At 66.2% G+C, this 55,433-nt stretch carries 61 protein-coding genes and 1 riboswitch (1 of these 62 running past the window's edge); of the genes, 30 read left to right on the forward strand and 31 right to left on the reverse strand.

Annotated features, from left to right (window positions below; genetic code table 11):
- Positions 1–382 precede the first annotated feature (382 nt).
- Both A5699_RS29890 and A5699_RS29895 read right to left on the reverse strand, forming a co-directional pair.
- On the reverse strand, positions 383–838 hold the full coding sequence (locus tag A5699_RS29890) for an SRPBCC family protein (RefSeq protein WP_067769410.1): 456 nt from the start codon (positions 836–838) through the stop codon (positions 383–385).
- 36 nt (positions 839–874) lie between these two features.
- On the reverse strand, positions 875–1,456 hold the full coding sequence (locus tag A5699_RS29895) for a TetR/AcrR family transcriptional regulator (RefSeq protein ID WP_067769412.1): 582 nt from the start codon (positions 1,454–1,456) through the stop codon (positions 875–877).
- 21 nt (positions 1,457–1,477) lie between these two features.
- Between A5699_RS29895 and A5699_RS11825 the strand changes: the two genes are divergently transcribed.
- From A5699_RS11825 to A5699_RS11865, 9 genes are all read left to right on the forward strand, one after another.
- Positions 1,478–1,867 carry a hypothetical protein gene (locus A5699_RS11825; protein WP_067769414.1) on the forward strand — a complete coding sequence of 130 codons (390 nt, stop codon included), beginning with the start codon at positions 1,478–1,480 and terminating at the stop codon, positions 1,865–1,867.
- A 105-nt stretch (positions 1,868–1,972) separates the two neighbouring features.
- Positions 1,973–2,422 (forward strand): DUF1707 domain-containing protein, encoded by a 450-nt coding sequence (locus tag A5699_RS11830; protein ID WP_067769416.1) that lies wholly within the window; start codon positions 1,973–1,975, stop codon positions 2,420–2,422.
- A 157-nt stretch (positions 2,423–2,579) separates the two neighbouring features.
- Positions 2,580–5,462 carry a Na+/H+ antiporter subunit A gene (locus tag A5699_RS11835; protein ID WP_067769418.1) on the forward strand — a complete coding sequence of 961 codons (2,883 nt, stop codon included), beginning with the start codon at positions 2,580–2,582 and terminating at the stop codon, positions 5,460–5,462.
- Positions 5,459–5,926: a Na(+)/H(+) antiporter subunit C gene (locus tag A5699_RS11840; RefSeq protein WP_067769420.1), complete on the forward strand. Its 468-nt coding sequence runs from the start codon at positions 5,459–5,461 to the stop codon at positions 5,924–5,926. The genes A5699_RS11835 and A5699_RS11840 overlap by 4 nt, the downstream gene beginning before the upstream one ends.
- Entirely contained in the window at positions 5,923–7,521 is a 1,599-nt protein-coding gene (locus tag A5699_RS11845) for a Na+/H+ antiporter subunit D (protein ID WP_067769422.1), read from the forward strand. Before A5699_RS11840 ends, A5699_RS11845 begins: the two co-directional genes overlap by 4 nt.
- Positions 7,518–8,060, forward strand: a complete 543-nt coding sequence (locus A5699_RS11850; RefSeq protein ID WP_067769424.1) for a Na+/H+ antiporter subunit E — start codon at positions 7,518–7,520, stop codon at positions 8,058–8,060. Before A5699_RS11845 ends, A5699_RS11850 begins: the two co-directional genes overlap by 4 nt.
- Positions 8,057–8,368: a monovalent cation/H+ antiporter complex subunit F gene (locus A5699_RS11855; RefSeq protein WP_067769426.1), complete on the forward strand. Its 312-nt coding sequence runs from the start codon at positions 8,057–8,059 to the stop codon at positions 8,366–8,368. Before A5699_RS11850 ends, A5699_RS11855 begins: the two co-directional genes overlap by 4 nt.
- Complete coding sequence (gene mnhG / locus A5699_RS11860) at positions 8,365–8,718, forward strand: monovalent cation/H(+) antiporter subunit G (protein WP_067769428.1); 354 nt, start codon at positions 8,365–8,367, stop codon at positions 8,716–8,718. Before A5699_RS11855 ends, mnhG begins: the two co-directional genes overlap by 4 nt.
- Positions 8,719–9,194: 476 nt before the next feature.
- A complete protein-coding gene (locus A5699_RS11865; protein ID WP_067769430.1) occupies positions 9,195–10,100 on the forward strand; it encodes an SAM-dependent methyltransferase in 906 nt (301 codons plus the stop codon).
- Between the two features lie 7 nt (positions 10,101–10,107).
- On the opposite strand, the gene A5699_RS11870 is transcribed toward A5699_RS11865, so the two are convergent.
- The 5 genes from A5699_RS11870 to A5699_RS11890 form a co-directional block, all read right to left on the reverse strand.
- Positions 10,108–10,734, reverse strand: coding sequence for an LON peptidase substrate-binding domain-containing protein (locus A5699_RS11870; protein WP_067769432.1), 627 nt, complete (start codon positions 10,732–10,734; stop codon positions 10,108–10,110).
- Positions 10,735–10,797: 63 nt separating this feature from the next.
- A complete protein-coding gene (locus A5699_RS11875) occupies positions 10,798–11,928 on the reverse strand; it encodes a glutamate--cysteine ligase (RefSeq protein ID WP_067769434.1) in 1,131 nt (376 codons plus the stop codon).
- A complete protein-coding gene (locus A5699_RS11880; RefSeq protein ID WP_067769436.1) occupies positions 11,909–12,619 on the reverse strand; it encodes a superoxide dismutase family protein in 711 nt (236 codons plus the stop codon). Before A5699_RS11880 ends, A5699_RS11875 begins: the two co-directional genes overlap by 20 nt.
- Positions 12,620–12,629: 10 nt before the next feature.
- Positions 12,630–13,100: a LytR C-terminal domain-containing protein gene (locus tag A5699_RS11885; RefSeq protein ID WP_197508265.1), complete on the reverse strand. Its 471-nt coding sequence runs from the start codon at positions 13,098–13,100 to the stop codon at positions 12,630–12,632.
- 74 nt (positions 13,101–13,174) lie between these two features.
- Positions 13,175–13,486: a DUF3263 domain-containing protein gene (locus tag A5699_RS11890; protein WP_067769440.1), complete on the reverse strand. Its 312-nt coding sequence runs from the start codon at positions 13,484–13,486 to the stop codon at positions 13,175–13,177.
- A gap of 138 nt (positions 13,487–13,624) precedes the next feature.
- Between A5699_RS11890 and A5699_RS11895 the strand changes: the two genes are divergently transcribed.
- Genes A5699_RS11895 through A5699_RS11905 form a run of 3 tightly spaced genes read left to right on the forward strand, consistent with a single transcriptional unit; the run spans position 13,625 to position 15,975 of the window.
- Complete coding sequence (locus A5699_RS11895) at positions 13,625–14,218, forward strand: peptide deformylase (RefSeq protein WP_067769442.1); 594 nt, start codon at positions 13,625–13,627, stop codon at positions 14,216–14,218.
- Positions 14,218–15,138, forward strand: a complete 921-nt coding sequence (locus tag A5699_RS11900) for a GNAT family N-acetyltransferase (protein ID WP_067769444.1) — start codon at positions 14,218–14,220, stop codon at positions 15,136–15,138. Before A5699_RS11895 ends, A5699_RS11900 begins: the two co-directional genes overlap by 1 nt.
- Positions 15,139–15,162: 24 nt before the next feature.
- Positions 15,163–15,975, forward strand: a complete 813-nt coding sequence (locus tag A5699_RS11905) for an exodeoxyribonuclease III (RefSeq protein ID WP_067769446.1) — start codon at positions 15,163–15,165, stop codon at positions 15,973–15,975.
- Positions 15,976–15,991: 16 nt separating this feature from the next.
- Here A5699_RS11905 and A5699_RS11910 read toward each other — a convergent pair whose 3' ends face one another.
- Genes A5699_RS11910 through A5699_RS11920 form a run of 3 tightly spaced genes read right to left on the reverse strand, consistent with a single transcriptional unit; the run spans position 15,992 to position 19,178 of the window.
- Complete coding sequence (locus A5699_RS11910) at positions 15,992–16,732, reverse strand: TIGR00730 family Rossman fold protein (protein ID WP_067769448.1); 741 nt, start codon at positions 16,730–16,732, stop codon at positions 15,992–15,994.
- On the reverse strand, positions 16,729–17,370 hold the full coding sequence (locus tag A5699_RS11915; protein WP_067769450.1) for a class I SAM-dependent methyltransferase: 642 nt from the start codon (positions 17,368–17,370) through the stop codon (positions 16,729–16,731). The genes A5699_RS11910 and A5699_RS11915 overlap by 4 nt, the downstream gene beginning before the upstream one ends.
- A 50-nt stretch (positions 17,371–17,420) precedes the next feature.
- Entirely contained in the window at positions 17,421–19,178 is a 1,758-nt protein-coding gene (locus A5699_RS11920) for an MFS transporter (RefSeq protein ID WP_197508266.1), read from the reverse strand.
- A 219-nt stretch (positions 19,179–19,397) separates the two neighbouring features.
- A riboswitch (TPP riboswitch) is annotated at positions 19,398–19,507 on the forward strand.
- On the opposite strand from A5699_RS11920, the gene thiC reads away from it, so the two are divergent.
- The 6 genes from thiC (at position 19,496) to A5699_RS11950 (ending at position 24,814) form a co-directional block, all read left to right on the forward strand.
- Positions 19,496–21,115 carry a phosphomethylpyrimidine synthase ThiC gene (thiC, locus tag A5699_RS11925; protein WP_067769452.1) on the forward strand — a complete coding sequence of 540 codons (1,620 nt, stop codon included), beginning with the start codon at positions 19,496–19,498 and terminating at the stop codon, positions 21,113–21,115. (Overlaps the previous riboswitch by 12 nt.)
- Positions 21,112–21,948 carry a bifunctional hydroxymethylpyrimidine kinase/phosphomethylpyrimidine kinase gene (gene thiD / locus A5699_RS11930; RefSeq protein WP_369806691.1) on the forward strand — a complete coding sequence of 279 codons (837 nt, stop codon included), beginning with the start codon at positions 21,112–21,114 and terminating at the stop codon, positions 21,946–21,948. Before thiC ends, thiD begins: the two co-directional genes overlap by 4 nt.
- Positions 21,945–22,583 (forward strand): alpha/beta family hydrolase, encoded by a 639-nt coding sequence (locus tag A5699_RS11935; protein ID WP_067769456.1) that lies wholly within the window; start codon positions 21,945–21,947, stop codon positions 22,581–22,583. Before thiD ends, A5699_RS11935 begins: the two co-directional genes overlap by 4 nt.
- Positions 22,580–23,116, forward strand: a complete 537-nt coding sequence (locus A5699_RS11940; RefSeq protein WP_067769457.1) for a septum formation family protein — start codon at positions 22,580–22,582, stop codon at positions 23,114–23,116. The genes A5699_RS11935 and A5699_RS11940 overlap by 4 nt, the downstream gene beginning before the upstream one ends.
- Positions 23,117–23,162: 46 nt before the next feature.
- On the forward strand, positions 23,163–24,548 hold the full coding sequence (locus A5699_RS11945; protein ID WP_067769459.1) for a cytochrome P450: 1,386 nt from the start codon (positions 23,163–23,165) through the stop codon (positions 24,546–24,548).
- Positions 24,545–24,814 (forward strand): DUF3303 domain-containing protein, encoded by a 270-nt coding sequence (locus tag A5699_RS11950; protein ID WP_067769461.1) that lies wholly within the window; start codon positions 24,545–24,547, stop codon positions 24,812–24,814. The genes A5699_RS11945 and A5699_RS11950 overlap by 4 nt, the downstream gene beginning before the upstream one ends.
- 51 nt (positions 24,815–24,865) lie before the next feature.
- Here A5699_RS11950 and A5699_RS11955 read toward each other — a convergent pair whose 3' ends face one another.
- A complete protein-coding gene (locus A5699_RS11955) occupies positions 24,866–25,357 on the reverse strand; it encodes an amidase family protein (protein WP_231965690.1) in 492 nt (163 codons plus the stop codon).
- On the opposite strand from A5699_RS11955, the gene A5699_RS11960 reads away from it, so the two are divergent.
- Positions 25,356–26,840, forward strand: coding sequence for an NAD(P)/FAD-dependent oxidoreductase (locus tag A5699_RS11960; RefSeq protein ID WP_067769465.1), 1,485 nt, complete (start codon positions 25,356–25,358; stop codon positions 26,838–26,840). The genes A5699_RS11955 and A5699_RS11960 overlap by 2 nt on opposite strands.
- Positions 26,841–26,856: 16 nt before the next feature.
- A complete protein-coding gene (locus tag A5699_RS11965; RefSeq protein ID WP_067769467.1) occupies positions 26,857–27,126 on the forward strand; it encodes a hypothetical protein in 270 nt (89 codons plus the stop codon).
- Here A5699_RS11965 and A5699_RS11970 read toward each other — a convergent pair.
- Positions 27,093–28,340 (reverse strand): TetR/AcrR family transcriptional regulator, encoded by a 1,248-nt coding sequence (locus A5699_RS11970; protein WP_067769469.1) that lies wholly within the window; start codon positions 28,338–28,340, stop codon positions 27,093–27,095. The two genes, A5699_RS11965 and A5699_RS11970, sit on opposite strands and share 34 nt — an antisense overlap.
- A gap of 96 nt (positions 28,341–28,436) precedes the next feature.
- Here A5699_RS11970 and A5699_RS11975 point away from each other — a divergent pair, with 96 nt between their 5' ends.
- From A5699_RS11975 to A5699_RS11985, 3 genes are read left to right on the forward strand one after another with little or no spacing between them, the layout of a single operon-like run.
- Positions 28,437–28,661 (forward strand): hypothetical protein, encoded by a 225-nt coding sequence (locus A5699_RS11975; RefSeq protein ID WP_142253852.1) that lies wholly within the window; start codon positions 28,437–28,439, stop codon positions 28,659–28,661.
- A gap of 10 nt (positions 28,662–28,671) precedes the next feature.
- Entirely contained in the window at positions 28,672–28,998 is a 327-nt protein-coding gene (locus A5699_RS11980; protein WP_067769471.1) for a hypothetical protein, read from the forward strand.
- A gap of 29 nt (positions 28,999–29,027) precedes the next feature.
- Positions 29,028–30,806, forward strand: a complete 1,779-nt coding sequence (locus tag A5699_RS11985) for an HNH endonuclease signature motif containing protein (protein ID WP_082957671.1) — start codon at positions 29,028–29,030, stop codon at positions 30,804–30,806.
- Between the two features lie 146 nt (positions 30,807–30,952).
- Here A5699_RS11985 and A5699_RS11990 read toward each other — a convergent pair whose 3' ends face one another.
- From A5699_RS11990 to A5699_RS29900, 4 genes are all read right to left on the reverse strand, one after another.
- Positions 30,953–31,576, reverse strand: coding sequence for a twin-arginine translocation pathway signal (locus A5699_RS11990; protein WP_082957672.1), 624 nt, complete (start codon positions 31,574–31,576; stop codon positions 30,953–30,955).
- Positions 31,573–32,154: a hypothetical protein gene (locus A5699_RS11995; protein ID WP_197508267.1), complete on the reverse strand. Its 582-nt coding sequence runs from the start codon at positions 32,152–32,154 to the stop codon at positions 31,573–31,575. The genes A5699_RS11990 and A5699_RS11995 overlap by 4 nt, the downstream gene beginning before the upstream one ends.
- A gap of 89 nt (positions 32,155–32,243) precedes the next feature.
- Positions 32,244–32,666 carry a hypothetical protein gene (locus A5699_RS12000; RefSeq protein ID WP_067769476.1) on the reverse strand — a complete coding sequence of 141 codons (423 nt, stop codon included), beginning with the start codon at positions 32,664–32,666 and terminating at the stop codon, positions 32,244–32,246.
- Positions 32,659–33,072, reverse strand: a complete 414-nt coding sequence (locus A5699_RS29900) for a hypothetical protein (RefSeq protein WP_231965692.1) — start codon at positions 33,070–33,072, stop codon at positions 32,659–32,661. Before A5699_RS29900 ends, A5699_RS12000 begins: the two co-directional genes overlap by 8 nt.
- A 104-nt stretch (positions 33,073–33,176) precedes the next feature.
- Between A5699_RS29900 and A5699_RS12005 the strand changes: the two genes are divergently transcribed.
- On the forward strand, positions 33,177–33,689 hold the full coding sequence (locus A5699_RS12005) for a hypothetical protein (protein ID WP_067769478.1): 513 nt from the start codon (positions 33,177–33,179) through the stop codon (positions 33,687–33,689).
- A 15-nt stretch (positions 33,690–33,704) separates the two neighbouring features.
- Here A5699_RS12005 and A5699_RS12010 read toward each other — a convergent pair whose 3' ends face one another.
- From A5699_RS12010 to A5699_RS12045, 8 genes are read right to left on the reverse strand one after another with little or no spacing between them, the layout of a single operon-like run.
- The gene (locus A5699_RS12010) at positions 33,705–35,231 is read right to left on the reverse strand and encodes an MCE family protein (protein WP_067769480.1); all 1,527 of its coding nucleotides are present in this window, start codon (positions 35,229–35,231) and stop codon (positions 33,705–33,707) included.
- On the reverse strand, positions 35,231–36,424 hold the full coding sequence (locus A5699_RS12015; RefSeq protein WP_067769482.1) for an MCE family protein: 1,194 nt from the start codon (positions 36,422–36,424) through the stop codon (positions 35,231–35,233). The genes A5699_RS12010 and A5699_RS12015 overlap by 1 nt, the downstream gene beginning before the upstream one ends.
- Positions 36,421–37,887: an MCE family protein gene (locus A5699_RS12020; RefSeq protein WP_067769484.1), complete on the reverse strand. Its 1,467-nt coding sequence runs from the start codon at positions 37,885–37,887 to the stop codon at positions 36,421–36,423. The genes A5699_RS12015 and A5699_RS12020 overlap by 4 nt, the downstream gene beginning before the upstream one ends.
- Positions 37,884–38,966 carry an MCE family protein gene (locus A5699_RS12025; RefSeq protein WP_067769486.1) on the reverse strand — a complete coding sequence of 361 codons (1,083 nt, stop codon included), beginning with the start codon at positions 38,964–38,966 and terminating at the stop codon, positions 37,884–37,886. The genes A5699_RS12020 and A5699_RS12025 overlap by 4 nt, the downstream gene beginning before the upstream one ends.
- Positions 38,966–39,997, reverse strand: coding sequence for an MCE family protein (locus A5699_RS12030; RefSeq protein ID WP_067769488.1), 1,032 nt, complete (start codon positions 39,995–39,997; stop codon positions 38,966–38,968). Before A5699_RS12030 ends, A5699_RS12025 begins: the two co-directional genes overlap by 1 nt.
- Positions 39,994–41,181, reverse strand: a complete 1,188-nt coding sequence (locus tag A5699_RS12035; protein ID WP_067769490.1) for an MCE family protein — start codon at positions 41,179–41,181, stop codon at positions 39,994–39,996. The genes A5699_RS12030 and A5699_RS12035 overlap by 4 nt, the downstream gene beginning before the upstream one ends.
- 12 nt (positions 41,182–41,193) lie before the next feature.
- Positions 41,194–42,054 carry an ABC transporter permease gene (locus A5699_RS12040; RefSeq protein WP_067769492.1) on the reverse strand — a complete coding sequence of 287 codons (861 nt, stop codon included), beginning with the start codon at positions 42,052–42,054 and terminating at the stop codon, positions 41,194–41,196.
- Complete coding sequence (locus tag A5699_RS12045; RefSeq protein WP_067769494.1) at positions 42,051–42,821, reverse strand: ABC transporter permease; 771 nt, start codon at positions 42,819–42,821, stop codon at positions 42,051–42,053. The genes A5699_RS12040 and A5699_RS12045 overlap by 4 nt, the downstream gene beginning before the upstream one ends.
- 258 nt (positions 42,822–43,079) lie before the next feature.
- On the opposite strand from A5699_RS12045, the gene A5699_RS12050 reads away from it, so the two are divergent.
- Positions 43,080–43,928, forward strand: a complete 849-nt coding sequence (locus A5699_RS12050; RefSeq protein WP_369806692.1) for an alpha/beta fold hydrolase — start codon at positions 43,080–43,082, stop codon at positions 43,926–43,928.
- A 10-nt stretch (positions 43,929–43,938) separates the two neighbouring features.
- Here A5699_RS12050 and A5699_RS12055 read toward each other — a convergent pair whose 3' ends face one another.
- The 7 genes from A5699_RS12055 to A5699_RS12085 are packed head-to-tail and all read right to left on the reverse strand — an operon-like array spanning position 43,939 to position 50,151.
- Positions 43,939–44,784, reverse strand: coding sequence for an SDR family oxidoreductase (locus A5699_RS12055; RefSeq protein ID WP_067769507.1), 846 nt, complete (start codon positions 44,782–44,784; stop codon positions 43,939–43,941).
- 2 nt (positions 44,785–44,786) lie between these two features.
- The gene (locus A5699_RS12060; RefSeq protein WP_067769509.1) at positions 44,787–45,560 is read right to left on the reverse strand and encodes a hypothetical protein; all 774 of its coding nucleotides are present in this window, start codon (positions 45,558–45,560) and stop codon (positions 44,787–44,789) included.
- A gap of 9 nt (positions 45,561–45,569) precedes the next feature.
- A complete protein-coding gene (locus tag A5699_RS12065; RefSeq protein ID WP_067769510.1) occupies positions 45,570–46,061 on the reverse strand; it encodes a nuclear transport factor 2 family protein in 492 nt (163 codons plus the stop codon).
- Positions 46,058–46,909 (reverse strand): TIGR03619 family F420-dependent LLM class oxidoreductase, encoded by an 852-nt coding sequence (locus A5699_RS12070; protein WP_067769512.1) that lies wholly within the window; start codon positions 46,907–46,909, stop codon positions 46,058–46,060. Before A5699_RS12070 ends, A5699_RS12065 begins: the two co-directional genes overlap by 4 nt.
- Positions 46,910–46,911: 2 nt before the next feature.
- The gene (locus A5699_RS12075; protein WP_067769514.1) at positions 46,912–47,706 is read right to left on the reverse strand and encodes an SDR family oxidoreductase; all 795 of its coding nucleotides are present in this window, start codon (positions 47,704–47,706) and stop codon (positions 46,912–46,914) included.
- 28 nt (positions 47,707–47,734) lie between these two features.
- Positions 47,735–48,553 carry a mycofactocin-coupled SDR family oxidoreductase gene (locus A5699_RS12080; RefSeq protein WP_067769516.1) on the reverse strand — a complete coding sequence of 273 codons (819 nt, stop codon included), beginning with the start codon at positions 48,551–48,553 and terminating at the stop codon, positions 47,735–47,737.
- Complete coding sequence (locus A5699_RS12085; RefSeq protein WP_067769517.1) at positions 48,538–50,151, reverse strand: NAD(P)/FAD-dependent oxidoreductase; 1,614 nt, start codon at positions 50,149–50,151, stop codon at positions 48,538–48,540. Before A5699_RS12085 ends, A5699_RS12080 begins: the two co-directional genes overlap by 16 nt.
- 131 nt (positions 50,152–50,282) lie before the next feature.
- Between A5699_RS12085 and A5699_RS12090 the strand changes: the two genes are divergently transcribed.
- From A5699_RS12090 to A5699_RS12110, 5 genes are all read left to right on the forward strand, one after another.
- Positions 50,283–51,341 carry a ferredoxin--NADP reductase gene (locus A5699_RS12090; protein WP_067769518.1) on the forward strand — a complete coding sequence of 353 codons (1,059 nt, stop codon included), beginning with the start codon at positions 50,283–50,285 and terminating at the stop codon, positions 51,339–51,341.
- 87 nt (positions 51,342–51,428) lie between these two features.
- Positions 51,429–52,610: an acyl-CoA dehydrogenase family protein gene (locus A5699_RS12095; protein ID WP_067769547.1), complete on the forward strand. Its 1,182-nt coding sequence runs from the start codon at positions 51,429–51,431 to the stop codon at positions 52,608–52,610.
- Positions 52,611–52,621: 11 nt separating this feature from the next.
- Positions 52,622–53,530: a biphenyl-2,3-diol 1,2-dioxygenase gene (gene bphC / locus A5699_RS12100; protein WP_067769519.1), complete on the forward strand. Its 909-nt coding sequence runs from the start codon at positions 52,622–52,624 to the stop codon at positions 53,528–53,530.
- The gene (locus A5699_RS12105; protein WP_067769520.1) at positions 53,527–54,990 is read left to right on the forward strand and encodes an FAD-dependent oxidoreductase; all 1,464 of its coding nucleotides are present in this window, start codon (positions 53,527–53,529) and stop codon (positions 54,988–54,990) included. The genes bphC and A5699_RS12105 overlap by 4 nt, the downstream gene beginning before the upstream one ends.
- Before the next feature lie 222 nt (positions 54,991–55,212).
- A protein-coding gene (locus tag A5699_RS12110; RefSeq protein WP_067769521.1) for an alpha/beta fold hydrolase crosses the window boundary here: on the forward strand, positions 55,213–55,433 show its start. It continues 571 nt past the right edge of the window; 221 of the gene's 792 nt are visible here — the first part of the coding sequence; its start codon is at positions 55,213–55,215; its stop codon lies beyond the right edge, outside the window.

The raw sequence follows: 55,433 nt of genomic DNA on the forward strand, positions 1-55,433 counted from the left end.
TCATTTGTCCTTCGGCCGCCGCGCCCGGCGCAGGGGCGTTGTGCCCGCCTACAAGCGACAATCGAGCGACAATCGCCACATGGGTAGCCATTGACAACTATTGTCACAAGGACGCTCTTTACTCCTGTCACTTGTGTGTGTTTTAGCCTCAGCGGCAACGGTTTTCGGGTTGTCCAGCTATCAGCGACGGTGTCGCTGACAGTCGGGCAATGGACTGGTGAGGCTGACGAGACACCAGAACAATATGGGTCGGATGTGACTACCCGCTGTGGGGCTGGCGTTCCCCATGTGGCGCAGGAGGCGATTGTCGCTCGATTGTCGCTCATAAGCGGGCACAACGCCCCTGCGCCGGGCGCGGCGGCCGAAGGACAAATGAGGCCCGTTACGACTCCGCCAGTGCGGCCAACCGGTCGATCGATGCCTGCAATTTGTCTGCAGTGGTCGCCCGTGCACGCACCAACCGCTTCTCATCCGTGAGCTGCGACCAGTCGTAAGTGTGGGTGACCAGGGTTCGGTTGTCGCCCAGCGGCTCCAACTGCCAACGCCAGAGATGGCCGGGCGGCTCTTTGCCGACTTCCGACGGCCGCCACGCGATAAGTCGACTTTCCTCGAACTCGACGATGTGGTTCTGCCGGTCACTCCCCTGAGTGATCGTCATCGTGAACACGTCTCCGACCTCACGCACTCGCTGCCCCGCCGGCGCCTCGGCCAGGTTGTCGTTGCCGTCCCAGCGCGGCTGTTGAGCCGGATCAGCAATGAGCTCGAAAATCACCTCCGCCGGCGCGGCGATCTCTCGACTGGCTGCGACAACCCTTGCGCCTTCGGCCTTCTCATCCATAGGCAAAACCTTACCCAGCACCGCCGCGGGAATTCGCTACCGAACCAACAACCTCCGTACCGCGTCGGCCAGGTCGTCTTCCAACCACGTGGGCAGTTCGGCGTCGTTGGCGTGGCGGCGCACCACTGCGTAGGGCAGGTCGACGACGGCTCGTGAAATCGCGTCCATCGACCGCGCGTCATCGCCGCCGAAGATTTCACGGGACAGCCCTCCCAGACGGTCCAGCAGTGGCGCGTTCATCGCCGCCAGCGTCGCGGTGAACTCCGCGTCAGGCTCCCCGTCGAGCAGGTCGCTGGGCCGGATGGTCAGCAGCAACCGGGCATCGTCTGGTACGGAACGGGCGAAACCGACGGCTGCGACGGCCATCGCCACTGCCACCTCCACCGGGTCCGTCCCGGCGGCCGCCAGAGCGCGGGACTGAAAGCGCTCCAGCGCCCGCAGCCAGGCGGCGGTCAGCACGCCGTTGCGATTGCCGAAGCGGTGGTACAGCGTGCCCGCCGGCGCCCCGCTGACCTTGGCGATTGCCGCGACGCTGGCGGCGCGGGGCCCGTCGGCGAGGACCAGCGCCCGGGTCGCATCCAAGATTGCGTCGGTTTCATGCTTCCGCGGCGGGGCCATGATCTAGTACGGTCCTTCTATATGGAACGTTTACCCTATATCGATGAGCATGCCATAACCGTCGAGGCCGATGCGGCCACGACATGGGCCGCCGTCCTGCGCACCCTGTGCGGCGATCCCGCCAATCCGCGCGCCCCGTTCGGGTTCGCGATCGGCGAGCGCATCCCCCGCGAACGCCTGGTTCTCAAAGGCCGTCATCCCTTTTCGATCTACGAATGGGTTTTCGAGTTGGACACCCTCGGCCCGCATGACACCCGGGTGCGCTCACAGACGTGGGCGGCTTTCCCTGGCCTGCACGGCAAGATCTACCGCACCGTGGTGATCAGCTCGGGCCTCCACGTGGTGGCGGTGCGTCAGACCCTGAAAAGGATTGCCGGACAGCTTCGTCCGCGGCCGGACGTGCTGGCGTGACCCTGCGTCGCCTCACACATAAAGAAACCGCGGCCAACATCTTGACGGTGACAAGTTCACGTGGAACACTTCAACTAGTCATTGACTAGATCCACGGGAGCTGACATGGCCGACACCGCCCTACCCACCGTCGAACCCGCCCGCGCCGGTGACCGGGAGCGGGAACGGACCGCCAACGATCTCGGCCAGGCCCTCACCCAGGGCTACCTGACCATGCCCGAATACGAGGACCGGCTGCAGGCGACGTTCCGGGCCCAGACCACCGACGCGTTGGGTCAGCTCGTCGCCGATCTACCCGTCACCCGGCTCCGCCGTCACGACCCCCGCCGCCGCGCCGCCCAACAGCGGGCCGCCCAAATAAGCGTCGGAATCCATCTGGCCGGTTACCTGGCCGGTTCGCTGCTCATGCTCGGCATCTGGCTGGCCGTCGGACTCGGCGGTGGCGGCTGGTACTTCTGGCCGGTCTGGCCGATCATGGGCTGGGGCATCGGCGTGGTCTCCCACGCGATTCCGGTGTGGGCCCACCGTTCGATGAGCCCGGCGCCAAGCGCCTAGCGCGACGGCACGTCACGCCGATTGTCCGGCGAGGGCTCCTGCCGCCCCCACTTCGCCACAACGGCCCACGTAGAATGGCTTTAACCAAAGCCCGAAAAGCCGTAGCACCCGCATAGCTATAAGGCTGACACCCCGACCCCAACCCGATCGGAGTGCCATGCTCGCCGTCCTGCTCGCCCACGCGGTCGCCACCGCGCTGGCGCCACTTCTGGTGGCCAGATGGGGACGGAGGGCGTTTTATCCGCTCGCGCTGGTCCCGCTCGGTTCGCTGGCCTGGGTCGCGTCGAACTGGCCCAGCCACGATCGCGTGCCCACGCTGAACATTCCGTGGGTTCCCGAACTGTCGATGGACATCGCGCTGCGGTTCGACTCACTCGCCGCGATCATGAGCGTGCTGGTGCTGGCCATCGGTGCCCTCGTGCTGTTCTACTGCGGCGAGTACTTCCACCACCACGACGGACGCATCGAGAAGCGGCTGCCCAGCTTCGCCGCCGAGCTCGTCGCATTCTCCGGGTCCATGTTCGGCCTGGTGATCAGCGACAACATGCTGGTGCTCTACATCTTCTGGGAAACCACCACGGTGCTGTCCTTCCTGCTCGTCGGCCATTACGCCGAGCGGGCCACCAGCCGCCGGGCGGCCACCCAGGCCCTGTTGGTGACGACGTTCGGTGGGCTGGCGATGCTCGTCGGCATCATCGTGCTGGGCAATCTGGCCGGCACCTACCTGTTGTCCGAACTGATCGCGGCGCCTCCGGAGGGCACGGCCGCTGCCGTCGGAGTCGCGCTCATCCTCGTCGGCGCCCTGTCGAAGTCGGCCATCGTGCCGCTGCACTTCTGGCTGCCCGGCGCCATGGCCGCCCCCACTCCGGTGAGCGCCTACCTGCACGCCGCGGCCATGGTGAAGGCCGGTGTCTACCTGGTGGCCCGCATGGCGCCCGGGTTCGCCGACACCTCGTTCTGGCGTCCAATGGTGGTAGGCCTCGGACTGGTGACGATGCTGCTGGCCGGCTGGCGCGCGGTCCGCGAATACGACCTCAAACTCATCCTGGCGTTCGGCACGGTCAGCCAGTTGGGTCTGATCACCGTGATGGTGGGGACCGGCGGCAGCGACATGATGCTGGCCGGCCTGGCCATGCTCTGCGCGCACGCGATGTTCAAGGCATCGCTGTTCATGGTGGTCGGCGTGATCGACCACGCCACCGGCACCCGCGATATCCGGCGCCTGGCCGGGTTGGGCCGTCAACATCGACCGCTGTTGTTCATCGCCGCTGCCGCCACCGCGAGCATGGCCGCGCTGCCACCGTTCTTCGGTTTCGTCGCCAAGGAGGCCGACCTGGAGACGGTGTTGCACAGCCCGGCGCTCGGCTCGGCCGCGCCGTACGTGCTCACCGGCATCGTGGTGGGCTCGGTGTTCACCACGATCTACAGCCTGCGTTTCATGTGGGGGGCGTTCGCGGGCAAGGGCTCGCCGGAGCCGAGCGCCCGAGTCGCCGAGATGCATCGCCCGTCGGCGACCTTCCTCGCTGCTCCGGCCGTCCTGGCCGCCACCGGCCTGGTGTTCGGGCTCTGGCCGGCCGGGCTCGACGCGGTGCTCGACGAATACGCCGACACCATGCCCGGCGGGTCCGGCTATCACCTGGCGCTGTGGCACGGGTTCGGCCTGCCGCTGGTGTTGTCGGTCGTCGTGCTGGCCATCGGCACCGCGGCGTTCGTCACGCGTCGTCGCCTGCCCCGCACCCGATTCGCGTATCAGCCGCTGGGCAACGCCGACCGCATGTACGACGCGACGATCCGGGGCCTCGACGTGATCTCGCTACGCCTGACCGGGTCGACACAACGCGGCTCGCTGCCCGCCACCCAGTCGGTGATCCTGTGCACGCTGGTGGCGCTCCCGCTCGCCACGTTGGCCCTCGGCGCCCGCGATCACCCCGACTTCGCGTTGTGGGATTCGCCGCTGCAGGTGGTCGTCGGGTTGCTGATGCTGGCCGCCGCGGTGGGAGCGGTCGTGATGCGTAACCGCCTGGCCGCGGTGCTGCTGGTCGGGGTGACCGGCTACGGCTGCGGCGCCATCTTCGCCTTCCACGGCGCACCCGATCTGGCGTTGACCCAATTCCTGGTCGAGACACTGGTTTTGGTGATCTTCGTGCTGGTGCTGCGAACTCTGCCGGCCGAGGCCGACGCCGCCAAGATCAACAGCCACCGCCTGCCGCGGGCCCTGCTGGCCCTGGCGGTCGGCGCCGCCGTCACGTGCCTGGCCGTTTACGCGATGGCCGCGCGCACCGGCCTCGGGATCGCCGAACTGTTGCCGGATGCCGCCTACTACCGCGGGCACGGCGCCAACACCGTCAACGTCCTGCTGGTGGACATCCGCGCCTGGGACACCATGGGCGAGATCATGGTGCTGCTGGTCGCCGCGACCGGGGTGGCCTCGCTGGTGTTCCGGCACCGCCGCTTCGGCACCGCCCCGCGGGTCAGCGCGGCCCCGGGACAACCCGACATCGGACCCGTCGGCGCCTACAGTCCGGCCATCGGCGATGTCACCTGGCTGCGCGGGTCGGAGATGCGCGATCCGCGGTACCGGTCACTGGTGCTTGAGGTCGCCACCCGGGTGATCTTCCCGCTGATCATGGTGCTGTCCGCATACTTCTTCTTCGCCGGGCACAACACGCCCGGCGGAGGATTCGCCGGTGGGCTCACCGCGGGTTTGGCGCTGGTGCTGCGGTATCTGGCCGGCGGCCGATACGAACTCGGCGAGACCCTGCCGTTGGACGCGGGCAAGATCCTGGGAACCGGGTTGGGTCTGTCGGCCGGCACGGCCGTCACTTCCATCCTGTTGGGCGCCCCGGCCCTGTCCTCGGCGGTTCTGCAGTTCGACCTTCCGGTGTTCGGCCATGTCAAGCTCGTCACCGCGCTGTTCTTCGATCTGGGTGTCTACCTCATCGTGGTCGGCCTGGTGCTCGACGTGCTACGCAGCCTCGGTGCGCGGGTGGACGTGGAAACCACCGGTGCCCCGGCGACTTCGAAGGCGATGACGCGATGACGACGTTCATGATCCCGCTGATCATCATCGGCGGCCTGACCAGCGCCGGGGTGTATCTGCTTCTCGAGCGCAATCTGACCCGGATGTTGTTGGGACTGTTGCTGATCGGCAACGCGGTGAACCTGCTGATCCTGACCGTCGGTGGGGCGGGCGGTAATCCACCGATCCGCGGGCGCACCAGCGACGATGCATCGTCCACCGCCGATCCCTTGGCACAGGGCATGATCCTGACCGCCATCGTGATCAGCATGGGGATCGCGGCGTTCGTGTTGGCCCTGGCCTACCGGTCCTATCGGTTGACCACGGTCGAAGAAGTCAGCAACGACCCCGAGGACACGCGCGTCTCGCAGCAGGCCGGTACCGAGCCAGGCCCCGACGAGGAGATCCTCGAACCCGAACCCCATCTGGACACCGACGCGCCCGACGAACTCGATGCGCTGCCCGGATTCGAGGGTTCGAAATGACGGCTCAGGCATTGATGCCGCTGCCGGTGCTGATCCCGGCGTTGGCCGCGGCGATCACGCTGGTGGCCGGGCGGCGGCCGCAATTGCAGCGCCTGATCACTCAGGTCGCACTCGTGGCCGTGGTCGCGGTGTGTGCGGCCCTGGTGTACCTCGCCGATCGCGACGGCACCCTGGTGCTGCACGTCGGCGGCTGGGGGCAGAGCGTGCCCGGCATGGGCCCGCTGGGCATCACGTTGGTGGTCGACCGGTTGTCGGCCTTGATGCTGGTGGTGTCCGCGATCGTGTTGCTCGCGGTGGTCGCCTACGCCATCGGGCAGGGTATCCGTGACGGCGACGAACGCCAGCCCGTGTCGATCTTCATGCCGACCTATCTGGTGCTCTCGGCCGGGGTGTGTACCGCGTTCCTGGCCGGTGACCTGTTCAACCTGTTCGTCGGTTTCGAGGTGCTGCTGTCGGCGAGCTTCGTGCTGTTGACGATCGGCGCCAGCGAGGAACGCGTCCGGGCCGGCATCTCCTACGTGATGGTGTCGATGGTGTCGTCGCTGATCTTCCTGATCGGCATCGCCCTGGTCTACGCCGCCACCGGCACGCTGAACCTGGCCGAGTTGGCCGTGCGCCTCGACGACGTGCCCGCCGGAACCCGTAACGCGCTGTTCGCGGTGCTGCTGGTGGCCTTCGGCATCAAGGCGGCGGTGTTCCCGCTGTCGACGTGGCTGCCCGACTCGTATCCGACCGCGCCGGCCCCGGTCACCGCGGTGTTCGCCGGGTTGCTCACCAAAGTCGGTGTCTACGCGATCATCCGGGCCCACGCGTTGTTGTTCCCCGGCGGCAGCCTGGATTCGGTGCTGCTGGTGGCCGGGTTGCTGACCATGGTGATCGGCATCCTCGGCGCGATCGCGCAGAGCGACATCAAACGGTTGTTGTCGTTCACGCTCGTGAGCCACATCGGCTACATGGTGTTCGGCGTCGCGCTGGGCAACGAGCTGGGCATGTCGGGGGCGATCTACTACGTCGCGCACCACATCGTCGTGCAGACGACACTGTTCCTCGTGGTGGGGCTGATCGAGCGCCAAGCCGGTGCGTCCACCCTGAACCGGCTCGGCGGGCTGGCCGCCGCCAGCCCGGTACTGGCCTTCGTGTTCGTCGTTCCCGCGCTGAATCTGGGTGGTATCCCGCCGTTCTCGGGTTTCATCGGCAAGGTCGCGTTGATGGAGGCCGGTGCTGCCAACGGCTCACCGTTGGCCTGGACGCTGGTGGCCGGCGGCGTCGTCACGAGCCTGCTGACGCTCTATGTCGTGGCCCGGGTGTGGACGAAGGCGTTCTGGCGGTCTCGGGCCGACGCGCCCGAAGGCCATCTGGCCGCGGCTGCGCCTGCGGTGCTGCTCGACGACTCCGAGGACATCGAGTTCGCCGACCGCGACAGTGTGGGGCGCATGCCCAGCGGCATGCTGGTGCCGACCGCCGCGCTGATCGTCGTGGGGTTGGCGCTGACGATCGCGGCCGGCCCGATCTTCGGCTACGGCGAACGGTCGGCGGCCGAGGTGATCGACCGCGGGCAGTACATCTCGGCGGTGCTGGGAGGCTCATCACGATGAGACATCTCGCGCTGCGGATCTGGCTGGTGTGCTTCCTGACGCTGGTCTGGGTGCTGTTGTGGGGCCACTTCAGCGTCGCCAATGTGGCCGGCGGGCTCGTGGTGGCACTGGTCATCACCGTCTTGCTGCCACTGCCGTCGGTGCCGGTCGAGGGTCGGCTGCACCCGCTGTCGCTGCTGAAACTCGTTGCGGTGGTCGGCTATTACATGGTGTTGTCGTCCTTCCAGGTGGCCTGGCTGGCGATCCGCCCCGGACCACCACCACTGGTCGCCGTGCTGCGCGCCAACCTGCCGGCCGTGAAGTCGGATCTCGTGCTGGCCTTGGCCGTCAACATCTTCAACGTCATTCCCGGCACGATCGTGCTGGAGATCGATCAGGCCCGCCGGATTCTCTACATGCACGTCATCGACGTCGGATCGGAGAGCACGGTGCAGCGGTTCTACCGGCAGGTCGAGCAGATCCAGCGGATGCTGGTGGCCGCCTTTGAGCGGGAAAGCGACTGGCAACCGTCGGCCGAGCGGGAGGCGGGTCACACATGACGACGGTCTGGATCATCGCGGCGGTCATGTTGACCGCCGCGGCCGCGATCACCATGTTCCGCGTACTGGCCGGGCCCAGCACCCTGGATCGGCTGGTCTCGCTGGACACCCTGATTGCGGTGACGATGTGCGGTATCGGCACCTGGGCGGCGTTCAGCCTCGACACCACGGTCACCTACAGCCTGACCGCGCTGGCGTTGATCAGCTTTGTCGGCTCGGTGAGCGTGGCTCGCTTCCGCGTGCCGGACACCGACGATCCGCAGCCGCGGCGGCGGCCGCGGCGAGGGCTGGGCCGGGAGCGGCGATGAACATTCTCGACATCCTCACCGCCGTACTGATTCTCAGTGGATCGTCCCTGGCGCTGACGGCGGCGATCGGTGTGGTCCGTTTCCCCGACACGCTCTCACGTATGCATGCGGCCACCAAGCCCCAGGTGCTCGGCCTGCTGCTGGTGTTGGCGGGGGCTGCGATCCGACTGCGCGGCCACGCCGATATCGGCATGGTCATCCTCACCGGGTTGTTCACCTTGATCACCGCACCGGTGATCGCCAATCGCGTCGGCCAGCTTGCCTACCACGAGCAGAACATCCGCGACGATCTGCTGACCCGGGACGAGATGGCCGAATCCGAGGAGACCGGCCGCGATGACGCGCAGTGAGGTTCCTGGCGTCACTCGGCAGGTGCACACGTCGTGCCCCGGCCCCGGCCCGGCCACGTCTTCACGGTTGCCGGAGGGGTATCCGATGTGCCCGACTGTTAGCGACAACTGAGCGACAATCGCCACACCAGCAACTGCAGAATCAGTAAACCCATTGTCGCTCAGGGTTTTTGACACTCGCGCATCACCAGCCGCATCAGCATCATCTGCCCAATGTCCGACTGTCAGCGACTCCGTCGCTGATAGCTGGGCAACGGAAAATCCGTAACGACCGAGGCGGATGAGGCGTGAGCGACGGAAGTCATCATCGGCCGTGTGATCAACGGTGCCCGTGGTGCCGATGCGGCGATAGTCGCTGAAAAGTCGCGGATAGGCGGGCAGACCGGCACCCCGTCCCGTCACGCGACACGCCGAAAGCCGACTCGGCCTGCCCCGGAAATGTCTGAAGTCGGGCTTGAGGGGGCACACTGGCAGCGATGACCAGAACTGACGACGACAGCTGGGAGATCACCGAGAGCGTGGGGGCCACTGCGCTCGGTGTGGCGATGGCGCGGGCCGCCGAAACCGCCTCAGACACCCCGCTGTTCACCGATCCTTACGCCCAGATGTTTCTCGACGCCGCCGCCGAGCGTGGCTGGCGTCCACCGGCCGGCGCGATGGCCCAGCGCATCCGCGACATCGGCAACTACGCCGCCTCCCGCACCAAGTGGTTCGACGAGTTCTTCGTGGCCGCCGGCGCCGCGGGCATCCGCCAGGCCGTGATCCTGGCGGCCGGTCTGGACGCCCGCGCGTGGCGGTTGCCGTGGATCGACGACAGCGTGATCTTCGAGATCGACCAGCCGCAGGTGTTGCAGTTCAAGGGTGCGGTGCTGGCCGCGCACCGTGTGGTGTCGACGGTCCGCTATGCCGCGGTCGGTGTCGACCTGCGTCAGGACTGGCCGGAAGCATTGCAGGAGGCGGGTTTCGACCAGTCACAGCCGACCGCGTGGGCGGTCGAGGGGCTGCTGCCCTACCTGCCCGCCGAGGCGCAGGATCTGCTGTTCGAGCGGATCACCGAATTGTCGGCGCGCGACAGCCGGATCGCCGTCGAGGCCTTCAGCGCAGACTTCTTCTCCGAGGACCATCTGGCCCGCCGCCGTGCGCGCATCGAGCAGATGCGCGCACAGGCCGCCGAGGCCGGCGAGGACATGCCCGACCCGGAGCAGTTGTGGTTCGTCGAGGAACGTCCCCACGTCGCCGACTGGCTCAGCGAACGCTGCTGGCAGGTCGCGGCGCTCCCGGCCGACGACGTGATGGCGCGCTACCGCCGCGCCCTTCCCGAGGACACCGCCGACCTGTCCATGTCGACTGAGTTCGTCGAAGGAGTGATGACCGCGGGGTGACCGAGAGCTACTCCGAGAGCTGGAACTCCACCATCGCGGCGACGGTGTCCACCGCTTCACCGAGTGCCTCCACCCGGGCCGCCTCCGACGGCGCGGCCAGCAGCGAGTAGCGGTCGGCCTGTCCCATCGGTAACCGAGTGGCCAAGGCGTACAAGCGGTTACCCGGGTCCAACCGAGCTGACTCCACGATCTCGCGGCTTCGCAGCGGGGTACCGCGTGCCTCGCCGATCCGGTCCAGCAACGCCACCATCCGGTCTTCGACCTCCCCGATGCGAGCGGGGTCGGCAGGCTGGTCCGGGTCATCGGGCCACGGCTCGATCTCGGCGCGCGGATACGGATCGTCGTCGAGCCACCGCCGCACGCGGATTCGTTCGCCCATCATGCACAACAGCCGGTACTTGCCGACGCCGAACTCCTGGCAGTCGATGATCTTGGCCCGCGCTCCGACGTCACAGCGCCGTTCACCGCCGCCCACCTCGCGTCCGGCCGAGATCAGCACCACCCCGAAAGACGGCTCCGACATGGCCATACAGTCAGCCACCATCGCCACATACCGCGGTTCGAAGATCCGTAGCGGCAGCTCCTGGCCGGGCAGCATCGCCACTTCGAGTGGAAACATCGGTGAGACCGTCATTCGGCCAGGATCGTCCTCGCCCTCGATTTGGTCAATGCGCGTTTGGTCAATGCACGCCCAGGCCTAAAGCTGCAGTTCGCCGATCAGCGCGTCGACGACTTCGCGGAGGTCGCCGTCGTTCTCCTCGGCCACTCGGCGCTGGCGTTGGTACGACGCGCCGCCGCGGTAGATGTCGGTGACCGCGGCCAACTCGTCGGCACACCGCAACGACTTGGCCACCGGCTCAAGACGATTCAACAACTCGTCGAGGTCCTCGGTGACCAGTCGCTCATTGCTGTCGGCGTCCAGGATGATCACCGCGTCGAGCCCGTACCGGGCCGCGCGCCACTTGTTTTCCTGGACATGCCACGGCGGCATGGTCGGCAGCTGCTCACCCGCGTCGAGCCTGCGGTCCAAGTCGACGATCAGGCAGTGTGTCAACGCCACCAGTGCGCCCAGCTCACGCAGGTTGGACACGCCGTCGAAGATCCGCACCTCGACCGTGCCGAGATGCGGGGAAGGCCGGATGTCCCAACGGATCTCGTTGAGGTGGTCGATGATCCCGGTCTTCTTCTGATCGTGGACGAAACCCTCGAACTCGCGCCAACTCTGGAACTGGAACGGCAGTCCGGCCGTAGGCAACTGCTGGAACATCATCGCCCGGTTACTGGCATATCCGGTGTCCTCACCGTCCCAGAACGGCGACGACGCCGACAGCGCCAGCAGATGCGGGTACTGGTTGAGCAGTGACGAGATGATCGGCATCACCTTGTGCGCCGAGGAGATCCCGACGTGCACGTGCACACCCCAGATCAGCATCTGTCGCCCCCACCACTGGGTGCGTTTGATCAGCTCGGCGTAGCGCGGCGCGTCGGTCAGTTGTTGTGCCGACCATTTCGCGAACGGATGGGTCCCTGCGCAGAACAGCTCCATGCCACGGTCGTGCACGATCTTGCGTACGGGGCCGAGGGTGCTGCGCAGGTCATCCATCGCCTCACCGGTGTTGTCGCAGATCCCGGTGACGATCTCGATGGTGTTGCGCAGCAGCTCCTTGTGCACGTGCGGGGTCTCGCCGACTTCGGCGATCACCTCGGCGGCGCCGTTGCTCAGATCACGAGTGTCGGCGTCGACGAGAGCGAACTCCCATTCGACGCCGACCGTCGGCCGGGGCGACCCGGCGAAATCGATCCGGCTGTCAGCCGGCGCCGATAACACCGCACGCCACCCGACTTCCGGCGTCGCCGGTAGCCAAGGTCGCCTGATCGGGCCCGGGTGCGCCGCCGACGACCTGCTGGTACTTCTCCGGCGGGATGTTGGCGAAGTTGTCGGCCTTCTCGTGGATGATGATCGCGGTCTTGGCGCCGCCGGTGAGATCCTCGGCGGTGAAGGCGTCGGTGGTGGTCACCAGCTTGCCCGAGCCGTCGGCACGGATCTGCAGCGAGCTCAGGTCACCGCTGGAGGGATGTCCGGTGTGTCCGGAGACCTGGAGATGACCTCCGGCCGAGTTGAAGTCGCCGGGCGCGCCGCCGGTCGGAGCCACCGAATTGGCCTCGCACTTGCCGACCGAGTGGATGTGCAGTCCGTGGAAGCCGGGGGCGAGCTTGCCCGGAGCGGTGGTCTCCACCGTCACGGTCGCGAAACCGTCGGCGAACTGGAAGTCAGCGGTGGCCACGGAGGTTCCGTCGGCGGTCTTGAGCTCGGCGGTGAGCGTCTCGCCACCGGTGGTGGCCTGCGCACCGTGCCCGCTGCCGTGCTCACCGGGAGCGGCCGAGGGCGAGGGCGATCCGGTCCAGATCGCCGGCGTGGTGCCGGGGGCGTCGGAGGGCACCTGTCCAGGCGGGCTACAGGCGCTCAGCGCGACGACAGGGGCGGCGAACAAGAAGGCAACACTGACGGGCTTCAGCATGGCCCAAAGCCTAGCCGGTGACCACCACGATCACTCCCGGTGGTTGCTCGATAAGTTCCGGGCGCCGGGGTTCGACGGGTGCATGCAGGACCTTGCCCACGTTTTCGGCGGCTTCCTTCTCGTCCGGCGTGTCACCGAAGAACACCGTGGTGCCCGCGACGCCTTCCATCACCAGGTTGCCGGTCTCGGTCACGTTCCAGTGCGCCTCACGCAACTGGTTGGCCGCGGTCTCGGCGGCACCCGCGACATCAGAGATGTTGTAGACCCGCACGTCGGCCTTGATCTCGGGGGCCGGTGCGGCCTTGGTCGACGTCTTCGCGGCAGTGGTCGTCGCGCTCGTCGTCGCCACGGACGACTGGTCCGCCGAGTCGTCATCGGAGCCGAGCGCCTGGAAGCCGACCAGCAGGAACACCACCCCGAGGAACAACAGCACCATCACCATGGCGCGCAGGGGTAGCCCGGAGGAGTCTCGCTGATTCATCGCCACCACTGTATCGAGCGAACCGCCCGATGCCGCACTCCACCCATTTGTCCTCCTCGCGTGTGGAGCGACCCCTAGGTAGTGATATCGAAGCCGAGCCGCCGCGCAGCCCGTGCCTTTTGACGGCTCGCCCGCAACCGACGCAACCGCTTGACCAGCATCGGGTCGGCAGCCAGCGCCTCAGGGCGGTCCACGAGCGCATTGAGCACCTGGTAGTACCGGGTTGCCGACATCGAGAACAGCTCTTTGATCGCGTCTTCCTTGCTGCCCGCGTACTTCCACCATTGACGTTCGAACGCCAAGATGTCGTGCTCGCGACGGGTTAGCCCATCGGTCAGATCAGAGTCATCCCCGGATTGCTCAGTCCGCGCGATAGCGCCGTCCATATTGCTCCTTGGACCCTTCCGACACTCGAAAAATTACATCGCTGTGGTTCGTCGATTATTCAACCACGGCTTGCTGGGTCTGGCTGACACATAAACCCGCGAGTCGGACCAGTTGCATTGCCACCTTAAGCTTCCCCCATGGCCGTAGTACCGATCTGCATCGTCGGGGATCCCGTTCTGCACACGCCGACCGAGCCGGTGCCGGTCGGCCCGGACGGTTCGCTTCCCGCAGACCTCCCCGAACTCATCCAGAACATGTTCGACACCATGGACGCCGCCAACGGAGTTGGCTTGGCCGCCAATCAGATCGGTGTGGCCAAGCGGTTGTTCGTCTATGACTGCGCCGCCACCCGCGGGCACACGACCCGCCGCCGCGGCGTGGTCATCAACCCGGTGCTCGAGACCTCCGAAGTGCCCGAGACGATGCCGGACCCCGACGAGGACGAGGAAGGCTGCCTGTCCGTTCCCGGCGAGAATTTCCCGACCGGCCGGGCCGACTGGGCGCGGGTGACCGGGCTGGACGCGGACGGATCACCGGTCACTCTGGAGGGCACCGACCTGTTTGCCCGCATGCTGCAGCATGAGACCGGTCACCTCGACGGATTCCTCTACATCGACCGCCTCGTGGGCCGCTATGCCCGCGCGGCGAAGAAGACCGTCAAGCGCAACGGCTGGGGTGTGCCCGGCCTGTCCTGGATGCCCGGCGAGGTCCCCGACCCGTTCGGCCACTGATGCCCGACCTGCCGGCACTCGGGTCCCGGGTCAGCCTGCGTTACCGGTTGCCGGCCGGGGCGGCCAAGCCGCTCACTGATGTCATCGGTTACGTCGAACGTGTTGCGCCGACAGTGCAGATCCGTACCAAGGACGGCGAACTCGTCGAGATCGCGCCGGGCGACGTCGTCAGCGTGCGCGAGTTGTCGCACACCCCGGTGCGGGCCTCGCAGATCCGTGCGCTCGAACATGCCGCGGCACTGGCCTGGCCCGGCGTCGAACAGCAATGGCTGGGTGGTTGGCTGCTGCGCGCCGGACACGGTGTGACGAGCCGCGCCAATTCGGCGATCCCGTTGGGCGTGTCGGCGCAGATCGCCGATCTGGACGCGGTGCGCGGCTGGTACCGCGAACGTGACCTGCCGGCCTGGCTGGCCCTGCCCGAACGACTGCTGCCGGTGCGCAACCCGGGCATCAAGCCGACGCGGGTGATGGTGCGCGAGCTGCCCACTCCCCCGTCGGCTGTCACGCCGGCGCAACCCTCGGCCTCGAGCGTCACGCTGGAGCAGCAACCGGACGCACAGTGGCTCCAGATCTACGACCGCGAGGTTCCCCTCGACGTGTTGACGGCTGTGGTCGATGGGCAGTTGACCTTCGCGACCGCGGCCGGCTGCGCTGTCGGCCGCGGCGCCGTCACACAATCGGCCGACGGCACATCCTGGCTGGGCATCTCCTCGATCCGGGTCTCGCCCGAGCATCGCCGTCAAGGCCACGCCCGGGCGCTGTGCGAAGCGCTGCTGGTCTGGGCCACGCAGGTCGGCGCGACCCGGGCCTACGTACAGGTCGAGGTCGGCAACCACGAGGCCATCGCGTTGTACACGTCGCTCGGTTTCCGGTTGCACCACCAAACCCGTTATGTGGCGGCCGACGACCTGCTCGCCTGAGGCCGGCACGTACCCTCTAACCCCATGCGCCTGGCCACCTGGAACGTCAATTCGATCCGAACTCGAGTGGACCGCGTGGTCGACTGGCTCGAACGCGCCGACGTCGACGTTCTGGCCATGCAGGAAACCAAGTGCACCGACGCGCAGTTCCCGATGATGCCGTTCGCCGCGCTGGGTTACGAGGTGGCCCACATCGGGCTCAACCAGTGGAACGGCGTCGCCATCGCCTCACGGGTCGGCCTCGACGACATCGAGATCGGGTTCGACGGCCAGCCGACGTGGAGCAGCAAGCCGGAAGAAGAGGCCACCGCCGAGGCCCGCGCGCTCGGCGCCACGTGCGGCGGGGTGCGGGTGTGGAGCCTGTATGTGCCCAACGGTCGCACCCTGACCGACCCGCACTACACCTACAAGCTGGGTTGGCTTGCCGCCCTTCGTGATACCGCCGCCGGATGGCTCAAGGACGACCCGGAGCAGCCCATCGCACTGGTCGGCGACTGGAACATCGCGCCCACCGACGAGGACGTCTGGGACATGGCCGCATTCAAGGGCAGCACCCATGTGTCCGAGCCGGAGCGGGCTGCCTTCCAGGCCATGCACGACGCCCAATTCACCGATGTGGTGCGCCCTTTCACTCCCGGTCCGGGGATCTACACCTACTGGGACTACACCCAGCTGGCATTTCAGAAGCGCCGCGGCATGCGCATCGACTTCATCCTCGGCTCCCCTGGCCTCGCCTCCCGGGTGACGCACGCCGAGATCGTCAAGGACGAACGGCGCCCCAAGAAAGGCACCACCGCCCCCAGCGACCACGCCCCCGTCGTGGTGGAGCTCAGCTGACGCTTGACGGCGACGCCTATTCCGATGCCGACGCCGCGATGATCTCCACAGCCTCTGCCACGCTGTCGGTGCAATGGAGCAGCGCCAGGTCAGGTTCGGAGATCTTCCCTTCGCGCAGAACCGTATTGCGGATCCAGTCGATCAGGCCCGACCAGTAATCGACGCCCAGCAAGATGATCGGAAACTTCGTGACCTTGTGCGTCTGGACGAGGGTGAGCGCCTCGAACAGCTCGTCGAGGGTGCCGAACCCGCCGGGCAGACAGACGAATGCCTGTGCGTATTTGACGAACATCGTCTTGCGCACGAAGAAGTAGCGGAAGTTGATGCCGAGATCGACCCAATGGTTGAGGCGCTGCTCGAAGGGCAGCTCGATGCCGAGACCCACCGAGTAGCCGCCGGACTCACTTGCCCCGCGGTTGGCGGCCTCCATCGATCCCGGGCCGCCGCCGGTGATCACCGCATAGCCGGCCCGCACCAGCGCGATGCCCAATTCCTCACCCAACCGATATTCAGGCGAATGCGGAGCCGTCCGAGCTGAACCGAAAACCGTGACCGCCCTGGGCATTTCGGCCAAGGCATCGAAACCGTCGACGAATTCACCCTGGATGCGCAGCACCCGCCAGGGATCGGTGTGCACCCAGTCGGTCGGACCGCGGCGGTCCAACAGACGCTGATCGGCGGTCGTGTCGGCGCACCGTTCTCGACGCAGTTGTACCGGGCCGCGAATCTGAAATGGGCCGTCCTCGTTCTCGGTCATGCGCGCTTGACGCCCACGGTGATCACGTCGGAGATCGGTGTCCACACTGGCCGGCGTACCCGGTGCTGCTCGACGACGGTCAATCCGGCCGCCTCGAACAGCGCACGCATCTCCTTCTCAGTGGGGCTGTGCGCGGGTGCACCGAGGTCGGCCGAGAGCGCGTGCAGCGGCAGGAAGGTGCGGCGCGGGCTCATCGTCGTCACCGCCACCATTCCCCCGGGCGCCAGCACCCGGTAGAACTCGGCGAGCGCGGCGGGCTGGTCGAAGAAGTGAAATGCCGACGTGGTCACCACGGCGTCCAGGAAACCGTCTTGGAAAGGCAGTTCCTCGGCAGGGGCCGATTTCCACCGCACATCGCCAGAACGCTTGCGGGCCTGGGCCAACATGCCATCGGACATGTCCAGGCCGTAGACCTCATCGGGTTGCAGTTCCCGCTGGATCCGGTCAGCCAGGATGCCGGTGCCGCAGGCGACGTCGGCGATCGAACGGGCACCGCGCTCCTGAACTTGGGCGATCACCTCATCCTGGGCTGGCCGGTACACCCACCGCTGAAGGCAACCCTGGTCATAGGCCGGTGCGGCGAAACTCCAGAAACTCGTGATGGCGTCGTTGAATCCGCGACGCTGTGTGGTGGTCACCAACCCGAGTGTAGGTCGGCCGCTCAAGCCTGATTGTCGGCTCCCGCCTCTCAGGCCTCGTTGTCGGCTCCCGCCTCCGTCCCATACCGACCCGCGCTGAACATCGACGCCACCGCACCGATCACCATCATCACGGCCGCAGCGGTGAACACCACCGTCAGGCCGGAATGGAACGGCTCGGTGATCAACTGCGGGAAGAACGTCTGCCCGGTGATCACGTCGGCGTTGACGCCCGGTTGATGTAACGCGTCGTAGGGGGCGAGTAACTCTGCCATCGGGTTGTAGCCCAGGAACGCCGCGAACAGGCTGCCGACCGGGGGCAGGCTCGCCACATCGTGCGCCACCGATGCCGAAACACCTTGCTGCGTCAAGCCACTCGTCAGTGCGACGGGCAACGTGTTGGCCAGCCCGACGATCATCAGCGAGAAAAAGATACCGATCGACAGTGAGTTGCCGGCGTTGAAGAACGTGGACCGCACCCCGGAGGCCGCACCACGCTGACCGGCCGGCACGCTCGACATGATGGCCGCGGTGTTGGGGGCGGTGAAGATGCCGCCACCCAGGCCGTTGAGGAACACCAGGATCGCGAACACCCAGTAGTCGAAGTTGACCGGGATGAGCAGGAGCGCCACGAACGTGGCCGCCATCAGCAGCATGCCGCCGACGGTCAGCGGCCGCGCGCCGATGCGGTCGGACAGTGATCCGGCGATCGGTGCGGCGACCAGGAACCCGACGGTGACCGGCAGCAGATAGATGCCGGCCCACAGTGGGGTGGACTCGAAACTGTAGCCGTGCAACGGCAGCCAGATGCCCTGCAGCCAGATGATGAGCATGAACTGCAACCCGCCGCGGCCCACCGAGGACATCAGCCCGGCCAGGTTGCCCATTCCGAACGCCGCCGATTTGAACAGCCGGATGTCGACCATGGGCGACGACACCTTGAGTTCGACGACGCAGAACGCCACGAGCAGCAGCAGCCCGACGGCGATGGAGCCCAGCACCCATGGGCTGGTCCACCCCGTGGTGGAGTCACCGTAGGGCTGGATGCCGTAGGTGATGCCGATCAGCAATACCGTCAGGCCCAGGCCGAAGGTCAGCGTGCCGGCCCAGTCGAGGCGCCCGGCGGTGCGGACGCCGAGTTCCTTGAGGGAGCGGTAACTCCAGATGGTGCCGACGACACCGATCGGCACACCCACCCAGAAGACGGCTTTCCAGTGCCACTCGGACAGGAAGCCGCCGATCAGCAACCCGAGAAACGACCCGGCCACGGCGGCCACCATGTTGGTGCCCAGCGCCATGCCGCGCTGGTTGGCCGGGAAGGCATCGGTGAGGATCGCCGAGGACGACGCCATCAGCATGGCGCCACCGACACCCTGGATGACGCGCCAGCCGATCAGCCAGACGGCGCCACCACCGAGTTGGAACGGGTCGAACGACAGGGCGATCGCCGCCACGGTGAAGACCACGAAGCCCAGGTTGTAGATGCGGACCCGGCCGTACATGTCGCCGAGACGTCCGAACGGCACGACGAGCACCGCGGTCACCACCAGGTAGCCCATCAGCATCCATAGCAGGTAGCTGACGTTGCCGGGAGCCAGCGGATTCAGGCCGATACCACGGAAGATCGCGGGCAGCGAGATCAGCACGATCGAGGCGTTGATCGAGGCCAGCAAGATGCCCAACGTGGTGTTGGACAGCACCACCCACTTGTAGAAGGGGTGGTCGTGGTCCATCCGTTTGCGGCGGTCGGCGGTCACCGCTTCCGCGGTGTCGGCGTCTCCGGCCGCTTTCGTCATCTCAGTCGTCATTCCGTCTTCGCTCTAGTCGCTATCGAGGGGGCGCTGAGGCCCAACATGTTCAAAACACATATATTAGCTATGCAAATCAAGCCGCGGCAACCCGAAGAATCGGAGGGCCAGGCAGTCGTCACAGCGCCTGGCTCTCCACATCGCCGCCGGACACCGTTTCCTGTCAATTGACTGACTCCCGGTATCCCTCCGCCCACGTCTGCGCTAGGTTGGGGCCTGCAAACCACACGCGGGAGTGCGCACGAGCGCACTGAGAGGACGGGTACGCCCGTCGACCGTACGAACCTGACCGGGTAATGCCGGCGTAGGGAGATGAAATGAGTAGTTCTGTTCTCGACCCATCAGTGACGACCGGTCCGATCACGGGAAGCACCAAGGTCTATCGCGAGATCAACCATGACGGCGCCACCATGCGGGTGCCGTTTCGGCGGGTGAATCTCACCAACGGTGAACACCTGGACCTGTACGACACCTCAGGCCCGTACACCGCCGACGACGCGGCGATCGACCTGAACACAGGTCTGCCGTCGCGACCCGCAGTGGTCAACGACCGGGGCACGCAGTTGCAGCGCGCCCGGGCCGGCGAGATCACCGCCGAGATGGCGTATATCGCTGAGCGCGAAGGCGTTTCCGCCGAACTGGTGCGTCAAGAAGTCGCAGTCGGCAGAGCCGTCATTCCGGCCAACCACAACCACCCCGAGAGCGAGCCGATGATCATCGGCAAGGCGTTCTCGGTGAAAGTCAATGCCAATATCGGCAATTCGGCGGTCACCAGCTCGATCGGTGAAGAGGTCGACAAGATGGTGTGGGCCACCCGATGGGGTGCCGACACCATCATGGATCTGTCCACCGGCAAGGACATCCACCAGACGCGCGAGTGGATCCTGCGCAATTCCCCGGTCCCGGTCGGCACCGTCCCGATCTACCAGGCACTGGAGAAGGTCAACGGTGACCCCACCAAGCTGACGTGGGAAATGTACCGCGACACCGTGATCGAGCAATGCGAGCAGGGCGTCGACTACATGACCGTGCACGCCGGGGTGCTGCTGCGGTACATCCCGCTGACCGTCAACCGGGTCACCGGCATCGTGAGCCGCGGCGGGTCGATCATGGCCGCCTGGTGTCTGGCACACCACACCGAGTCGTTCCTGTACACCCACTTCGAGGAACTCTGCGAGATCCTGGCTCGCTACGACGTGACGTTCTCGCTGGGCGACGGGCTACGGCCGGGGTCGATCGCCGACGCCAACGACGAGGCCCAGTTCGCCGAGCTGCGCACGCTGGGTGAGCTGACCAAGATCGCGAAATCCCATGGCGTGCAGGTGATGATCGAAGGCCCGGGCCACGTCCCGATGCACAAGATCGTCGAGAACGTCAAGCTCGAAGAGGAACTCTGCGAAGAGGCACCGTTCTACACGCTGGGCCCGCTGGCCACCGACATCGCCCCGGCGTACGACCACATCACCAGCGCGATCGGCGCGGCCATCATCGCCCAGGCCGGCACCGCGATGCTGTGCTACGTCACCCCCAAGGAACACCTGGGCCTGCCGGACCGCAAGGACGTCAAGGACGGCGTGATCGCCTACAAGATCGCCGCACATGCCGCCGACCTGGCCAAGGGCCATCCCCGCGCACAGCAGCGTGACGACGCACTGTCGAAGGCCCGCTTCGAGTTCCGCTGGCACGATCAGTTCGCGCTCTCGCTCGATCCCGACACCGCGCGCGATTTCCACGACGAGACGTTGCCCGCTGAACCGGCCAAGACCGCGCATTTCTGCTCGATGTGTGGGCCGAAGTTCTGCTCGATGCGGATCTCGCAGGATATTCGGGACGCCTATCCCGGCGGTGTCCCCGATGAGATCGCCGCGGGCATGGCCGCCAAGTCCCAGGAGTTCGCCGACCACGGCAACCGCGTCTACCTACCATTGGCGACGTGAACTTCTTGCCGTTGGCACCCGCCGGTGACGCACCGCGACGGGTGATGACCATCGCCGGGTCCGACTCCGGCGGTGGCGCCGGAATCCAGGCCGACATGCGGACCTTTGCCATGCTCGGCCTGCACGGCTGTGTCGCGGTCACCGCCGTGACCGTGCAGAATTCGGTGGGCGTCAAAGGTTTTCACGAGATCCCGCCCGACATCGTCTCTGATCAGATCCGGGCCGTCGTCACCGATATCGGCATCGAGGCCGCCAAGACCGGGATGCTGGCCTCCGCGGAGATCATCACCGCGATCGCCCAAACCTGGCGGGCCGAAGGTCTGGCGTCCACCGTGCCGCTCGTCGTCGACCCGGTGTGCGCATCGATGCACGGCGATCCGCTGCTGCATCACAGCGCGCTGGACGCCTTGCGCACCGAGCTGTTCCCGCTGGCCACCTTGGTCACGCCGAACCTCGACGAGGTGCGGCTCCTGGTGGACATCGATGTCGTCGACTCCGCCTCCCAGCGCGATGCGGCACGCGCGCTGCACGCGTTGGGTCCGCGGTGGGCACTGGTCAAGGGCGGTCACCTGCGCTCGTCGCCGGCCAGTCCCGATCTGCTGTTCGACGGCAGCGAATTTCACGAGTTCCAGGCTCCCCGGGTCGACACCGGCCACGATCACGGCGCCGGCGACACCCTCGCGGCGGCGACGGCATGTGCCCTGGCCCATGGTTATTCAGTTCCCGAGGCGGTGGAGTTCGGCAAAGCCTGGGTGACGGAGTGCATCCGGGCGGCATATCCGCTGGGTCATGGCCACGGCCCGGTGAACGCGCTGTTCCGGTTGCAGTCATGAACCTCGACGCGATCGCGGGTATCGCTCACGAACCCGATGGCCCGGCTCAGGGCGTCGTCGTCCTGACCCACGGCGCCGGCGGCAACCGGGACTCTCCGATGCTGGTCAAGCTCTGCGACGAGTGGGCATCCCGGGGCTGGCTGGCCATCCGCTACAACCTGCCGTATCGCCGGCGCAGGCCGAAGGGGCCACCGTCCGGCTCGGCCGCCGGTGACCAGGACGGCATCGCGGAGGCGGTTGCCCTGGCCCGCACGCTCAGCGACGGCCCGGTGATCGCGGGCGGGCATTCCTACGGCGGCCGGATGACGTCGATGGTGGCCAGTGACAACAACGAGCCGGGGCCGGCCATTGATGTCTTGACGCTGTTCTCCTACCCATTGCACCCGCCGGGCAAGCCCGAGCGCGCCCGCACCGAACATCTGCCCCGCATCACGATGCCCACGGTGTTCACTCACGGCACGTCCGACCCGTTCGGCACAGTCGAAGAGATCACCGCCGCAGCGGCATTGGTGAGCGCGCCGACCGAGATTGTCATCATCGAGGGCGCCCGTCACGACCTCGGGTCCAAGCGGGTGAATGTGCCGGCCCTCGCGGTGGACGCCGCCTTGCGGGCACTCGATATCGTCGAACCATGACCTACCCACCCGGTCACGGTTACCCGCCGCCTCCACCGCAACCGTATTCGCAGAATTCCGGGGTGCCCGGCGCGTACTCGCCGCCATCGAAGAACTCCTCGGCACTCAAATGGGTGTTGTTGGCGGTCGTGGTGGTGATCGCACTGGTGGTCGCGGCCGGTGCGGTGTTCTATCTCTCCCGCGACCGCGGCGCCACCGAGGCGAGCCAGATCAAATCGGGCGACTGCCTGTCCGAGATTCCCGACAGCAGCCGCGTGCTGTACGTCAAGACGGTGAGTTGCGATCAGCCGCACAAGGGTGAGGTGTTCGCGGTGCTGCCGCTGCCCGACGGGGAGTTTCCCGGCGACACCGCGGTGATCAAATACACCGACAAATGCGCCCCGGCGTTGGACCAGTACGCCCCGAATGTCACCGCCGATTCGGCGATCCAGCTGTTCGTGCTGTATCCGACCGCCGACTCCTGGCAACGCGGAGACCGCACCGTCACATGCATTGCTACCAGCAAGAATCCCCGCACGGGCAAAATAGAGTAACGCGCTACTCTAGGCCGCCCGGCTCCGGCGAACCGACACTCGACGCATGGTCGAGATCCAGCTTGCCCCCTCAACGTCTCCCTCGGCACTACCGCTGGCACCACGCAATCCGCTGCCCTACTGGCAGCAGCTGAAGTCCCTACGAGACTTTGCCGTCGGCCAGCAGCGACTGCACGAGGCCGGTGGCCCGCTGACCCGCACCGTGCTGGGTCCGCGGTGGCTGATCCCCCAGCTCCTCCTGGTCGCCACACCGCAGGGCGCGCACGACGTGCTCAGCCGGCGCGACGGCGTCGTCGACCGCGGCGGTGTCACCACCATGGTGCAGTTGCGGCAGCTGATGGGCGGCAACCTACTCGACCTGCCGCATGACCGCTGGCTGCCCCGTCGTCGCACATTGCAGCCGATGTTCACCAAGCAGCACGTCCCTCGGTACGCCGGACACATGGCGACCGCAGCGCAGTCGCTGACCGATGGATGGGCGCACGGTCAGCGCATCGACCTCGACAATGCCTGTCGTGTCCTGACTTTGCGTGCGCTGGGCCGCTCGGTGCTGGGGCTGGATCTGGACGAGCGGGCCGACGAGATCGGGCCGGCGTTGCGCATTGCGTTGTCGTGGGTGGCCGACCGTTCGGTGCGACCGGTCAACCTTCCGCAGTGGTTCCCGACGGCGGGCCAGCGCCGCGCCCGGGCGGCCAATGCACGACTTCACGAGTTGGCTGCCGAGATTCTCGCCGCGGTGCGCGCCGAACCCGACCGTGATGCCCCGTTGGTGCATGCGCTCGTCGAGGCTCGCGACCCCGATACCGGTCGCCATCTCACCGACGACGAAATATGCCATGAATTGGTGCTTTTCATGCTGGCCGGGCACGACACCACGTCGACGACGCTGTGTTATTCGTTGTGGACGCTGGGCCGGCATCCCGACATCCAGGCCCGGGTTCACGACGAGGTCAACGCGCTCGGCGAGCGCATGCTCACTCCTGAGGACGTACCTCGCCTCGATTACACCGTGCGGGTGCTGCATGAGGCACTGCGTCTGTGCCCACCGGCGGCGGGCATGATTCGAGTGCTCAACGAAGAGATCACCGTCGACGGCTACCGTGCCGAGGTCGGATCGATGGCGAGCGTCGACATCTATGCGCTGCACCGGGATCCGGCGCTGTGGGACGATCCGCTGACGTTCGATCCGGACCGGTTCACCCCGGAGCGTTCGGTCGGCCGAAACCGTTGGCAATACCTGCCTTTCGGCGGCGGGCCACGGTCCTGCGTCGGCGATCACTTCGCCATGTTGGAGGCCACCCTGGCGCTGGCGACGATCATCCGCGAGGTCTCGATCACCTCGCTGCACGACGACTTCCCGCTCGCAAGCCCGTTCACCGTCGTCGCCGATGGGCCGATTCCGGCCCGCATCACAAGAAGGAGTACGCCATGAAATTCATCGTGCACTGGACCCAGTCGCAGACGAACTACCGGGATGCGGTCGAGAAGTTCAAGAAGACCGGCGGCCAAATTCCGGAAGGGTCGACCATGCTCGGCCGTTGGTGGGGCATGAACGGCCAGGGTTTCGCCATCGTGGAGACCGACGACGCCAAGACCATGTTCGAGTCGGTCGCGGAGTGGGGCGAATTCCTCACGTTCGACATCACCCCCTGCGTGGAGGACGCCGAGGCCGGTGAGGTGCTCGCGAAGCTGTTCTGACGGCACAGTGCCACCGTTGCGCCCGCGGCGCTGGCTGGACCCGCAGACGGGTCAGGCGCCTGCGCTCAACACGGGTCTGCCGTCGAATCCGACCAGGCCCTCGACGGCGTGTGCGACCCGGAAGGCCATCGCTTCGTCGTGGGGGTGGCTGACCACCTGCACGCCCGTCGGCGCGTTCTCGTCGGACAGACCGCTGGGCACCGACAGCACCGCGCAGTGGTTGGCCACATTGAACGGACTGGTGAGGTGTCCTTCCCAGTAGTGCTCGCGATGCCCGAACGGCGTGTCGATCCCGTCGAGGTATTCGCCGTCGGCCTGTAGCGAGGTCACGGCCGAGGTCGGGCACAGCAGCACGTCGACGCCCCGCATGGCGGTCGCCAGGTCGGCGCGGAGCCGGGCGTCCATGGCCAGCGAATCCACCAGCGAATAGCGCTGGGCCGCAACGGCTGCGTCGTGGATGAACTGCCGGGTGTAGCCGGCTCCGCAGGCCGTCAGCACTCCCCTCGACAAAGTACCCGGTACCTGCGGTACTGTTTGCGGCATGGGCCCGGGACATTTCGAGGCGATCATCGTCGGCGCCGGCTTTGCCGGCATCGGCGCGGCCATCCAGCTCAAGCGGCTGGGCATCGAGGATTTCGTGATCCTCGAACGCGAGGACGATCTCGGCGGCACCTGGTACGTCAACCACTACCCCGGCCTGGCCGTCGACGTGCCGACCACCACGTACTCCTACTTCTTCGAGCCGAATCCCAATTGGTCGCGGTTGTTCTCCACCGGTACCGAGATCAAGCGATACGCCGACGACGTCGCCGACAAGTACGACGTGCGCCGGCACATCCGGTTCGACACCACGGTGGAGGGCGCCCGTTGGGACGAGGAAGCGTCGCTCTGGCGCGTCGCTGTGGCCGACGGTGAGGTGCTCAGCGCCCGGTTCCTGTTCACCGCCACCGGGTTCCTGTCCCAGCCACGCACACCGGACATCCCCGGGATCAACGATTTCGGCGGCACCGTCATCCACACCACGCAGTGGGATGACAGCTACCGTCCCGACGGCCGGCGGATCGCGGTCATCGGCACGGGCGCCACCGCGGTGCAGCTCATACCAGAGTTGGCCAAGACAGCCGCAGACCTGACCATCTACCAGCGCACCCCGATCTGGGTGGTGCCCAAGATCGACCTGAAGTTCTCCTCCCGGGCCAAGTCGTTGTTCGCCCGGGTGCCGTTGACCCAGCGTGCGGTGCGAGCGGTCACCGACAGCATCTACGCGTTCATGGTCGACACCGCGGTGCTCAAGCACCGGTACTTCCGGCGGTTCAACATCGCGGCGGCCGATCTGGCCAAGCTGCATCGGTTCGCCTCGATCCGTGACCCCGAGCTGCGCCGCAAGTTGACCCCGGATTACGACTTCGGTTGCAAGCGCCCGACATTCTCCAACAGCTACTACCGCACGTTCACCAAACCTCACGTGCATCTGCAGGCCGACGGAATCGAACGCATAGAGCCGGGAGGCATCGTCAACGCCGACGGCACCACGACGAAGATCGACACCCTGGTGCTGGCCACCGGGTTCGATCTGTGGGAGGCCAACTTCCCGGCGATCGAGGTCATCGGCCGTGACGGCCGCAACCTCGGAAAGTGGTGGCGCGAAACGCGATTCCAGGCATACCAAGGTGTCTCGATGCCGTATTTCCCGAACTTCCTGAGCCTGGCCAGCCCGTACGCGTTCCTGGGGTTGAACTTCTTCAACACCATGGAGTACCAGATGCATCTGATGACCCGGCTGTTCGGCGAGGTCAAGCGCCGCGGCGCGACGACGTTCGAGGTCACAGAGCAGGCCAACGCCCGATACCTGGACCGGATGACGGAGGCGCTCGGCGATTCGTTGTTCACCCTCGGCAACTGCGCATCGGCGCGGTCGTACTATTTCAATCCGGCCGGTGAAGCCACGCTGCTCCGGCCGATGACGACCCGCCGGGCCGTCGCAGAAGCCTCACGTTTTCCGTTGAGCGACTACACATTTGCCTGATCAGAGAGGATCACAGATGGCAGAGGGCAACAACTCCAAGCTGGTCAAGCTCGTCGGCCTCGGCATAACCGGCGCGGGTGCAGCGCACTTCATCAAGCCGCAGCTGTTCGAGTCGATCACCAAGCCGGCGTTCCCCAAGGACACGCAGAAGCACATTTACACCAACGGCAGCATCGAGACTGCGATCGGCCTCGGCCTGCTCGTGCCCAAGACCCGCAAGCTGGCCGCCATCGGCTCGCTGGGTTATCTGGCTTACCTGGCCGGCAACGCCGTCCGCAATCGGTAACGACCGAGCAGCGTGAGATCGATCATCGTCGAGACGATGGCGCGGGCCGGCTCGGAGTTCTGATAATTCATGAGCCGGCCCAAGTCGATCACCAAAGCCATCGCCGCATGAACGGCGAAGCGCGCCTGCCCCGCACTCCACCGCGGCCGCACCGGCGTGACCACCTCGACCCAGGATTCCACGGCCGCACGCTGCAGATCGCGCAGGATCTTCTGGTCGGCGGGGGTCATGTTCAGACGTTCGGTGTAGTAGACGTAGTCGAGTTCGGGGTGGTCGAACGACCGGGCCACGTAGTCGTCGATCAGGGCCCCCAGCGCCTGCTCGGGATCCTGCGTCGCGCCGAGCACCTCGGCCATGTCCGCCGACAGCCGGTCGGCGGCACGGCGGAACCCGGCGGCCAGGATGTCGGATTTGCCGGAGAAGTACCGGTAGATGCCCGACGCGGGCATGCCGACCGCGGCCGCGATGTCCTCCATCGTGGTGTCGCGATAGCCGTTCAGGTTGAACAGCCGCATCGATTCGGTGAGCAGCGCCTCGTATTTGGTGGTGGTCACCGGGGGCTGCGGTGGCTCCACCGGATCGCTCGCCGTGGGGAACTCGGGCAGTTCGGCGGACAGCACGGTGTCGCAGATGTCGGCCAGCAGCGCCCGCACCTGACCGGCGGGCAGCTTGGAACGATGGTCGACGACGCTGCCGATCACGCCGAGGACCGCGGTCGACATCGTCCAGCGTTCGCGCGAACTCAGCTCGGGCCGCAACTGTGTCAGCGGGCGATGAATCCGGCGGTGCACCGTGCGCACCTGGGCATCCAGGGTGCTCTGGTCGTCGCCACGCAGATAGCGCGCCTCCCAGCGGTACAGGCCGCCGGATTCCCGGTTGGCCAGAGCCGTGTCGCTGAGCGCGGCGACGAGCCGGCGCAACTGCTCCTGCGGATCCTCCTCGGCCTCGTCGGCGAATGCCGTCCCGTCCACAAGTTGCTGGCTGAGGTTGAGTACCGCGTCGCGAAACAATTCGTACTTGCTGGAATAGTGTCGGTACAACGCAGCCGCCGAAATCCCGACCCGCGACGCGATGGCTTCCATACTGACCCCGTGGTATCCGAGGGCGCTGAAGGACTCCGCCGAGGCCCGCGCTATCTGGGCCTTTCGATCTTTCGGTCGTCGTCGCACACCATTGGCACCACTGTCGATCGACCGGGGCGAGGTGCGCGCCATTCCGTCACCCTAACCGACCGAACAGCCGGGTCAAAATGGTAGTGCCAGTGAGAATCGTCATTAACATAGATGGCGTCGATGCCGGATGGGGGTCCCGTGCTTGCCAGGTTGCGAAGGTTGCTGGCCTACCGCGTCGCCCTCGGCGAACTGATCGTCGTCGCGGTGGTGCTGGGGGTGCCGTACTTGTTGATCGGCACCGTCTGGTCCGGCACCCACACCGACCACCTGCAGTCGATGGGCGGTCTGGATGCGGTGGTGTCGTTCCTCGGATCGATCGTCTCGTGGCCCGTATTGCTGTTCACCGACGTGTGCATGACCTGAAGGGGGATGGGTGAGTTATCGCGCTGTCTACATCGGACTGGCCGGCGCCGTGGTGCTTGCCATCGGTTTGTACCTGATGAGCATGCCGGTATATCTGGATGACTTCGATCAGTACGGCATGCAGATCCCCTGCGGGTCCGGATTCTCGGCTCATCTGGTGCAGGCCACCGCAGCCGGTCAGGAATACGTCGACAAGTGCGGGTCGGCCCTGATGGTGCGCCGGTTGTGGACCATCCCGGTCGTCGCACTCGGAGCACTGGCATTGATCGCCGTGCTGTTCCGCGCCGCCACGTCCTCGGCCCACGACACCCTGCTCCCCAAGCGCGATACACACTGACCTGAGCCGCCGAACTTGTCGGTGGTCGAATGTATGTTCGAATCATGCAGGCAGACGTAGTCCAGGCGGTGGCGGCGTTACGCGCCGCCTACGACGCCTTCGCCGCCTGCGACCTGGAGTCGTTGACCCACACCGAGCTGTTCGCGGTGCTCGACGAATACGAGACCCTGCGGTGTCAGATGCCCACCATGTGGCATCGGATGCTGGCCCGGCTGCAGGCCGAGACCACGCCAAGGGAGCTGGGCGCCAAATCCTGGAACGAGGTGCTGCGGGTCCGCTGGCGGCTGTCGACCGGGGAAGCCGGCCGCCGCCTGGCCGAAGCCGCTGCCCTGGGTCCCCGCCGCAGCCTGACCGGCCAACCCATACCCCCGGCACTGCAGGCCGTGGCCGCCGCCCAAGCCGCCGGTCTGCTCACCGCCGACCACATCAAGGTCCTGCGCGACGCGGTCGACCGACTGCCCGGCTTCGTCGATCAGGTGACCCGCGAACAGTTCGAACTGGACCTGGTCCGCGTGGCAGTCGGGGTCGGGCCCAAAGAACTCAAAGAAACCGCCGAGCTGCGGCTGTTCTTGCTTGATCAGGACGGCCCCGAACCCGACGACACCGAACGCCAACGCCGACGCGGTGTCCATGTCGGCGAGCAGGGCGCCGATGCCATGACGGGGTTGACGGGCAACCTCACCCCCGAAGCTGCCGCGGTCTGGAAGGTGCTGCTGGCCCGCTTCGCCGCTCCGGGCATGTGCAACCCCGACGACGAGGAGCCCTGCACCACCGGCACCCCCACCCAAGCCCAGATCGACAACGACCACCGCAGCCTGGCCCAACGCCAACACGACGCTCTGCTGGTCATCGGGCGCATCGCCTTGATGAGCGATCTCGGTCAACTCAACGGGCTACCGGTGTCGGTGATCATCCGCACCACCCTGCAAGATCTCGAATCGCGTGCCGGCATCGGCGTCAGCGGGGATGGCACCAAACTCCCGATCAAAGACGTCATCCGCATGGGCGCCCACGGCAGCCACCACCTGGCGGTGTTCGACGAAGCCACCGGGGCAGCGCTGGCCTACTTCCGGGCCCGGCGCATCGCCAGCCCCGCCCAACGCATCATGCTCATCGCCCGCGACGGTGGCTGCACCAAACCGGGCTGCACCGTCGGCCCCTACGGCTGCCAGGTCCATCACGCCCGCAAAGACTGGGCCGAGGGCGGTGACACCAACGTCGATGACATGGCCCTGGCCTGCGGCCCCGACAACCGCCTCGTCAACAGCGATGGCGGCTACACCACCACCATCAACCCCAACGGTGAGGTCGAATGGCACCCGCCACCTGCCCTCGACCACGGCCAACACCGCATCAACTACCACCACCGCCCCGAACTTCTCCTCGTCCCACCCGGATCCGAGCCCGAACCCGCGCCGGACGCGGCGGCCCCGGCCGAGCCGGACCTCACGCTGCGGCCTGAGCACCAACCCGAGCCGGAACCCGAACCACAAATCCAGCCCGACCCTGAACCTCCGGTTCAGCCCGCTCCCGATCCGGAGCTGGCACCACACGTTGAGCCGCGGTGGCACCTGGGACCGGAGCCCGAAATTCCCGCACCATGGGATCCCCAGTGGGACAGCATGTTCGACGAGCTCACACTCACCGCGCCCAATGTCGAACACCTCTGGGACACAGGCCCGCTCGAACCAGAACCGCCCGATCCAGTGCTACCGACCGGCTGGATACTGCTCGACGAGATCCCGATCGAACGCGCATACCCCGTCAACGACTGTGTCCTCGAAAACAAGACAACCCGCGGCCCGTAGGAAGCCGCCGCCGGGGCGGCCCAGGCCCCACCTCACCGAGACGACTCCGCCACATCTCGGCGAGTGACGGATGGGCGACACGGTGTGGTCCGGCGAATCACGTGCTGCGGCTGAGCCGGATCGAAGGGTTACACCGGATCGAAGAGCTACACCGGATCGAAGGAGGAGATTCGCCAATCGCCGTCGACCTTCGTCAGGCCCACCTTCACCGCGCTGGCGGCCTCGACAGGTTGGGGGTTGGTGCGACTTGTGGTGGCTTGATTCAGGAACACCAACACCTGCGCCGTGTCTGGTTGCACGTCGATGGCGGCCGCCCGAACGACCGAAGCGGCGGCGCGGATGTCTTTCTCCTTGCTCGCCGGTGTGACGAACTGTTCGGCGAATTGGCTGTAGTACGTCAAGAATTCGCCGGTCAAGTGAGATTGTGCGGTCGCGATGTCCTGATCCAAACTCTCTGGGGCATAGGACAACAACGCCACCGAGCCGTCAGAGGCGGCATCGATCACCGCGGTGGTCTCGCCGGCCGTCTCGTGTGCGTCGCGGTACCCGCCGAAGTACACGGCCGCCGCCGAACTCGCTGAGGCCAGGAGTACACACACGATGGCAACAGCGCGCCATCGTCGCCGGATCCACCGCGTGCCGCGCTGCGGACCATCGGTGGCGGTGTCGTCGCACTCGTCGGCCACGTCATCCGGGTCGGCGGCTTTCGGCTCCTCGTCGAGAGATTCGGAGTCGGACGGGATTTCAGTATCAGCTTCGATTGTGCTCACGGGACGAACTCCACCTTCGACATCTTGATCTGTCCCCCGTCGTCGAGCATCGTGACGCTCAGCCGCCAGTTGCGTGGCTGCTGACCGGCCCCAGCTGCGTCGTTGATCGTGGTCGCCGCGCTGACCAGCACAACGGCGGTGTCGGCGGTCATCGACTGCACGGCGGACGCGGCAACTGTGGCCTTGGTCGCCGCCTTGGAATCTTTTGCGGCTCTGATCAAATCGTCGGAGGCGGACTGGAAGTCGTCTTTGAATTGTCCGGTCGAGTTGTCGACGATCTGCCGTACGTTGTCCTCTGCGGCAGCGCTGTCGATCGACATCAGGGTGACCACGGCTTGTGATGCAGCTGCGGCAAATTCCGCGCGACGCTGTTGGGTCTGGTCGGCCTGCACTTGGTACCGGACCAGGTAACCGGTCACCGCCAGCAGCGCCACGCTCAGCAGAACGCCGACGGCGCCGGCCACGCCCGCCGCCGTCGCCAATTTCGGCCTGCCTCGGCGTTTCTCGCCCTGGTCTGACGGTTCGGCCTCGGGCACGGTTGTCTCAGTTACCTCGTCTGAACGGCTGAGTAACCGCATGGTGCACCTCCGATGGGATTGCCCCGCACGCTAATGCCGGTGGAGTCCACATCGATGCCGCTGTCCCGCCCAGCGGTCACCAGCGCAATTCACCAATGGCGCAGCGAACACAACGCGCCCTTGGGCCCCGCAGCCCGGTCGACCACGATTCCATCGACAGCCAGTTCACATCGCAGAGTCTGCACAGGTTGCGGAGACAGCCCCGCCGTGGTCACGGTGACCATGGCCCACTGCATCGGATCGGCGAGCATGGTTTCACGAATCCAGGGCTTGTCAGGTTCGAGCGTGAGATCGTCTTTGGGGCTGAATTCATAGGGGTTGTGGCTGTAATCCGCCCAGTTCGGTGGGTCGGCCTCGCGGAAGTAGATGCTGACCGGCGTCGCCTGTTCGACGCTGACCGTGTATGTCACCCGGTGCAGTGGCCCGTCGTCCGCGCGCGCCTGCGTGACCGGGAGAACCACGGCACCGACGACGACCAACGCGCCCATCACACGACGCACGACATCAGACATCACCGCGGACCCACCTGCTCGCCCCATCGGTCACCACACAGCTCAGGAACAGTCCGTCTGGCGCCTGCGCAACGTTGTTCACGGACCCGCCGCATGGCGTGTTCTCCTCACGGATGCCCTTCAACGGCGGGGACCGGAACCAGCGCGGTTCGTAGCGGCGCGGTGATCCGCAAAAGACGAGCCGCCCCCACGAGGTGGTGCCGAACACGAAGTGTGTCGTGTTCGCGCAAGCTGCGCCGAGCACCACTCCACCGACGATGCCGGGTACGCAAGAGGGATCGTTGCACTCGACCGGTGTGGCGTTTGCCGGGGGCGCAGCGGCCAATCCCGCAACGAGCAGTCCAATCGAAGCCGCCACCGCTATCCGCACGGACGACACTGTGGCACGGCGAAATCCGCGTGCCATCACAATGCCCACTGGGCGGGAGGGTGGCCGTCACAAATCGGCAGACGTTGGACAGTGAAGGCTGCCGCGGCGACTGCCGCGGGCCGGCATGCAGAGGAGTGGTCATGCGGATGTCGACGGCATTCACTGGGGCGGGAGTGCTCAGCGCTGCGGTGCTCGGCTGCGTGCACAGCCCGGTTGCGGACGCGTCGCCCAAGTGGGGCCTCAACGGCACCTATGTCGCCACCTCCAACGGCGAGTGGGCGAAGACCAACGACGTCTTCCACGATGAGGCCAGCATCCGCAGCACCTGGACGATCTCCACGACGTGCAGCTATCCCACCGAGTGCACCGGCACTGTCAACAGTGACTGGGGATGGAGCGCACCGATCTACATGAAGAGCGGTGTCTGGTTCGTCAAGAAGACGGTGGACAACTGGCAGCCGTGCCCCGACGGCACGGCCGGCCCGGGTTTGCAGGTGTACCGCTTCTTCCCCTCCAACAAGGACGCCACGGCAAGCGATCCCACCTCGACGACATTGCTCGGCGAAGATTCGACCACCGGGGTCAGCGGCAGTTGTGGAAGCAGCAACGTACTTTTCATCACGATGCCGTTCAAGTTGGTGAAGACCGGCTGACCCCCGGCCTGCAGATCAGGTCGGGAACAGGTCCTTCCAGGTCTGATCGCCCGCGTGCGGCACCAGGTTGCTCTGGCGATACACCGCCCCGTCCGGCGTCGCATACCGGCCCGTGCTCGGGTCGTAGGTGGCGATCGCCACCGACGGCCCGCCAGATCCGTTGGGACCGAACGCACTAGGAGCCACCGCGGGTGCACCGGCAGGCGGCGGGGGCACCATGGGAGCGTCGGCGGGCGGCGGGGTGCCCTCCACCGGTCCGTGGATCGTCGCGTCGTGATCCACCCGGGCATCCGGAGCGATTCCTTGCGCCAGCAGGTTGGGGTCGATCGGGTACGGGCCGAGCGCGTGCTGGCGCATTGCCAAAGGCTGGTAGGGCTGGTCACTTTCGCAGATTTCGACCGTGGGTGCCCGCTTGCCGGGCTTGCCCATGCACGGATAGTTGCGTGCCCCGCGGACACCGATCGGCGAATCCTGCGGCAGTTTGCAGTACAAGCCGTCGGGGGTGTCGATATCGCTGGTGTCCTCCGGCGACCGCCATTCCGAGGGCGGCAGGAATCCGACGGTGCACGCCGGCGGGTCGCCGATGTTGAGGGTGAAGTCACCCAACGACATACCGGTCGGGTTGTTCTTCGGCACACCGTAGGACTGGGTCGACGCGATAGAGGGAGGCAGCAACACCAGCAGTTGTTCCAGCGCGGGATGGTAGGTCACGCCGATCTGCCCCAGGCTGGTCAGGTTGGCCAGCAGCAACGGCAGCGTCGGTTTGACTTGATTGAACAGTCGAGAGGCTTCGTCGGCCGCTCCCGGTCCATCCTTGAGCAGAGTGTGCACGTGTGCGTCGTCGTCGACGAGTTGGCGGCTGATGCCGGCGACGCTGCGCGCCCAGGTCCGGATCGCATCGATCGACTCGGCCTGGCCGTCGAGAAGCGGTGCGCTGTCATCGATCAGCGCACGGGACTGATCAGCGGCGGCGTTCGCATCGGCGATCAGTTGCGAGGAGGAGTCCAGCAAGGACCCGATATCGTACCCGGACCCGTTGAAGGCCTTGAAGGTTTCGTCCAGTAGTGGACTGATCTTGTCTTTGGGGATGCTTCCGATCAGCGAGCTGACCTGATCGAGCATCGGCCCCACCGCTTGGGGGATCGAGGTGTTGGCCACCGGGATCACCGACCCGTCATGCAGGTACGGCCCCGATTCGTTGCGCGGTTGCAGGTCGACGTACTGCTCTCCCACCGCCGAGACGCTCAGCACCGCGGCGTGCAGGTCTGCCGGGATCTTGGGAGAGGTGTTCAGTGACAGGGTGGCTTCGGCGCCCTCCCGCGTCGGTTTCACCTCGGTGACCTTGCCGATCTGGACGCCGCGGTACGTCACGTTGGAGAACTGGTAGAGCCCTCCGGTGCCCTGCAGTTGCAGCGTCACCGTCATGCGCCCGATGCCCAGCAGGGTCGGAGCCTGCAGGTAGACGATGCCCATCGCAGCCATGCCGATGACGGCAGCTACCGCGAAGATCACCAATTGCACACGGATGAAGCGGGTGAGCATCAGTTGCCACCTTCGGTCGGCGCGGCCGGTTGATCGTCCGCCGGGGCCGGGTCGATCAGCGGCGGCATCGTGGCCACTGCTGCCGGCGGCGGTGTCAGCGGCATGTTGATCGGGTCTTTCGTGTAGTTGGCGAACCAGGGATCTCCGGGTGCCGGCGTCAGCGGCAGCCCCTCCTGGCCCCATCGGGTTCCGAGGAACAGTCCCCGCTTCAGTCGCGGAACGGTGAAGTCGAAGGTGATGAACTCGTTGAGGTAGTCACCACGGATTGCCCGGTCGATGAAGTTCTGTGGATAAGGGTAGGCCGGGGCAAATGCCAGTACCGTGCCCAGATTCGGCCCGACGTCAGCCAGTGCGCGCACCGTCGGTTCGAGGTTGCGCAGGTTGGTGACGACGTCGTCGCGGGTCGCGTTGATGAGTGTGGTGGCGGTGTCGCTGAACCGGCCGAACTTTTCCAGCGCGGTGGTGATGCGAGGGCGTTCCTTGAGCAGCACGTCCAGTGCCGGCGGGATCCGTTGCAGCGCAGCAGTAACCACCTCCTGCTGTCCGGCCAGCGTGCCACTGAGCTGGTTCAGCTCCGTGATGGTGGCGTTGATGTCGTCGCGCTGGTCGGCGAACAGGCCGACGATATCGTCGAGGCGGGTGAGCAGATCTCGGATCTGTACCTGGCGGCCATCGAGCGCGGCGTTGAACTCGGTCACCAGGTCACCGATCTTGCCGAGACCGCCGCCGTTGACGAGTACCGCCAGTGACGACAGTGTCTGTTCGGTCGACGGATACGTTGCCGTGCGGTCGAGTTCGAGCGTCGCACCCGGAGCCAGCCGGCCGGACGGAGATTGTCCCAGCGGCGGGTCGAGGGCGATGTGCATGGAGCCCAGCAGGCTGGTCTGCCCCACCGTCGCAACAGCGTTGGCGGGCACGACGACGTCGGGTTTCACCGAGATCTCCACGTCGGCGTGCCAGCCGTCGACTTTCATGCCGGACACACTGCCCACGATGACGTCGCTGATCATCACGGGCGAATTCGATTCCAGCGTCCCGATATTGGCCAGCTCCACGTGATACACCGCCGCATCGGACCCACGCCCGACCGTGCCGGGTAGCGGCAGTGAGTTCAGCCCGTGGAATGCGCAGCCGCTCACCGTCATCATCATCGCCGAGCAGGCGGCCGCCACCCGGGTCAACCGAGCCGTCATGGCGTGCCTCCTTGGTCCGGCGGTGCCGCAGCGGGGCCGGCTTCGGCGGGAAGCAGCATGTCGTGCAGCGTTTTTGGTGGTTCAGCCGGCGCCGCGGGCGGCGTGCCCGGCGGTATCGGTGCACCGGGGAACAAGGCGGGTGCCGGGGACGCCGGCAATCCGTCCGGTGCATAGGCCCCGGGCGGGCCGGGCGGCGCACCCCATCCAGCCGGCGGCGCGACGTCACCGGCGCCGGTGTAGGCCGATACGGCCGGTGGCTGTTCCGGCGGTACGGGCTGTCCGCCCGCTCCGCCGGGGGCGAGAGCGGGATCGGTGTACACCAGGTTGTGCGGGCTGGGCGCCTTACGTAGATAAGCGTTGAACGGCATCGGTAGGTAATTGAAGTTGATCAATGACAGGGCCGGGCCGAGGTACTGCGCACACAGTTTGGAGGTTTCTGCCGCAGTGGCGTTCTTGACCGCCGCGATCGCCGAGCACACCACCGCAACCGGATCGGCGAAGTTGGACAACGCGAAGGCACCGACCGCCGTCCCGCTGTCGGGGTTGTAGATGTTGTAGCCGTTGGCAATCGCGTTGGGTGCGACGTGCAGGACGTTCTTCAGCTGGGTCTGGTTGTCCACCAGGTTCTGGGTGACGTTGGTCAACCGCTCGAGTTGTTCGGCAGTCTGGTCCCGGCTGCCGGCGATGAATCGCTGCACGTTGCCGACCGCGGACGCCAGGTTCGTCAGGGCACCGTCGAGATCGGAACGGCTGCCGTCGACGACGCTGGTGACGCTGGCGAGCCGGTCCTGGAACTGGACGATCTGGGTGTTGCTGTCCCGCAGCGCGGTGACGAAAATCTGCAGGTTCTTGATGATGTCGACGATGTCGCCGCTACCGTGGGCGAGAACACGCCCCACACTGGACAATTGGTTGATCGCCTGGTGCAGTTTCTCGCCGTTGCCGTCCATGGCGGCCGCCGCGCTGTCGACGAAGCGGCTCAGCGAGGTGGCCGATTCCCCGTGGAGCGGCCCCAGATCGGTCGCCAGCCGCATCAGCTGGTCTTTGACCTGGTCCCACTCGACCGGCACGGCGGTGCGCTCGACGCCGATCTGGGCACCGTCGGCCATGGTCGGCCCGACGTCTTCGTAGGCCGGCGTCAGTTGCACGTAGCGCGCGGCAACCAGGTTCTGGGCCATGACGATCGCCTTGGCATCGGCCGGGATCTTCACCCCCCGATCGATGGCGAGGGTGAACCGTGCCTGCGCGCCGGCCGGCTCGATGCTCGTGATGGAGCCGACCTTGACGCCGGCCACCCGCACTTCGTCGCCCGGGTAGATCGCGGTGGCCGACGTGAAGTACGCGGTGATCGTGGTGGGCGCCATGACGGTGTGCCGCACCACCACCGCGGTGCCGGCCAACGCCAGGGCGACGAGCAGGACCAGGGCGCCGCGACTGATGCGCGCACGGTGACGGGTGATCATCGACTTCCTCCCGGAATGCCGTTGCGGGGCCAGGGGAACTCGGCACGCGGGCCGGCGTTGTCGGGCGGCAGTCCGGCATTGGTGCCGCGCCGGAAGCCGAACGCGTAGTCGAGGAAGGGCTGCAGGGTCTGCGACGGCAGCAGGTTGCCGACGAAGGCGTTGTAGTACCAGCCGTTGTTCACCGATTCACCCTGGGTGACTTGGTATTTCGCCAGACCGGACAGAGCCTTGGCGATTTTATCCCGGTTCTTCTCCAGCATCGCAGTCACCGCGTTGAGTTGCTCCAGGGTGGGCGCCAGTTCTTCCTCGTTGTCGTGGACGAGCCCGTTGATCTGCTGAGCCAACGCCGAGGTGTTGGCCAGCAAGTTGACGATGGCGTACCGGCGCTGATCGAGCACCCCGGTCAACGCGTTCGCGTCCAGCAGCAGTGCGTTGACCTGCTCGCTGCGCTTGGAAAGGATGCCGGTCACGTCGGCGGCGCTCTTGAGCAGGTTTGCCAGGGAGTCGTTTCGGTCGTTCAGCATTTCCGACAACCTGGTCAGGCCGTCGAACGTCGGCCCCAGCTGTGGCGCCATGCGATCGATGGTGTCCGACAACGTATCCAGCGATTGGGTGAGCGCCGCGGTGTCGGTTCCTTCGGTGTTGGTCGTGAAGTCACCGACCGCATTGGTCAACGAGTACGGCGACGACGTGCGGGTGACCGGGATCGTGTCCGAAGCACGCAGGGCTCCGGTGCCGGCCGGTTCCACGGTGAGCATCCGGGCGCCCAGCATGGTTCCGGTCCGGATGTGCGCGGTGGTCTCCGATCCCAGACGTACCGTGCTGTCGAGGGTGAAGGTCACCAGTGCCTTGCCGTGGCTCAGGGCGACGTCGGTGACGATGCCTTTGGTGACGCCGGAGACCTTGACGTCATTGCCCTCGGTCAGCCCGCCCGCCTCGGTGAACAAGGCGTGGTATTTGATCGAGGTGGCCCACGACCACAGCGCTTGCGGCTGCAACCCCACGGCGATGATCAGCGTGATCAGCACGATGCCGATGAGCCCGCTGCGGATGAGATGTGATCCACGGTATTTCAGCATCAGGGCTCTCCACAGCGTCCGGTGTTCTGCATGATCCACGGGAAGTACGCGGTGCGGCCCTGCAGATCGGTGACCCGGACGTTCATGCCGCACAGGTACTGGTTGATGAAGCTGCCGTAGGCTCCCAACCGCACGAGCTTGCGGTAGTTGGCCGGCGCCTTCTGCAGCGCGAGATCCAAACGAGCCATGTCGTCTTCGTTGGACAGCAGCGGCGCCAGGCGGGTGAGTTGGTCGACGGTGCCCGACAGGGGCGGCCGGGCTTGGGTCATCAGATCCGTCAGGGAGGCGGTGCCGTTGTCCAGGGCGGTGATGGCCTCTCCAATGGGATCGCGCTCCTGCGCCAGACCGGTGACGAGCTGTTGAAGCTTTTCCACGGCGCCGGAAAAGCGGTCACCGTCCTTGGCCACCGTGGCCATCACGGTTTTCAGGTTGTCGATCAGTTGCTGCACGGTCTGCCCGTTGTCGGCGAGCGCCTGGGTGAACGTGGTCGTATGGGACAACAGTGATTCCACGGTGCCACCCTGACCCTGGAGGATCTGGATCAGCGAGTTCGTCAGGGCGTTGACGTTCTGTGCGTTGAGCCCCTGGATGACGGGCTTGAGGCCGCCGAGCAACAGGTCGAGGTCCAATGCCGGCTCGGTGCGGGCCAGGGGGATCTGGGATCCCGCCGGCTGGATCTTCGTCGATCCGGGGCTGTCGAGCAGCTCCAGATACCGGTTGCCGACCAGGTCGAGGTAGCGCACCGCCACCTTCGTGGCGGTGGTCAGCACCACCTCGCGGTCGGAGTCGAAGTGCACCAGCACCGTGTTGTCGGGTTGCAGCACAACGTCATTGACGGTGCCGACGCGAATACCGGCCACGCGCACCGAATCGCCGGCCTTCAGGCTGGACGCGTCGGCGAACACGGCCGAGTAACCGTTCACCGCGCCGGTGCGGTACTGGCCCATGATCGCGAACAACGCCGCGGTCAACAACAGCATCACCACGCCGAACACGCCGAACTTGATCGCCGTCCCGTAGCTGCGCGTCATCCCGGTTGTCCTATCTGGGGGGTGTTGCGCGGCGGACCGTCGAGCGTTCCGTACAGCGCTTGCTTGAGCGCGTCGGAGTTCAACAGAATCCCCTGATTTCCGTACTGTGCCGGGTCCGCGTCGATATCGGTGACCACGAACGGCGGCCGCTGCTGGAAACCGACCTCCGGTAGGCCCTGGCACTGCGGCCCGCCTTTGGCCGCGACCTTCGGCAGGTTGCCCGGGTAGCGATAGCGCTCGGTGCCCAGCAGAAACGAGTCGAGCAACATGACGCCGGGCAGCGGCTGCGGGGGCCCCATGGCCAGCGGCTCCATGCCTTTGAGCCCACAGGTTAGTGCCGGGTGGTACTGGTTGAGCAGGTTCGTGGTCGGCACCAGCAGGTTCATCGTCTGAGTCACCGCGTCGCTGTTGGTGGCCACCACCTCGGTGCCGATGTCGGCCAGCCCGATTGTGCTGAGCAGCAAGGAATCCAGGTCGGCCTGGCGGTCGACGACGGTGTCACCGAGCTGCGTCGCGTTGCGCATCGTGTCCGTCAGATCCGGTGCGGCGTCGGCATAGGCGCCGATCACCTGTGGCGCGACGGACATCTCGTGTCGAAGCGTCGGCAGGCTGGGCGCGATCTTGGCCAGCATGGCGTCGAGATCGACCAGGGTCTGACCGAGCTTGTCCCCTCGGCCGTCGAAGGCCTGGGCCATCGCGCCAAGGGTTTCGTTGAGCTTTTCCGGTTGGATCTGCGACAGCACCGACACCAATTGCTCGAACACCGTGTTGATTTCGACAGTGGTATGGCCGGCATCGAGAACCTGGCCGGCATACATCGTTTCCGGCGACGGCTCCGGCGGCGGGACGAGCGCCACGAACTTGGCACCGAACACCGTACTGGAGGCGATCTCGACGCCCGTGTTGGCCGGAATCAATTGGAGTGCATCGAGATTCATGGCCAGGCGAAGCGCGGCTTGCCCGTCGGGCAGGGTATCGATGGCGACGACCTTGCCCACTTGCGCACCGTGCAGTTTGACCTTGGCGTCGGGGTTCATCACCAGTCCCGCGCGCGGCGAGATCACCGTCACCGAGGCAGTGGGTGCGACGCCGCCGCGAAACAGCACGATGGCGCCGGTGATCAGCGCGGCGATCACCAGGAGCGTGGTCAGCCCGCTCAGAAGACGTTTAGCGTCACGCGACATCGGTTGCCTTCGCTAGCCGGAAAGGTTGAAGTTGCCGTTGGACCCGTACACGGCCAGTGAGATCAGTAGCGTGATGGACACGACGACGATCAGCGACGTGCGCACCGCGTTGCCGACCGCCACGCCCACGCCGGCCGGACCACCGGTGGCGAAGAACCCGTAGTAGGTGTGGACCAGCAGGATCGCCAACGCCATCAGCAGGGCCTGCAGGAACGACCACAGCAGGTCGATCGGGTTGAGGAACGTGCTGAAGTAGTGGCCGTAGAGCCCACCCGACTGTCCGAGCAGCACCACCGTGGTGAACTGCGACGCCAGGAAGGACAGGATCACCGCGATCGAGTACAGCGGGGTGATGGCGAGCATGCCCGCGGCGATGCGCGTGCTCACCAGGTATTCGACCGAGCGGATGGCCATGGATTCCACCGCGTCGATCTCTTCGTTGATCCGCATCGCGCCGAGCTGGGCGGTGACGCCGGCGCCGAAGGTGGCGGCCAGGCCGATGCCCGCGACGATGGGCGCCGAGATGCGGACGTTGATGAAGGCCGCCAGAAAGCCGGTGAGCGCTTCGATGCCGATGTTGCCCAGCGAGCTGTAGCCCTGGATCGCCAGCACACCACCGGTGGCCAGGGTCAGGAACCCGACGATCACGACGGTTCCGCCGATCATCGCGAGTGTGCCTGCGCCCATGCTGATTTCGGCGATCAGCCGGATGACTTCCTTGCGGTAGTGCGCGACCGCGTAGGGCATGCCGGCCAGGGCCCGACCGTAGAACAGGACGTGGTCCCCGATCCCGCTCACGACGTCGACGGGCCGCCGCACGGCCCGGGACAGGCGCGGGTAGGCCGACTGGAGTGCCGCCGCGGACGCCGTCATCGGGTCGTCATCTGGATACCGATGGCGGTGACCACCACGTTGACCACGAACAGCGCCATGAACGCGTAGACCACGGTTTCGTTCACCGCGTTGCCCACCGCCTTGGCGCCGCCGCCGGACACGGTCAGGCCGCGGTAGCAGGCGACCAGGCCGGCGATCAGGCCGAACAACGCGGCCTTGACGCAGGAGATGACGACCTCGGGAATGCCGGTGAGCAGGGTGATGCCCGCCGCGAACGCGCCCGGGTTGACGTCTTGGACGAACACGGAAAACAGGTATCCCCCAAGGATTCCGATGATCACGACGACGCTGTTGAGCAGCAAGGCCACCAGACCGGAGGCCAGCATCCGGGGAGTGACCAGCCGTTGCACCGGGTTGATGCCCAGTACCTCCATGGCGTCGATCTCTTCGCGCACGGTGCGCGAGCCCAGGTCGGCGCACATCGCCGTGGCGCCGGCACCGGCCACGATGAGCACGGTCACCATCGGCCCCACCTGGGTCACCGCGCCGAAGGCCGCGCCGGCCCCGGAGAGGTCTGCCGCCCCCAACTCCCGCAACAGGATGTTCAAGGTGAACGACACCAGGACGGTGAACGGGATCGCCACCAGCAGCGTCGGCGCCATGGCCACCCGCGCCACGAACCAGGATTGGTCGAGGAATTCGCGCCACTGAAATGGCCCGCGCACCACGAACTTCACCGCGTCGACCGACATGGCGAACAACCCACCCACCCCCTCAAGTGGGACGGCGAGCTGTCGCTGTGGCATAGGGATTCTCCGTTCTGCGCGGGGCCGGTCGAGGTTGGGTATGACACCGGGTATGACGCCGGGTATGACGCGGACCACACGTCTGGGGAACAATCGCAGTCCGTCACCGGGCCTGCCATGGGCTGTCCCGCCCAACGGGAGATCGAAGCCGGGACCAGGGATCGGCGGTGTTCACCGGTCAGCGGAACACGTCGTTGCCGACTGCGCGCCGGCATGTGAAGGTGGACAGCGATGACTCCGCGAGACGAAGGACAATCCGTGTCGAATTCTGCAGCTGCACTACGTGAGATCAACACCAGCGCAGGCAGTTTGCGGTACTACGACGTCGGCGACGGACCGGTCGTGCTGTTCCTGCACGGCTCAGGCCCGGGGGTGACCGGCTGGCGCAATTTCCGTGGCGTGCTGCCGACGTTCGCCGAACGCTTCCGGTGTCTGATCCTGGAGTTCCCCGGCTTCGGCGTATCGGATGACTGGGGTGGCCATCCGATGGTCACCGCCCAGGGCACGGTGGTTCCGTTCCTCGACGCCCTCGGTGTCGACCGCGTGGATATCGTCGGCAACTCGATGGGCGGCGGCGTCGGCATCAACACCGCCATCACCGCCCCAGACCGCGTGGGCCGGCTCGTGACGATCGGCGGCATCGGTACCACGATCTTCTCCCCCGGGCCCAGCGAGGGCATCCGCCTGCTGCAGGAGTTCACCGAGGATCCGACCCGGCAGCGCCTCGTCGACTGGCTGCGTTCCATGGTCTACGACCAGTCCCTGGTCACCGACGAGCTCATCGAAGAGCGCTGGACGCTGGCCACCGACCCGGAGACGCTGGCCGCCGCACGGCGGATGTACGGCAAGGCGGCCTTCACGGCCATGATGGCGGCGATGGCCGCGTCCGACCTACCGATGCCCTGGGCACGGATGCACAAGGTGGCCGCGCCGACGCTGTTGACCTGGGGACGCGACGACCGCGTCAGCCCACTGGACATGTCGCTGATCCCGATGCGCACCATTCCCAACGCGGAGCTCCACGTGTTCCCCAATTGCGGACACTGGGCGATGATCGAGGCCAAGGAGGCCTTCGAATCGGTGGTCACCGGGTTCCTGAATCGGTGAGGCAGCTGCCCTAGGGGCGTTTCAGAAACCGCAGCAGGTACCTGGCCAGCCCGCGCGTCGGTACCCGGCGGGGCCAGGCATCGGAGCGGAAGTAGGCGTCCGATCCACCGTCGACGAATACCACACTTCCGCAGAGGAAGTCAGCGGCGTCGGAGAGCATGAAGACCATCCACTCGGCGAGATGCTCCGGGTTCCCGAAACCTCCGATCGGCACCGGGAAGGACTGCACTGCCTTCGCTTCGCGCGGTGAGGCCAGTTGCTTTTCGAGCAGCGGCGTCATGATGGCGCCGGGGGCGATCGCGTTGAGCCTGATACCCGACCCCGCCCAGGACTTCGTCACGGCGGTACGCCGGACCCAACGGGAGACGGCGATCTTGGAGGCACCGTAAGCGAGCGACGGGGCGGCAGCGAAAAACCGCCGCAACACGCGGTTGGCCCGGTCCAGGTCATCGCGCAAGAGTGCCCGCACCGCAACATTGGGCACCATCGGCATCGTGGTGCTCGAGTTGCTTCCGACGACGACCACTTTCGCGTTGCCGCTCGCGGCGAAAGCCGGCTGCCAGGCCCGCAGTAGGTCGACGACCCCGAAGTAGTTGACCGAGAGGATCAGTTTGACGTTGTCGCGCCCGGGTAACGGACCGACGCCGGCCGCCAGGACTGCGCCGTCGAGCCGGCCGTCGGCCAACGCGAGCACCGCCGCCGCGCCATCCGAACGACCCTGCGGTGTCGAAAGATCCGCGATCACGTCGGCCTCACGCAGGTCGACACCGATCACCCGATGTCCGTCGGCGATCAGTCGCTGCGCCGCCGCACGCCCCATTCCAGACGCGGAACCTGTCACCACATATGTGCCCATGGTCACCAATCTTGCCAGGGGATAATTGTGTTCAACGGTGTGTCGATGACGAGTTCGCCAGTCGCTGTCGGCGACGGGGTCTGAGCCAACCGCTCGGCGATCCGCTCGGAAACGCGAATGGGTTCTTCGTCGAGGTAGAGCAACCGAATACGCAGACCACCGGGCGAATCCGCAGCCTCCAACGACCGCAACCCCAGGCCATTCCGCTGGTGGCGGTCCAGCGCAAATGTCCAGGCGCCGGCCACTCCGTCGAGATCCAGCAAGGCGGGAATCGCGACCCGGTCCTCCCATTGGTGATGCTGGTGGGCAGCTTCGCCCAACGGTTCGGCGAAGCGGGTCATCGTCAGGTGCAGTCCGCGGTTGGGCCGATATGGGATGACGGCGGGCGAGACCAACGCGGAGGCGGCTGCATAACCCTTGACCGGGCGGAAGAACGCCAACACTGTGCGGCGCACCCCGGGGATCGCGGGACCACGGCCCCACTGGACGGAGTCGGCGCCCAATTGTTCCCATTCGCGCACCGATTCCTCGACCGGAGAACGAAACCAGTACATCGCGACGTAGTCGGTGTCGGCGTGGGCGGGCTCGGACGTAGAGGCCGCACGGCACCTGACCGGACGGCTCCACCGGTCGCCCCAAGCGATTCCGGGTAGCGCGAGGTTTTCCGGGCGGTGGTCGAGTTGATGCCATTCGTTGTATCGGCGGTGGTCTTCAGCGTCGCCGCCTTCGAGTGAGACGAATGAAAAGAACACGAGTGGGCAGTCGGTGGCGGACATGCGCGCCTCTCAGTCGCGTCCGGGCACGGGTTCCCCGGCCAGTCCGCGGTTCAACAGCGTATGTGCGTACGGATCCCCGTTAAGCAATCGGCTGGTGCGGGTGGTGATCTGCCATCGCCCGTCAACGCGTTCCAGCGCAAAGTGGTTGGCGGTGGCGCGCCACACCCGATAACCCGCATCGTCACGCACCAGCACCAGCGATTCGCACACTGCGACCGCAGTGTCGCCGTCGACCGTCACCACGGCCGGCCCCAGAAAGTGACAACAGCCCTGGGCCACCAGGTTCTGATGGCTCGCCGAGCTGACCATCTCGTGTACGCCGCGCCGGCCGGTCATCTGCCAGTCCTCGACGTCGTAGGTGCCGTCGACGGACCACAGCGCAGCCGCGTTGTCGGCATTAGCGGCATCGACCGACGGGCCGTAGGAAGCCAAGAGTTTCGTGATGGCCAGCTCATCTTCGAGACGCCGCAGGCGGGTGAGTATCTGCTGCTCGATGGTCATAGGTGGCGCTCCTCTATCTCACGTAACCGGGCGAGTTGCTCGCAATAGTGATCCCCGTTGTCGGCCCGCACCGCGCAGGTGATCGCGGTGGCCCCGGCGTCACGCAGTGTTGTCAGCCGCTCTCGGGTGGCCTCCGGATCAGACCCGGGATCCACGGTAGCCGAGAGCACCACGTCGAAACCTGGTGGCGGCTCGACCTCGGCCAGCAACTCCCGTATCGATCCCGCGGGCAACCCGAACGGCATCCAACCATCGGCCAGTTCGACCGCCCGGTGCAACGACGCGGCGCTGCGCCCACCGACCCAGATCGGCACCCGATCTTGCTCGGCAGATGGCAGCACCGTCATGCCCTGGTAGTCGTAGAACGGCCCGTGATAGCTCGGTGTCGCAGTCGACAACGAGGTGCGCAGTGCACGAAGTGCATCGTCAGCTCGTGCCGCCCGTTGTTCCCACGCAGCCCCGAGAAGATCGAATTCCTCTTTGAGAGAACCAATTCCGACACCGAGCACCAGGCGTCCGGCACTGACCCGGTCCAGGGTGCCGTAACGTTTGGCGATTTCCAGCGGGTGATGGTAGCCCAGCACCAACACCGAGGTGGCCAGGCGGATCCGTCGGGTCCGCGCCGCCAGGAATCCCAGGGTCGCCACCGGATCCCAGTAGACCGCCCCTCGGACAGCCGCCTCCGCCGACGGCACCGCCACGTGCTCAGAGCAGGTCAGATGATCAAATCCGAGATCATCTGCCGCTGAGGCAATCCGGGCCAGATCCTCGATTCCCGCCTCGGCCTCCCAGGGCGAGGCCATGCCGGGGACCTGCACCACAATCGGCGTCGACAGACCCAGCCGCACGGTCAATGCGCTCCGGGCATCAAGGCCATGATCGCCTGATGGGTTTCCGACACCACCCGGGACCGGTCCGGAGCACTGTTGGTCTCCGCCTGATCGGCGTTACCACCGGCCACCCATACCGGGCCGTCAGCCAGGTGGGCCAGGCCCTCCGCGGCCACCTCGGCCGGCTCGCCGACGCGGATCCCGGGCGCATCGAAGTTCAGACCGACCCGCTCCATCGCCGGTGTCCGGGTCACGCCCAGGACCAACTCGAGCACGTCGACGTTGCGCTCTCGCAGTTCCAGCCACAGGCTTTCGGCGAACATCCGGGAAAACGCCTTGGCCCCGGCGTAAATGGAATGCCGCCAAGCGCCCATGTAGCCCGAGAGCGAGCCGACGATCATGATGCCGCCCCGCCCGCGGTCGACCATCGACCTGCCGTAGTGCTGCACCATCTCCAGCATCCGGGTGACGTTGAGGTCGGTCACCTTCTGAAACTCGCCGAGGTCCGCGTCCAGGAACAACTCATTACAGGTGCTGGCCCCGGCGTTGTAGATCAGCAGCCCGACGTCGAGATCGGCGGTGATTCCGGCGATCTGAGTCACCGACTGCGGGTCGAGCAGGTCCACGGAAATGGTCCACACCTCGGAACCGACTGCGCGACAGCGCTGCGCGGTCTCTTCCAGCGGCCCCGGTTTGCGAGCGATGAGCACCAGGTTGAATCCTGATTCGGCGAGCTGACGGGCGAATTCGGCACCGACACCTTCGGATCCTCCGGCGATGACGGCCCACGGCCCGTACTTGGCCAGATCGGTCATAGTTACTCCTAACGTTGGGCGCTGCCGGTCACGTCGTCTTCTGAGTCAGGCCGGCATCGACGACGAGTTGCGTTCCGGTGATGTAACGGGCGTATTCGGAGGCCAGGAACACCGCGGCGTTGGCCACATCGACTGGTTCCACCCACGGCACCGGCAGCAGATTGCGGGCGGTGAGAACCTCGACGGCGTCGGCTTCGGTGGGGTTGTCCAGGTCGGGGCGCAGCCGTTTGTAGGTGTCGGAATTGCGCACCATCGGTGTGGCCACCGCGCCGGGGTGCACGGTGTTGACCCGGATACCTCGTGGTCCCAGTTCATTGGCGAGCGTGCGAGCCAGCCCCACGACGGCGTGCTTGCTGGCGGTGTAGTGCGCGGCGCCCGCCGTGCCACGTAAACCGTTGGTGGAGCTGATGATCACGATGGAGCCGCCGTCGGGACCGAGGTGCGGAACTCCCGCCTTGACGGTGTGCCAGACGCCGGTCAGGTTGACATCGAGCGTGCGTTGCCAGTCCTGGGCACTGATGGTCCAGGCCGGCCCGCCCGGGGTGTGGATGCCGGCGTTGGCGACGATCACATCGAGCCGGCCCAGCGCCCTCACGCCGGCATCGACCCCGGCCGTCATGGCGGCAAGGTCGCTGACATCGCCCAGTCCGATGACACAGCGCCTGCCGCGCTGCTGCACCCGATCCGCGGTCTCACGTAGGTCGTCGGCGACGTCGGGGCGGTCGAGCGCGATCACATCGGCCCCGGCGTCGGCGAAGCGTTCGCAATGCACGCGCCCGGTGCCCCGCGCGGCGCCGGTCACCACGACGACCTTGTCCAGCAGTCCCCGCCCTACCGCGTCTTGCACAATTCAAACCCCTTGTATCCCGCTGCCGCCACCTCGTTGCAGATGTCCAGGTAGACACCGAAGCCGCCGATGAACAGCATGAAAACCCGTGGTTTGCCGGGCACGTTGGCGCCCATGTACCAGGAGTTGGCCTTGGTGAACAGCGTCGCCTCGGCTCGCTGCGCGCACTCGGCAATCCAGCCGTCCACCGCGTCGGCGGTCGGTTCGATTGCGGCGTAGCCGTTCTGGTCGAGGTAAGCGATGGCGTCGGCGATCCAGTTCACATGAGCTTCGGCATGCAGCACCATGTTCGCCAGTACCGCGGGCGCGCCGGGACCCGATACCAGGAACAGGTTGGGGAAGCCGTCGGTGCCTAGGCCCAGGTAGGTGCGCGGTCCGTCTGCCCAGTCGTTGACGAGCTTTTCCCCGCCACGGCCCACGATGTCGACCTTGGCCAGCGTGCCGGTCATCGCATCGAAGCCGGTGGCCAGCACCAATGCGTCGATGGCGTAGTGGCCGTCGGTCGTGTTGATCCCCGATTCGTCGATCGACTCGATCGGGGTCTTGCGGACGCTCACCAAGGTGACGTTGGGCCGGTTGAACGTCTGAAAGTAGTTGGTGTCGGTGCAGATCCGTTTGGTGCCGATCGGATGGTCGTTGGGGATCAGCAGTTCGGCAACTTGCGGGTCTTCGATGATCGTGCGGATCTTGTCTTCGTAGAACTTGCGGGCCTCTTCGTTGGCTTCCAGGGAGACCATCTGATCGGTGAAGGTCTTGGAGAACAGCACTCCGCCTAATTGCCAACGCTTTTCGAAGGCCTCTTGGCGCTCTTCGGCGGTGGCCTCCATGGTCAGCTTCGGGTGCGCCACGTGCGGGGAACCGCCGCCGCTGCGCCACGACATCCGGCGCCGCTCGGGGTAGTTGGCCTTGATGTCGGCAACCTCGTCGGCGGTCAGCGGCCGGTTGCCGGCCGGCACGCTGTAGTTCGGCGTCCGCTGGAACACGTAAAGCCGTTCGGCCTGCTCGGCGATGATCGGAATCGACTGGATACCAGAGGATCCGGTGCCGATCACCGCGACCCGCTTACCGGTGAAGTCGACGCCCTCATGCGGCCAGTGCGCGGTGTGGTACACCTCGCCACCGAAGCTGTCGAGTCCCGGAAAATCGGGAGTCATGGCCGCCGACAACGGACCGGTGGCCATCACCACGAACCGCGCGTCGACCGTCTCACCGGTATCGGTGGTGACCGTCCAGCGCAACGCCTTCTCGTCAAGTACGGCAGCGGCCACCCTGGTGTCGAAGGTGATGTCGCGGCGCAGATCGAGCCGGTCGGCCACCCAGTTGATGTACTTCAAGATTTCGGCCTGCGTGGCGTACTTCTCGGTCCACGTCCACTCTTGTTGAAGCTCGTCGGAAAACGAGTAGCAGTAGTCCACACTCTCAACATCGCACCGGGCACCGGGGTAGCGGTTGTAGTACCAGGTGCCACCCACATCCGGTGCCGCTTCGAATACCCGCACCGACAGTCCCTGCGACCGGAACTTGTGCAACGCGTACAGGCCGCCAAACCCGGCGCCCACCACCACGACATCCACGACACTCGTCGATCCAGTGCTCACCCTGCGTACGCTAGGCGGCCGGCATGACGTCAGCCGCCACGGTTCCCGGTCACCGGACGACGAGCCCCGGTGTCCCGGCCACTGGAAGTGGCAGGTTGGCGACCGTCGTTCCTCCACCACAATGTCGGCCCATGATCGATGCGAGCATCCCGACGAGCCGGGGCGTGCTGGTGACGGTGGCCGATGTGATCGAGGAGAGCCCCGATGCCCGTTCGTTGGTATTCGCCATCCCTGACTCCGAGCGCGAGCGGTTCGCCTATCGGCCCGGGCAGTTCTTGACGTTGCGGGTGCCCAGCGATACCACCGGATCGGTGGCGCGGTGCTATTCGCTGGCCAGCTCACCGCACACCGACCCCGCCCCCAAGGTCACGGTGAAGCGCACCGTCGACGGCTACGGCTCGAATTGGTTGTGCGACAACATCACTGTGGGCGACACCATCGAGGTGCTGCCGCCGTCCGGCGTCTTCACCCCCACCACACTCGACACCGATTTCCTGTTGTGGGCGGCAGGCAGCGGCATCACGCCGGTGATGTCGATTCTGAAATCGGTGTTGGCGGCCGGCACCGGACGCGTCGTGCTGTGTTACGCCAACCGAGACGAACGCTCGGTGATCTTCGCCGCCGAACTCCGTGAGCTCGCCACCCGCTACGCCGGCCGGTTGACCGTGCTGCACTGGCTGGAGTCGGTCCAGGGCCTGCCCACCCGCGCTCAGCTGAGCGGGTTTGCCCACACAGTGTTCACCGGCTCCGGCTTCGAGTCGTTCGTCTGCGGCCCCGGCCCGTTCATGACGATGGTGAAGGAGACACTCACCGAGGCCGGGGTGCCAAGGGAGCGAATCCATCTCGAAGTGTTCCAGTCACTGGCGGGGGATCCGTTCGTCGTCGTCGACGACGCAGCCGCCGTTGCCGACGACGGCGACGCCGCGGACCTGCAGGTCGACCTGGACGGCAGCATCCATCAGCTCCGGTGGCCGCGGAACGCGACCCTGGTCGACGCGCTCGTCGCCGCCGGTGTCGACGTGCCGTACTCCTGCAAGGAGGGTCAGTGTGGGTCGTGTGCGGCGACGGTGCTGCGCGGTGACGTGGACATGGCCACCTGCGACATTCTCGCGCCAGACGATCTCGCCGATGGGGTGATCCTCGGTTGCCAGGCCAGACCGGTCTCCGACGACCTCCACATCGAATTCTGAGCTGCTTCCACTGACCGGGATTCGCCGCCACGACGAGGTTCGACGCGGTACACCATCAATGCCAGCCCTCGACGATAGGACCAAATGATGACTGAGCGGGTACTCGACCGCGTGCACGAGATCGCCGACCAACTGCGCAACCAGGGCCCCGAGGCCGAGAAGATCGGCAAGCTCACCGACGAGACGGTCAAGCTGATGAAGGCGGCCGGCAACATCCGTCTGTTGCAACCGAAGTCCCACGGTGGCTTGGAGGTTCATCCCCGCGAGTTCGCCGAGACCGTGATGGCCACCGCCGCGCTCGATCCCTCGGCCGGCTGGATCAACGGCGTGGTCGGCGTGCACCCCTACCAGCTGGCCTATGCCGATCCGAAGGTAGCCGCCGAGATCTGGGCCGATGACGTCGACACCTGGGTCGCGTCCCCGTACGCGCCGCAGGGGGTGGCCAAGCCCGTCGAGGGCGGCTACCTCTTCAACGGCCGCTGGCAGTTCAGCTCGGGTACCGACCACTGCGACTGGATCTTTTTGGGCGCGATGCTCGGTGACGCGGACGGCAAGCCGTTGATGCCGCCGCAGATGCTGCACATGATCCTGCCGCGTCAGGACTACGAGATCGTCCAGGACTCGTGGGACGTCGTGGGGCTGCGCGGAACCGGGTCCAAGGACGTCATCGTCAAGGACGCGTTCGTGCCGTCCTACCGGACGATGGACGCGATGAAGGTGATGGACGGCACGGCTCAGCGCGAGGCCGGGATGACCGAGACGCTGTATCTGATGCCGTGGTCGACGATGTTCCCGCTTGGCATCAGCTCGGCCACCATCGGCATCGCCGAGGGCGCACTCGCGGCCGCCCTCGACTACCAGCGGGAGCGGGTGAACTCCAGCGGCGTGGCGATCAAGGACGACCCCTACGTGATGTACGCGATCGGCGAGGCCGCCGCCGACATCAACGCCGCCCGCCAAGAGCTGCTGGCCAACGCCGACCGCATCTACGACCTGGTCGACGCGGGCAAGGAAGTGAGCTTCGAAGACCGGGCCGCCGGGCGGCGCACCCAGGTGCGGGCCGTGTGGCGCGCGGTGTCGGCGGTCGACGAGATCTTCGCCCGCTGCGGCGGCAACGCCGCCCGGATGGACAAACCGCTGCAACGCTATTGGCGTGACGTGCACGTCGGCCAGGCGCACGCGATCCACGTGCCCGGGACGGTGTATCACGCCTCGGCCCTGAGCGCGTTGGGTGTGGATCCGCAAGGCCCACTGCGGGCGATGATCTGAGAGGGCGAGACATGGGATTGATCAAGAGCCTCGGCTATGTGACCGTTGCCGCCTCCGATATCGAACGCTGGCGGCACTTCGCCTTCAATGTCCTCGGTTTCGCCACCGGCACCGGCCCCGACGAATCCGCGCTGTACTTACGGATGGATGAACGCGCCGCACGAATCATCGTCGTTCCCGGCGAGGTCGACAAGATCGTGACCGTCGGCTGGGAAGTGCGCGACCATGCCGATCTGGAGCAGGTGAAGGCCGCGCTCGATGCGGCCGGTGTGCCGTTCAAGCAGCTGTCACTTGAGGAGACCGACGCCCGACGGGTCGAGGAGGCCATTGCCTTCCAAGATCCGGCCGGCACCGCACTGGAGGTGTTCCACGGCCCGGTGCTCGACCACTCCCCCGTCGTCACCCCGTTCGGCGCGAAATTCGTCACCGGCGACCAGGGCCTCGGGCACGTGGTGTTGCCCGCGCTCGACGTCAACGGCCTGTTCGAGTTCTACACCGAGGTACTGTGTTTCAAATCCCGCGGCGCATTCCGGGTTCCGGTGCCGCCGGAGTTCGGACCGATCCGCGTTCGATTCATGGGCGTCAACGAGCGCCACCACAGCCTGGCCATCTGCCCCGCACAGACCCTGCGCGATCCCGGACTCATTCATCTGATGGTCGAGGTCGACACGCTGGACGCGGTCGGTCAGGCCCTGGACCGGGTGAACGCCGAGGGCTTCCAGTTGTCCTCCACGCTGGGCCGTCACACCAACGACAAGATGGTGTCGTTCTATGTGCGCGCGCCGGGTGACTGGGACATCGAATTCGGCACCGAAGGCATGCGGGTCGACGAAACCTATTACACCGCTGAAGAAATCACCGCTGACAGTTACTGGGGACATCAGTGGGTCAGCGACTTACCGAAGGCTATGCAACCGTGACGACGTTTGAGCCGACCCCCATCGCCGCCACCGAGGTGGCTCGTTGGGACCATGAGGCCGACGTGGTCATCGCCGGTTACGGCGTCGCCGGGGCGGCCGCGGCCGTCGAAGCGACGCGCGCCGGCGCCGACGTCCTGGTCCTGGAGCGCACCGGCTCCTGGGGCGGGGCCGCCTCGATGGCCGGCGGATTCATCTACCTCGGCGGCGGCACCCCCATCCAGAAAGCCTGTGGCTTCGAGGATTCGGTCGACAACATGGCCGCGTTCCTCAATGCGGCCATGGGGCCCGGCGCCGACTCCTCGCGCATCGCTGATTACTGCGAGGGCAGCGTCGCGCACTTCGACTGGCTGGTGGGCTGCGGGGTGCCGTTCAAAGCCGAGTTCTTCGGTGAGCCCGGCTGGGAGCCGATGGGCGATCAGGGGCTGATGTACTCCGGTGGCGAGAACTCCTACCCGTTCAACACCATTGCGACTCCGGCCCCACGCGGGCATGTGCCGCAGATGTCGAACAAGAAGCAGGGCGAGGCCAGCGCCGGTTTCATGTTGATGAAGCCGCTGGTCGATACCGCGAATGCGGCCGGCGCACGGTCCCTGTACGACGTGCGCGTGCAACGACTCGTCGTCGACTCCGACGGCCGGGTGGTCGGAGTGGTAGCGCGACAGTACGGCAGCGAGATCGCCGTGCGGGCCCGCCGCGGCGTGGTGTTGGCGACAGGGAGTTTCGCCTACAACGACGCCATGGTCGCCCAGTATGCCCCGCGCATTGCCGGGCGCCCGGCCGCGTCGATCGAGCAGCACGATGGTCAGGCCATCCGGATGGCGCAGGCACTCGGCGCGGATCTCGCCCACATGGACGCCACCGAGGTGGCCCTGTTCATCGACCCCCAGCAGTTGGTGCGTGGGATCCTGGTGAACGAGCGGGGGCAGCGCTATGTCGCCGAGGACACCTATCCCGGTCGGGCCGGCCAGCTGACGCTGTACCACCAAAACAACACTGCCTACCTGATCATCGACGGCGACGCGCAGGACGAGGCGATGGCCTCGCTCTCCCCTCAGCTGATGATGCGGCCGCCGACGTGGGTGGCCGACACCGTCGCCGAACTGGAGGCCGAGATCGGACTCCCACCGAACTCGTTGCAGGCCACCGTCGACGCGTACAACGACGGCGCCGCTCGGGGCGAAGACCCGCTGCTGCACAAGAAAGCGCAGTGGCTCAAGCCCATCAAGTCTCCGGTGGGTGCCATCGACCTGCGCGAGAGCACCGGCGGCTTCACCCTCGGCGGTCTGGCCACCACGCTCGATGCCGAGGTGCTTCATGTGAGCGGCGAGCCGATCCCGGGTCTGTTCGCGGCCGGGCGCTGCACTGCCGGCCTGGCGGCCTGGGGTTATGCCAGCGGAGTTTCCCTGGGCGACGGAAGTTTCTACGGTCGCCGGGCGGGACGGTCCGCAGCCAAGGCCTGACTCCAGGTATGACAAAGTCGCGAGACTCTCCAGGGAGTCTCGCGACTTTGTTGATATTCGGCATGCGGGCGTAGCCGATCCACCGAGCCGCCTACCGGGCACAACGCGGGCGGATTATTGAGTTAAGCTAACAATCTGCGGCAGTTGGCTAGGGTTTCCCAATTCGACCGCGAATGTCGCGGTACGTCGTCGACGCGACGCAGCTATAGAAACGGTGGCCGAATGAGCTCGATCAAAACAGTAGTTTCCAAAGACGGTGCAACGATCAGCTGCCACACCGCAGGACAAGGGCCACCCCTCCTGCTCGTTCACGGTGGGGGCGGCGATCATTCGCGGTGGACGCATATTGTCGGCCAACTCACTGAGCGCTTCACCACCTACGCGATGGATCGCCGGGGACGCGGTACCAGCAGCGACGGCACCGGCATGTATGATATCGAAAC

The sequence above is a fragment of the Mycobacterium sp. E802 genome (assembly GCF_001666875.1).
Classification (GTDB): domain Bacteria; phylum Actinomycetota; class Actinomycetes; order Mycobacteriales; family Mycobacteriaceae; genus Mycobacterium.

Coding starts and splice junctions, on each gene's coding strand:
- A5699_RS29890 (WP_067769410.1), bottom strand. CDS start 838: ATGGATGAGAAGGCCGAAGGCGCAAGGGTTGTCGCAGCCAGTCGAGAG.
- A5699_RS29895 (WP_067769412.1), bottom strand. CDS start 1,456: ATGGCCCCGCCGCGGAAGCATGAAACCGACGCAATCTTGGATGCGACC.
- A5699_RS11825 (WP_067769414.1), top strand. CDS start 1,478: ATGGAACGTTTACCCTATATCGATGAGCATGCCATAACCGTCGAGGCC.
- A5699_RS11830 (WP_067769416.1), top strand. CDS start 1,973: ATGGCCGACACCGCCCTACCCACCGTCGAACCCGCCCGCGCCGGTGAC.
- A5699_RS11835 (WP_067769418.1), top strand. CDS start 2,580: ATGCTCGCCGTCCTGCTCGCCCACGCGGTCGCCACCGCGCTGGCGCCA.
- A5699_RS11840 (WP_067769420.1), top strand. CDS start 5,459: ATGACGACGTTCATGATCCCGCTGATCATCATCGGCGGCCTGACCAGC.
- A5699_RS11845 (WP_067769422.1), top strand. CDS start 5,923: ATGACGGCTCAGGCATTGATGCCGCTGCCGGTGCTGATCCCGGCGTTG.
- A5699_RS11850 (WP_067769424.1), top strand. CDS start 7,518: ATGAGACATCTCGCGCTGCGGATCTGGCTGGTGTGCTTCCTGACGCTG.
- A5699_RS11855 (WP_067769426.1), top strand. CDS start 8,057: ATGACGACGGTCTGGATCATCGCGGCGGTCATGTTGACCGCCGCGGCC.
- mnhG (WP_067769428.1), top strand. CDS start 8,365: ATGAACATTCTCGACATCCTCACCGCCGTACTGATTCTCAGTGGATCG.
- A5699_RS11865 (WP_067769430.1), top strand. CDS start 9,195: ATGACCAGAACTGACGACGACAGCTGGGAGATCACCGAGAGCGTGGGG.
- A5699_RS11870 (WP_067769432.1), bottom strand. CDS start 10,734: ATGACGGTCTCACCGATGTTTCCACTCGAAGTGGCGATGCTGCCCGGC.
- A5699_RS11880 (WP_067769436.1), bottom strand. CDS start 12,619: ATGCTGAAGCCCGTCAGTGTTGCCTTCTTGTTCGCCGCCCCTGTCGTC.
- A5699_RS11885 (WP_197508265.1), bottom strand. CDS start 13,100: ATGAATCAGCGAGACTCCTCCGGGCTACCCCTGCGCGCCATGGTGATG.
- A5699_RS11890 (WP_067769440.1), bottom strand. CDS start 13,486: ATGGACGGCGCTATCGCGCGGACTGAGCAATCCGGGGATGACTCTGAT.
- A5699_RS11895 (WP_067769442.1), top strand. CDS start 13,625: ATGGCCGTAGTACCGATCTGCATCGTCGGGGATCCCGTTCTGCACACG.
- A5699_RS11900 (WP_067769444.1), top strand. CDS start 14,218: ATGCCCGACCTGCCGGCACTCGGGTCCCGGGTCAGCCTGCGTTACCGG.
- A5699_RS11905 (WP_067769446.1), top strand. CDS start 15,163: ATGCGCCTGGCCACCTGGAACGTCAATTCGATCCGAACTCGAGTGGAC.
- A5699_RS11910 (WP_067769448.1), bottom strand. CDS start 16,732: ATGACCGAGAACGAGGACGGCCCATTTCAGATTCGCGGCCCGGTACAA.
- A5699_RS11920 (WP_197508266.1), bottom strand. CDS start 19,178: ATGACGACTGAGATGACGAAAGCGGCCGGAGACGCCGACACCGCGGAA.
- thiC (WP_067769452.1), top strand. CDS start 19,496: ATGAGTAGTTCTGTTCTCGACCCATCAGTGACGACCGGTCCGATCACG.
- A5699_RS11935 (WP_067769456.1), top strand. CDS start 21,945: ATGAACCTCGACGCGATCGCGGGTATCGCTCACGAACCCGATGGCCCG.
- A5699_RS11940 (WP_067769457.1), top strand. CDS start 22,580: ATGACCTACCCACCCGGTCACGGTTACCCGCCGCCTCCACCGCAACCG.
- A5699_RS11945 (WP_067769459.1), top strand. CDS start 23,163: ATGGTCGAGATCCAGCTTGCCCCCTCAACGTCTCCCTCGGCACTACCG.
- A5699_RS11950 (WP_067769461.1), top strand. CDS start 24,545: ATGAAATTCATCGTGCACTGGACCCAGTCGCAGACGAACTACCGGGAT.
- A5699_RS11960 (WP_067769465.1), top strand. CDS start 25,356: ATGGGCCCGGGACATTTCGAGGCGATCATCGTCGGCGCCGGCTTTGCC.
- A5699_RS11955 (WP_231965690.1), bottom strand. CDS start 25,357: ATGCCGCAAACAGTACCGCAGGTACCGGGTACTTTGTCGAGGGGAGTG.
- A5699_RS11965 (WP_067769467.1), top strand. CDS start 26,857: ATGGCAGAGGGCAACAACTCCAAGCTGGTCAAGCTCGTCGGCCTCGGC.
- A5699_RS11970 (WP_067769469.1), bottom strand. CDS start 28,340: ATGGCGCGCACCTCGCCCCGGTCGATCGACAGTGGTGCCAATGGTGTG.
- A5699_RS11985 (WP_082957671.1), top strand. CDS start 29,028: ATGTATGTTCGAATCATGCAGGCAGACGTAGTCCAGGCGGTGGCGGCG.
- A5699_RS11995 (WP_197508267.1), bottom strand. CDS start 32,154: ATGCGGTTACTCAGCCGTTCAGACGAGGTAACTGAGACAACCGTGCCC.
- A5699_RS12000 (WP_067769476.1), bottom strand. CDS start 32,666: ATGTCTGATGTCGTGCGTCGTGTGATGGGCGCGTTGGTCGTCGTCGGT.
- A5699_RS29900 (WP_231965692.1), bottom strand. CDS start 33,072: ATGGCACGCGGATTTCGCCGTGCCACAGTGTCGTCCGTGCGGATAGCG.
- A5699_RS12005 (WP_067769478.1), top strand. CDS start 33,177: ATGCGGATGTCGACGGCATTCACTGGGGCGGGAGTGCTCAGCGCTGCG.
- A5699_RS12010 (WP_067769480.1), bottom strand. CDS start 35,231: ATGCTCACCCGCTTCATCCGTGTGCAATTGGTGATCTTCGCGGTAGCT.
- A5699_RS12015 (WP_067769482.1), bottom strand. CDS start 36,424: ATGACGGCTCGGTTGACCCGGGTGGCGGCCGCCTGCTCGGCGATGATG.
- A5699_RS12020 (WP_067769484.1), bottom strand. CDS start 37,887: ATGATCACCCGTCACCGTGCGCGCATCAGTCGCGGCGCCCTGGTCCTG.
- A5699_RS12025 (WP_067769486.1), bottom strand. CDS start 38,966: ATGCTGAAATACCGTGGATCACATCTCATCCGCAGCGGGCTCATCGGC.
- A5699_RS12030 (WP_067769488.1), bottom strand. CDS start 39,997: ATGACGCGCAGCTACGGGACGGCGATCAAGTTCGGCGTGTTCGGCGTG.
- A5699_RS12035 (WP_067769490.1), bottom strand. CDS start 41,181: ATGTCGCGTGACGCTAAACGTCTTCTGAGCGGGCTGACCACGCTCCTG.
- A5699_RS12040 (WP_067769492.1), bottom strand. CDS start 42,054: ATGACGGCGTCCGCGGCGGCACTCCAGTCGGCCTACCCGCGCCTGTCC.
- A5699_RS12045 (WP_067769494.1), bottom strand. CDS start 42,821: ATGCCACAGCGACAGCTCGCCGTCCCACTTGAGGGGGTGGGTGGGTTG.
- A5699_RS12055 (WP_067769507.1), bottom strand. CDS start 44,784: ATGGGCACATATGTGGTGACAGGTTCCGCGTCTGGAATGGGGCGTGCG.
- A5699_RS12060 (WP_067769509.1), bottom strand. CDS start 45,560: ATGTCCGCCACCGACTGCCCACTCGTGTTCTTTTCATTCGTCTCACTC.
- A5699_RS12065 (WP_067769510.1), bottom strand. CDS start 46,061: ATGACCATCGAGCAGCAGATACTCACCCGCCTGCGGCGTCTCGAAGAT.
- A5699_RS12075 (WP_067769514.1), bottom strand. CDS start 47,706: ATGACCGATCTGGCCAAGTACGGGCCGTGGGCCGTCATCGCCGGAGGA.
- A5699_RS12090 (WP_067769518.1), top strand. CDS start 50,283: ATGATCGATGCGAGCATCCCGACGAGCCGGGGCGTGCTGGTGACGGTG.
- A5699_RS12095 (WP_067769547.1), top strand. CDS start 51,429: ATGACTGAGCGGGTACTCGACCGCGTGCACGAGATCGCCGACCAACTG.
- bphC (WP_067769519.1), top strand. CDS start 52,622: ATGGGATTGATCAAGAGCCTCGGCTATGTGACCGTTGCCGCCTCCGAT.